Annotated in this window: 51 protein-coding genes (1 of these 51 running past the window's edge); 8 read left to right on the forward strand and 43 right to left on the reverse strand. The window is 30.4% G+C overall.

Annotated elements, in window-relative coordinates:
- Positions 1 to 937: 937 nt before the first annotated feature.
- The 18 genes from H9661_RS12740 to H9661_RS12820 form a co-directional block, all read right to left on the reverse strand.
- Entirely contained in the window at positions 938 to 1471 is a 534-nt protein-coding gene (locus H9661_RS12740; protein ID WP_191769154.1) for a GNAT family N-acetyltransferase, read from the reverse strand.
- 138 nt (positions 1472 to 1609) lie between these two features.
- Positions 1610 to 2101 carry a GNAT family N-acetyltransferase gene (locus tag H9661_RS12745; protein WP_191769156.1) on the reverse strand — a complete coding sequence of 164 codons (492 nt, stop codon included), beginning with the start codon at positions 2099 to 2101 and terminating at the stop codon, positions 1610 to 1612.
- Between the two features lie 96 nt (positions 2102 to 2197).
- Positions 2198 to 2656, reverse strand: coding sequence for a hypothetical protein (locus H9661_RS12750; RefSeq protein ID WP_143316491.1), 459 nt, complete (start codon positions 2654 to 2656; stop codon positions 2198 to 2200).
- Between the two features lie 365 nt (positions 2657 to 3021).
- Positions 3022 to 3975, reverse strand: a complete 954-nt coding sequence (locus H9661_RS12755) for a restriction endonuclease (protein ID WP_191769158.1) — start codon at positions 3973 to 3975, stop codon at positions 3022 to 3024.
- Positions 3976 to 4287: 312 nt separating this feature from the next.
- Entirely contained in the window at positions 4288 to 4413 is a 126-nt protein-coding gene (locus H9661_RS19895) for a hypothetical protein (RefSeq protein WP_279290168.1), read from the reverse strand.
- 401 nt (positions 4414 to 4814) lie between these two features.
- Positions 4815 to 6467, reverse strand: coding sequence for a reverse transcriptase domain-containing protein (locus tag H9661_RS12760; RefSeq protein WP_191769160.1), 1653 nt, complete (start codon positions 6465 to 6467; stop codon positions 4815 to 4817).
- A gap of 274 nt (positions 6468 to 6741) precedes the next feature.
- The gene (locus tag H9661_RS12765; RefSeq protein WP_191769162.1) at positions 6742 to 6933 is read right to left on the reverse strand and encodes a Thoeris anti-defense Tad2 family protein; all 192 of its coding nucleotides are present in this window, start codon (positions 6931 to 6933) and stop codon (positions 6742 to 6744) included.
- Between the two features lie 32 nt (positions 6934 to 6965).
- Positions 6966 to 7538 (reverse strand): hypothetical protein, encoded by a 573-nt coding sequence (locus H9661_RS12770; protein ID WP_191769164.1) that lies wholly within the window; start codon positions 7536 to 7538, stop codon positions 6966 to 6968.
- A gap of 122 nt (positions 7539 to 7660) precedes the next feature.
- Entirely contained in the window at positions 7661 to 8380 is a 720-nt protein-coding gene (locus H9661_RS12775) for a hypothetical protein (RefSeq protein WP_191769166.1), read from the reverse strand.
- 16 nt (positions 8381 to 8396) lie between these two features.
- Positions 8397 to 9227 (reverse strand): ATP-binding cassette domain-containing protein, encoded by an 831-nt coding sequence (locus tag H9661_RS12780; RefSeq protein ID WP_191769168.1) that lies wholly within the window; start codon positions 9225 to 9227, stop codon positions 8397 to 8399.
- A gap of 132 nt (positions 9228 to 9359) precedes the next feature.
- The gene (locus tag H9661_RS12785) at positions 9360 to 9932 is read right to left on the reverse strand and encodes an RBBP9/YdeN family alpha/beta hydrolase (RefSeq protein ID WP_191769170.1); all 573 of its coding nucleotides are present in this window, start codon (positions 9930 to 9932) and stop codon (positions 9360 to 9362) included.
- A gap of 152 nt (positions 9933 to 10084) precedes the next feature.
- Complete coding sequence (locus H9661_RS12790; protein ID WP_191769172.1) at positions 10085 to 10465, reverse strand: immunity 22 family protein; 381 nt, start codon at positions 10463 to 10465, stop codon at positions 10085 to 10087.
- 18 nt (positions 10466 to 10483) lie between these two features.
- Complete coding sequence (locus H9661_RS12795; protein ID WP_191769174.1) at positions 10484 to 12223, reverse strand: pre-toxin TG domain-containing protein; 1740 nt, start codon at positions 12221 to 12223, stop codon at positions 10484 to 10486.
- Between the two features lie 245 nt (positions 12224 to 12468).
- Positions 12469 to 13743 (reverse strand): L-cysteine desulfidase family protein, encoded by a 1275-nt coding sequence (locus tag H9661_RS12800; protein ID WP_191769176.1) that lies wholly within the window; start codon positions 13741 to 13743, stop codon positions 12469 to 12471.
- A 102-nt stretch (positions 13744 to 13845) separates the two neighbouring features.
- Positions 13846 to 15135 (reverse strand): amidohydrolase, encoded by a 1290-nt coding sequence (locus H9661_RS12805; RefSeq protein ID WP_191769178.1) that lies wholly within the window; start codon positions 15133 to 15135, stop codon positions 13846 to 13848.
- 54 nt (positions 15136 to 15189) lie between these two features.
- Positions 15190 to 16308, reverse strand: a complete 1119-nt coding sequence (locus H9661_RS12810) for a YkvI family membrane protein (RefSeq protein WP_191769181.1) — start codon at positions 16306 to 16308, stop codon at positions 15190 to 15192.
- 27 nt (positions 16309 to 16335) lie between these two features.
- Entirely contained in the window at positions 16336 to 17142 is an 807-nt protein-coding gene (gene proC, locus H9661_RS12815; RefSeq protein ID WP_143316508.1) for a pyrroline-5-carboxylate reductase, read from the reverse strand.
- Positions 17143 to 17166: 24 nt separating this feature from the next.
- Positions 17167 to 17853: an L-2-amino-thiazoline-4-carboxylic acid hydrolase gene (locus H9661_RS12820; protein ID WP_191769183.1), complete on the reverse strand. Its 687-nt coding sequence runs from the start codon at positions 17851 to 17853 to the stop codon at positions 17167 to 17169.
- Positions 17854 to 18001: 148 nt separating this feature from the next.
- On the opposite strand from H9661_RS12820, the gene H9661_RS12825 reads away from it, so the two are divergent.
- A complete protein-coding gene (locus H9661_RS12825) occupies positions 18002 to 18520 on the forward strand; it encodes a 2'-5' RNA ligase family protein (protein ID WP_341480427.1) in 519 nt (172 codons plus the stop codon).
- 206 nt (positions 18521 to 18726) lie between these two features.
- Here H9661_RS12825 and H9661_RS12830 read toward each other — a convergent pair whose 3' ends face one another.
- On the reverse strand, positions 18727 to 20769 hold the full coding sequence (locus H9661_RS12830) for a leucine-rich repeat protein (RefSeq protein WP_143316511.1): 2043 nt from the start codon (positions 20767 to 20769) through the stop codon (positions 18727 to 18729).
- A gap of 162 nt (positions 20770 to 20931) precedes the next feature.
- Positions 20932 to 22044: an alpha/beta fold hydrolase gene (locus H9661_RS12835; RefSeq protein WP_191769187.1), complete on the reverse strand. Its 1113-nt coding sequence runs from the start codon at positions 22042 to 22044 to the stop codon at positions 20932 to 20934.
- A gap of 255 nt (positions 22045 to 22299) precedes the next feature.
- Here H9661_RS12835 and H9661_RS12840 point away from each other — a divergent pair, with 255 nt between their 5' ends.
- On the forward strand, positions 22300 to 22863 hold the full coding sequence (locus tag H9661_RS12840; protein ID WP_191769189.1) for a TetR/AcrR family transcriptional regulator: 564 nt from the start codon (positions 22300 to 22302) through the stop codon (positions 22861 to 22863).
- Between the two features lie 126 nt (positions 22864 to 22989).
- On the opposite strand, the gene H9661_RS12845 is transcribed toward H9661_RS12840, so the two are convergent.
- Positions 22990 to 23850 carry a C39 family peptidase gene (locus H9661_RS12845; protein ID WP_143316513.1) on the reverse strand — a complete coding sequence of 287 codons (861 nt, stop codon included), beginning with the start codon at positions 23848 to 23850 and terminating at the stop codon, positions 22990 to 22992.
- 250 nt (positions 23851 to 24100) lie between these two features.
- Between H9661_RS12845 and pelA the strand changes: the two genes are divergently transcribed.
- The gene (gene pelA, locus H9661_RS12850) at positions 24101 to 25069 is read left to right on the forward strand and encodes a pectate lyase (RefSeq protein WP_143316514.1); all 969 of its coding nucleotides are present in this window, start codon (positions 24101 to 24103) and stop codon (positions 25067 to 25069) included.
- Positions 25070 to 25136: 67 nt separating this feature from the next.
- Here the strand turns inward: pelA and H9661_RS12855 are convergent, their stop codons facing one another.
- Positions 25137 to 26420, reverse strand: a complete 1284-nt coding sequence (locus H9661_RS12855) for an ABC transporter substrate-binding protein (protein WP_143316515.1) — start codon at positions 26418 to 26420, stop codon at positions 25137 to 25139.
- A gap of 50 nt (positions 26421 to 26470) precedes the next feature.
- Entirely contained in the window at positions 26471 to 28480 is a 2010-nt protein-coding gene (locus H9661_RS12860) for a methyl-accepting chemotaxis protein (protein WP_143316516.1), read from the reverse strand.
- Between the two features lie 350 nt (positions 28481 to 28830).
- Between H9661_RS12860 and H9661_RS12865 the strand changes: the two genes are divergently transcribed.
- Positions 28831 to 29346: a hypothetical protein gene (locus tag H9661_RS12865; RefSeq protein ID WP_191769191.1), complete on the forward strand. Its 516-nt coding sequence runs from the start codon at positions 28831 to 28833 to the stop codon at positions 29344 to 29346.
- An 85-nt stretch (positions 29347 to 29431) separates the two neighbouring features.
- On the opposite strand, the gene H9661_RS12870 is transcribed toward H9661_RS12865, so the two are convergent.
- Complete coding sequence (locus tag H9661_RS12870) at positions 29432 to 30349, reverse strand: MerR family transcriptional regulator (protein ID WP_191769194.1); 918 nt, start codon at positions 30347 to 30349, stop codon at positions 29432 to 29434.
- Positions 30350 to 30502: 153 nt separating this feature from the next.
- On the opposite strand from H9661_RS12870, the gene H9661_RS19675 reads away from it, so the two are divergent.
- Positions 30503 to 31750 carry a LysM peptidoglycan-binding domain-containing protein gene (locus H9661_RS19675; protein WP_243240431.1) on the forward strand — a complete coding sequence of 416 codons (1248 nt, stop codon included), beginning with the start codon at positions 30503 to 30505 and terminating at the stop codon, positions 31748 to 31750.
- A gap of 69 nt (positions 31751 to 31819) precedes the next feature.
- On the opposite strand, the gene H9661_RS12880 is transcribed toward H9661_RS19675, so the two are convergent.
- From H9661_RS12880 to H9661_RS12900, 5 genes are all read right to left on the reverse strand, one after another.
- Positions 31820 to 33232 (reverse strand): cellulase family glycosylhydrolase, encoded by a 1413-nt coding sequence (locus H9661_RS12880; RefSeq protein ID WP_191769196.1) that lies wholly within the window; start codon positions 33230 to 33232, stop codon positions 31820 to 31822.
- A gap of 139 nt (positions 33233 to 33371) precedes the next feature.
- Positions 33372 to 34070 carry a LiaF transmembrane domain-containing protein gene (locus H9661_RS12885; RefSeq protein ID WP_143316520.1) on the reverse strand — a complete coding sequence of 233 codons (699 nt, stop codon included), beginning with the start codon at positions 34068 to 34070 and terminating at the stop codon, positions 33372 to 33374.
- A 1-nt stretch (position 34071) separates the two neighbouring features.
- A complete protein-coding gene (locus tag H9661_RS12890) occupies positions 34072 to 34527 on the reverse strand; it encodes a LytTR family DNA-binding domain-containing protein (RefSeq protein WP_143316521.1) in 456 nt (151 codons plus the stop codon).
- A 136-nt stretch (positions 34528 to 34663) separates the two neighbouring features.
- Positions 34664 to 35401: an MBL fold metallo-hydrolase gene (locus tag H9661_RS12895; RefSeq protein ID WP_191769198.1), complete on the reverse strand. Its 738-nt coding sequence runs from the start codon at positions 35399 to 35401 to the stop codon at positions 34664 to 34666.
- Positions 35402 to 35808: 407 nt separating this feature from the next.
- Positions 35809 to 36120 (reverse strand): hypothetical protein, encoded by a 312-nt coding sequence (locus H9661_RS12900; protein ID WP_191769200.1) that lies wholly within the window; start codon positions 36118 to 36120, stop codon positions 35809 to 35811.
- Between the two features lie 141 nt (positions 36121 to 36261).
- Between H9661_RS12900 and H9661_RS12905 the strand changes: the two genes are divergently transcribed.
- The 3 genes from H9661_RS12905 to H9661_RS12915 all read left to right on the forward strand — a co-directional run bounded on the left by H9661_RS12905 (position 36262) and on the right by H9661_RS12915 (position 38319).
- Positions 36262 to 36753, forward strand: coding sequence for a hypothetical protein (locus H9661_RS12905; RefSeq protein WP_191769202.1), 492 nt, complete (start codon positions 36262 to 36264; stop codon positions 36751 to 36753).
- 388 nt (positions 36754 to 37141) lie between these two features.
- Positions 37142 to 37702, forward strand: a complete 561-nt coding sequence (locus tag H9661_RS12910; protein ID WP_191769204.1) for a GNAT family N-acetyltransferase — start codon at positions 37142 to 37144, stop codon at positions 37700 to 37702.
- Between the two features lie 158 nt (positions 37703 to 37860).
- Entirely contained in the window at positions 37861 to 38319 is a 459-nt protein-coding gene (locus H9661_RS12915) for a hypothetical protein (protein ID WP_191769206.1), read from the forward strand.
- A gap of 203 nt (positions 38320 to 38522) precedes the next feature.
- Here H9661_RS12915 and H9661_RS12920 read toward each other — a convergent pair whose 3' ends face one another.
- The 14 genes from H9661_RS12920 to H9661_RS12990 all read right to left on the reverse strand — a co-directional run.
- Positions 38523 to 39896 carry a TrpB-like pyridoxal phosphate-dependent enzyme gene (locus H9661_RS12920; RefSeq protein WP_191769245.1) on the reverse strand — a complete coding sequence of 458 codons (1374 nt, stop codon included), beginning with the start codon at positions 39894 to 39896 and terminating at the stop codon, positions 38523 to 38525.
- A gap of 319 nt (positions 39897 to 40215) precedes the next feature.
- Positions 40216 to 41445, reverse strand: a complete 1230-nt coding sequence (locus H9661_RS12925) for a DUF445 domain-containing protein (RefSeq protein WP_191769208.1) — start codon at positions 41443 to 41445, stop codon at positions 40216 to 40218.
- An 11-nt stretch (positions 41446 to 41456) separates the two neighbouring features.
- The gene (locus tag H9661_RS12930; protein ID WP_191769210.1) at positions 41457 to 42692 is read right to left on the reverse strand and encodes a DUF445 domain-containing protein; all 1236 of its coding nucleotides are present in this window, start codon (positions 42690 to 42692) and stop codon (positions 41457 to 41459) included.
- Positions 42693 to 42850: 158 nt separating this feature from the next.
- On the reverse strand, positions 42851 to 44200 hold the full coding sequence (locus H9661_RS19680) for an alpha/beta hydrolase-fold protein (RefSeq protein WP_243240432.1): 1350 nt from the start codon (positions 44198 to 44200) through the stop codon (positions 42851 to 42853).
- Between the two features lie 28 nt (positions 44201 to 44228).
- Entirely contained in the window at positions 44229 to 46424 is a 2196-nt protein-coding gene (locus H9661_RS12945; RefSeq protein WP_191769212.1) for a glycoside hydrolase family 9 protein, read from the reverse strand.
- Positions 46425 to 46536: 112 nt separating this feature from the next.
- Positions 46537 to 47532 (reverse strand): glycoside hydrolase family 62 protein, encoded by a 996-nt coding sequence (locus H9661_RS12950; protein ID WP_191769214.1) that lies wholly within the window; start codon positions 47530 to 47532, stop codon positions 46537 to 46539.
- A 39-nt stretch (positions 47533 to 47571) separates the two neighbouring features.
- Entirely contained in the window at positions 47572 to 48528 is a 957-nt protein-coding gene (locus H9661_RS12955) for an endo-1,4-beta-xylanase (RefSeq protein WP_143316533.1), read from the reverse strand.
- A gap of 63 nt (positions 48529 to 48591) precedes the next feature.
- Positions 48592 to 50298: a glycoside hydrolase family 43 protein gene (locus H9661_RS12960; RefSeq protein ID WP_191769216.1), complete on the reverse strand. Its 1707-nt coding sequence runs from the start codon at positions 50296 to 50298 to the stop codon at positions 48592 to 48594.
- 30 nt (positions 50299 to 50328) lie between these two features.
- A complete protein-coding gene (locus tag H9661_RS12965) occupies positions 50329 to 51099 on the reverse strand; it encodes a polysaccharide deacetylase family protein (protein WP_143316535.1) in 771 nt (256 codons plus the stop codon).
- A 57-nt stretch (positions 51100 to 51156) separates the two neighbouring features.
- Entirely contained in the window at positions 51157 to 52503 is a 1347-nt protein-coding gene (locus H9661_RS12970) for an RICIN domain-containing protein (RefSeq protein WP_143316536.1), read from the reverse strand.
- Positions 52504 to 52714: 211 nt separating this feature from the next.
- A complete protein-coding gene (locus H9661_RS12975; protein WP_191769218.1) occupies positions 52715 to 54091 on the reverse strand; it encodes a glycoside hydrolase family 43 protein in 1377 nt (458 codons plus the stop codon).
- A 151-nt stretch (positions 54092 to 54242) separates the two neighbouring features.
- Positions 54243 to 55514: a glucuronoarabinoxylan endo-1,4-beta-xylanase XynC gene (xynC, locus tag H9661_RS12980; protein WP_191769220.1), complete on the reverse strand. Its 1272-nt coding sequence runs from the start codon at positions 55512 to 55514 to the stop codon at positions 54243 to 54245.
- 120 nt (positions 55515 to 55634) lie between these two features.
- Entirely contained in the window at positions 55635 to 56369 is a 735-nt protein-coding gene (locus tag H9661_RS12985) for a polysaccharide deacetylase family protein (protein WP_191769222.1), read from the reverse strand.
- A gap of 201 nt (positions 56370 to 56570) precedes the next feature.
- On the reverse strand, positions 56571 to 57671 hold the 3' portion of the coding sequence (locus H9661_RS12990; protein WP_191769224.1) for a carbohydrate-binding protein. Its footprint extends 936 nt past the window's final position; the window shows 1101 of its 2037 coding nt (coding positions 937-2037); its start codon lies beyond the right edge, outside the window — the gene reads right to left on this strand; its stop codon occupies positions 56571 to 56573.

Consider the following 57671-nt stretch of genomic DNA (forward strand, 5'->3'; position numbering starts at 1 on the left):
AAAATATAACTGGAAATGAAATTTCCAGTTATAAAACATATCCAATATTCAATTTACACAAGTTATTCTACATCCTCCCATCCAACTTATCTTACTTCGTCCTATATCAAAATTTAAATTAATACTTGGAAAATTAATTGCTAATTGTATTGCTGTTATAGGTTGTATTATTTCTTTTGATTTAATAGCTTATATATCTTCAGGATTATTATGGGGATTTGGTACTCTTAAAGCACCTGAATTAATTTTTTCAAAATTCGCAAGCAGTACTACTTTAAATACAACATATAATCAATTTATTTCGCCTATTGATAATACTGCATCTTATATTTCAGCTGGAAATTTAATATTTAAAGCACTACTTCTTCAACTTTTATTTGCAATAAGCTGTATATGTTTCTGCACATTAATTTCTCTTTTATTTAAGAATACACTTACTGTAATTTCTATAAATATTTTATTTCCTATACTTACTTTACTAATTTCTGTTTCAAATAGTTTTAATGAAATAAAAAAAATCTTTTGTTATCTATTCTCATTTTTAGGAGACTCCGTCAGCATAGTCGATAGATCCATTGTAACTTCTACCGGTGGGTGTTTCGTAACATATAAATTTGCAATATTAGTTATTACTACTTGGATAATAGTTTTTATTATTTTAATGTATCTATCAAGAAATAGGTTAAAATCAAAATAAATACAATATAAATAACGAATTCAATAAGATTTCCAACTAAATATATAAAATTTTTTATCTATTAATTTTGCTTCTCCACGTATATGGTTCACCATTCATTATCCTAAAACATCTTTTAAATATTTGTGTTTATGAAATAAGAAACAAGCTCTTATAATCCAATTTTTAAGATTACAAGAGCTTGTACAACATTGATAATAAAATATTGAACTAAAAACTGAATCCTCTTAATCTATTCAATTAATGTCTCTTCTGTGACTGCCAATCATTTTTACTATAAACATACTCAAATGACTTAAAAGTTTTGTTAAGTGATTTTGAATAAAATAGGCCTTCTTGCTCAAAAGTAAAACCACATTTTTCGATTAACCCCTTAGATGGTTTGTTACTTTGAAAACAACAAGCATACACATATTTTATATCCTTAGAAAATAGATAATCCAGAATCTGATAAATTACTTCTGTCATAATTCCTTGGTTCTGGTAGTTACGATTCAATGCACATCCCAATTCTTTTGTATCTTCTCTTCCATTCTCAGAATCGTTATTTACTGCTATATGTCCAATCACTTTTTTATTTTCTTTATTTTCTATTGCAAAAATGTTCTCATTTTGAATATTTCTATCAAGCACTTCTTTTGAAGTTAGCAAGTTACAGTGCTGCTTCCACCCAGCCATTTCTCCAACACCATCTTGGCTACAATATTCATCTAAATCCTCTAAGTCTTTCTTTTCAAAAGGACGAAGAATTATTCTAGAAGTTTCTAATCTCATATATGCCACTCTCTTTCAAATTTCAATTTATATTTATAAGCATCATAAGTAGAATTATAATCTGCCAACCAATAGTTGTTTTTAAAACACTGATAATTGAATTCCTTATCAGAATTACGTACCGATATAAGTTAGAAATTATATTTCTAGTTTATATCTTAAAATTATTTCTGTAGTTCCATCCTCAAATTTACTGCCACCATCTGGTTTAAACCCATGCCTTTTATAAAATTCCCTTGCAGTATAGTTTTTTTCTAATACCCAAAGAAATATTTTTCTTATATTTTGCTTTCTGGCATGTTCAATGCAATCTTTTATTAGAATACTTCCAATTCCTTGTCCTTGAAAAAAAGTATCAACATAAAGCTCATAAATCTCAATACTACTTTCAATATCTTTGTTACCTACTTTTCTCCATTTAATAAGTCCTTTTACAATTCCATCATCATATACATATAAGTCATCTAATTTGGATTCTTTATCACGAAAGTCTAATGCCAAATCTAAAACCTGCATTTCATTAAATGAAACAATATCGTTATTAAATATTTGTCTGTAAGCAGTTCGTTTTGCAAAAATCAATATTTCTGCTAACCTTGATAAATCTTTTACTTCTGCTCTTCTTATCATATTAATACCTCATCAAATTGGAATTTGTCATTATTATATAGAACCATAATATTAAATCATTAGATTATACACCTCTTTAAAAAACGTGATATTTTCTTAAATGTATTTAATGATTTTCCTATACAACTCCTTTAGCCTCGGCTGGCTCCCACTACCCAAGGCATCTAAGCCAACACTTTTACGAATATCCCGGTCTTCAACTTCAAATAGTCTATGAAAATCATCCTCTACTTCTATATATACTGATTTATCATAATTCAAAAAATTCGAATTATATTTAAACTGATCGCCAGTAATATCTATAATAATATGATTATCATACAACAACCATGCATGAGACTGGTGATTTTCAAACGAACCATCTCTATACGTACCACAGACACAATATGTTCTGATACCGTTTCTCAACAAAAATTCAGCTAACAAATCACTAGTATCATCACAGCATCCACTCGGGAATTTAGAAAATGAACGGTCCTTATTAAAATCCCCTTCATCCTTAGCCATGTCTATCGCATGTCGAAATTGGTTGACCAATCGCTTAATATCCTTCATTAAATCCTCCAATAAATTCTAATTTCGAAATTTCATTGTTTATAAATTTTCTTCATAATTTAATAATAATCAAATCGATAAATTACTATTTATCTTTAAATTAATATTTTAAATAACCTACAAATTTCAATTTGTACGCTACATATTATTATATAAAATATACTTTTTTAATATTTCTTTAGTTCTATATAATTGCACTTTTCCTCCATTCTTTGTCCATGGTGGTGTGGTACCTCCCCATACAATATTAATTTTATAATTGCACAGAGGATAAAGGATTCTTTGGATGTATACGTAAAAATCTCTTCATGCCTTCACATTCTTTATACGTTGGAACTTGTGTATATACTTAATAACGAAATTATTTACATCCAATCTGGCAAACTATTTAAATCCATAATTCTACGAATATCTTCTTTTGATTGATTCTTAAATACTATCTGTGAAACAGCTATAATAAAATTTTTTAACTTTTCAAAAGCTACATCAGTGTATATATCGTCTTCATCCCTAATTCTATTAAATATGCTCATAATCCATTGTAAATATTTATATGGAATAATGATGTCAGAAATATCTTCCCATCCATTTACATACCCCTGATTAATGTAATACTGTGTCAATTTGTCATCGCAAGTACCTTTACATGCCCAATATATATCTACAATTTTCGTTTTTTCAAAATCTGCCGTAAATCCTTTATTTAATCCACTCTCCTCTACAAAAACAATAACTCCAGCATAATCTTCTAAGAGGTCTCTTTTCAGCAAATCTTTACCACAACATGCACACTTTAAAGGCATATATTTATTTAGCAAATTTGAAGGTGCTTTGTCATCCAATCTCTGATACGACTTAGGAAAAAACCGTTTTATTAAGTCTTTCCCTCTTTCATTCATAAGAAGTAATCCCTCAATTTTTTCATTATCAAAAGTTTGAACTTCAAATTTTTCTTTTAGACTTTCAAGTTTTCTATTTAGTGGTGAGCTAACGACAGTGGAATAGAACCCAATAAAACCATTACAATTATTCGCTAGCACTCTGTCAGCTATATCTTCTTCATCATTAACAATTACAGAACCTCCTGAGTGAACTTTATGTTTACAACTAACTAGCCATCTTACCTTCGTATCGTTTAATAATCCTATCCTTTTTTCTTCTATAATTAGATCTCTTCCCCCATCTTGTCCCCTATCAGGATTAACTAAAATTTCAAAACCTAACATATTTAATACTTCTCGTGCAAATAACTCAAAAGTATCTTGATTCCCATTTGCATTATTAGCCTGTGGTATCTCTTTAAAATCCAACATTCCCATATACATTAATCTCCTAATTAATTTTCTTATAATTTAATATTAAAATTCAATTTTCATTTTTCGAATCCAAACTTTTCACCGATTCAAAATATGTATAACATTATTTTTTGATAATATCTAAACTAAACACAAAACATTGCGGTAGCTATTAACATTTTCAGTTACTGTATGCGCACTTTATCTAGATCTAGTTTTTATTATAACTAAACACTCATTTATATTTTCACTATTAATTCCACATAAACCCATAATCAGATTATACCAAGAAATGTCGTGTGTTAAAAACAAAAATATTGCAAATTTTATATGTAATTATTTTTTTATAACAATATCTAAATTCAAAGTACTTATTCCAACATTTCTGAGTATAAAAGAAGAAAGAGTACCTTTCAAAGATACTCCTTCTTCATTGCTTGAAAAGTTTATTAAATTTATCATATATAATAACTTCTTCTATTAATCCCTAGTTGAACTTTTAGTCAAAACCTTACTAAAGTTCTCAAAAATACTTTTAATCAATTTATATGGTAGTTCTTAATTAACATTATCTAAAAATATTGCTAATAATGGTACTTTCCCTTAGGATATACTACTTGATAACATAATAAGGTTAAGTCTTATACTTGAAATAATCTCAAATAACTAATCAAGATACTTACTACTTTATAAATTTATTTTTAAAACATATATCCATATTGTTATTAAAAATTTTTAAATGAAATCTCCATAAATTTTTCTTTACTGAATATCATTTAAAGAGAACATTTTAACAATATATCCTTCTTTTACATTTATTTTTAATTTTTATCCTACTCTTCTTGTTTCTTATAAACTAAAAATTAGACACCCTTATTAAGATGCTCTAAAGCTAAATATATTGGGATAAATCCCTGTTTACTTGATGTATTTGCTTCATTTAACGTAACAACTCCTGCTTTAATTATACCTATTACCTTATGATTCATATTTAACACCACACCACCACTCGAACCATGCACTATCCTTCCACTAATTGTGTACAAACATTCCCCTAAAAAGTTAGTTCGACTTATAATATTACAAGTTTGAATGTTAGGAGAATCATTGTCGCAATATTCAGGATATCCTATAACAACTATTTTATCTCCTACCTTAATATTTTTAGAATCCCCTAATTCTAAACCAGAGACTTTAGAACTTTTCAATTCATATAAAGCATAATCAATATCTATATTAGAATTAATTTCGTTTAATCCTTTCGATATAATGCCTAATTTTTCCATCTTGTATGTTTTTACAGAATAAAATTCATTATTCTCTGTAACATGATAATTAGTAAATAATCCTATATCTTTAATAAAAAAGCCAGACCCTTGTACAATATTATCTGTATTCGTAGTTTCTAAAATTACTACATTATACATAAATTCATCAAGAAAATCTAAATTAAATATTTCTTCATTAAATAATAAATTTAATTGTTGCGCATATTTTAGAAATATATAATCATTCTTTCCTTTGATTTCTCTAATAAAATTAATCTTACCTTTCAAAACACACTTGAACCAATTATTTACATACTCTTTATTGTCTGAATTCTTTATAATATCTTTCTTCTTACCATGACTCTTCTCTATATATTCTAGCGCTGTTTCGTATATACCTTTTTTACAACAATTATGTAATATAGCTCTTAAATTTTTTATATATTCTCTTTTAACATTCGGGAACCTGTTAACAATAAGCCCTGTAACTTCTTGCCTTGTAACATTGTTATTCAAAAACACCTTGTCCGAGTTAACACTAAAACTATTTTTCTTCAAAATATTTTCAAGCTCGCTACCAATTATTAAATTACTTACATCTCCTTTTATAATAGTTTCTGAAAAACTATCATTAAAAGTTGATAATGTAATATCATCAACATATCTTGTATATACTATTCCATGTTTTTTTGCAAGTCTAATAAGTTGAGTATCCAAAGGACTACAAATCATATTCGTTATAACTGGTGAAGACGGTGACCCTTGTGATAAAACTCCATTAAAGCAGGCTAATTGTGCAATAACTGTTGCTGCCTCTTGTCCAATACTGTAAGGCTCATGCATTAACATTCCTCTAACTCTTCCAAAATGCACCTGATTAAAAAAATCCTTCAAATCAAGATTTAAAATTATTTTTTTTCTTACATGTTTCTTAGCATTATCTTTTATATTTTTTTTAGGAATGAAACCATATGCTGAAGACTTTACCTTATAAACTAGATTAAGAACATATGCTAACTTTCTTTGAATGCTTTTTAATTCTTTTACGGGAGCACTAATCTTTCTTACTCCTCCTTTTTTCTTAGGTATTTCAAAAGTAGTGTACATATCTTCATTCTTTTTAACATAAAGAAAATACCTTAAACTTTTTTCTTCTATTTCAAGTAATTTTGCCACATCTTTTCTAGTGATTAGATTATAAAATTCGTTTTTAAGTTCCTCATCTGACTTTTTAAAAATTTTACTCACCTACTTAAATATAAAAAACGTATATAGAAGAACTCAACCTTTTGCACAAATTATATAATACTACATAAAGCAATCATAATACAATTATAAATAGGTATAGTATAGGAGCATATATCCTACACATTAAATAATATCGTTACGTAACGTTAACGAAAAGCAATTCTTCTATATACATTTTCATTATATGCCACTTTTATACATATATCAACAAATCACTATATAATTATTCATTTTTTGTAAAGGTATTAGACTTTTCACCTAACTTTCTGCACTATCAAACTATTTGCCAATCTGTAGAAACTATATCTTCGTGTGAAGGACACCATCTTTGTGATCCATGCCCATCAAAATATATTATTTCCTTATTTTCTTCATCATATGATATATCCCAAGAAGGTAACCACGCCTTTCTTGATATAGTTCTTTTATTATCTATTAATTCTTTAAATGCCTCATCAAATCTCAAAATTTCCATATCCCTTCTATCATCTCATATTCCTATCCAAAAAATTTAAACTTATCAGCAATAAGAACAAAAACAGACACCCCTAAAGAAATCAAAATCATTGCTATAAGTTCCTTATCCCTTTTAACTTTCACATTTGGAACATATCTTTTTATATACCTAATCATCATATGAGGTGCATGCAAGATTTTATATTCCTTATGACAAGTAATAACTGTCAAACTGCAATATCGTTCATATGGATCAGCTACCCTTGAAAAAGAAATTAGGGTATTATATCTGATTTCTTTTATTTTATTCCAAGGAATAACTCCACTTTTTGTATAGATTCCTTTTTCATTTATAACTGCTACAATCTTTCCTAAAAATTTTCTATTAAAATAACTAGCCAAAAGCAGCACTACCACATACATAACTACTAAAGGTACTAATTCTTCATAGCTTTTCATCATAAATCCATACTTTAACAAGCTACCTATTTGAAATATTATTGTTATCCATACTGTGATTCCTAACATCAAGTATAGAATTTTAGTACTCCACATTATTCTAAACTTTATACCATGAACTTTCTTTAAGTCTAGAATATTATTATCATTTGTCATGAATTTAAATCCTCTCTATATCTAATTACCATGTGTCAATATTTTCTTCTTATGTAAGTATCATGTCATTTAGTATATTATACTATAGAAAATATAGAAGTTTATCATAAATACCATCACTCTTAAAATAATATTTTTTTCATCAATCCAACATAAACCATAACTTCTACAAAGATATAAAGCATGCTGTAAATAATGGGAATTACAAGTATACTTAATGAAAAGTTTGCCATATTCATACAAGAGTTAGTTAGATTGTTTATAGGAGGAACAAGCCATGTAATTATTTTTGTAATTGGATATTCATTTGCCATTGGAATCTTTACAACAGACATGATTACACTTAAGAATAATACCAATATTGCCCTATTTCGATTTCCAAGAACCTTCCCTTGGAAAATCATTCCTAACAGTGTTCCCATTAATGCAGATAAGACGAGAATAAGAAAACCTAATACAATATCATTTATATTAATCTCATCATTTGAAAAAACGCCATTATTTATACAGCTAATAATTAATGGCCAAAGTACTCCAACTAATGATATGATACTTTCTATAATAGACATGAATATTATTTTTGAAATCCAATATAAGTTTCTGTTATTTGTCTTAAGAAATACAATTTGTTCTGTTCTCCAGTCTTGTAATTCGCAATAACTAAATCCCATCCAAGTCATTATACAAAATACTACACTGGCGCAAACTATAATACTAGGCACAAACTTTTCTGAGCCTGTACTATAATAAATTAACTGAAATAACAAATAAAATATTACTGGTATCATAAACTTATTGTATTTCATATATATTTTATAGTTATACTTTAATAAAGCTATCATAATGTTCCTCCATTTATTACTTGAAATATTTTAATGTAAACCCATAGTTTAAAGCACTTAAAAGAACTTTATTGCTACTTCTTTCTCTTACTTTTAATTTCACTACTCCTTCTTCCTCATGGCATTCTAAAATATCTCCAAATTCTGATGTTAATTTATCTATATTACTTTTTTCTTTTTTCTCAAAAATTAATATATTATATCTAACCCTTTCTATTTTAGGTTTTACTGATTCAATTATCTTTTTATTTTCAATTTTGAGAACTCTGCTAGATAATTCATCTACTAAAAATGGCTCATGGCATGACATAATGACAGTTACGCCTTCAGATATTAGATCTTTAATGATCCTGATAAAGTTCGCTTGGGAGTTAACATCTTGTCCAGACAAAGGTTCATCTAATAGTAATACATCCGAATTAGAAATTAACGCTTGAATCACTGCTACTTTTTGCAGCGACCCCTTAGATAAATTCTTCATTGGAACATCTTTCATACTCTTTAGATAAAACTTTTCATAAAGCTCTTTAACCTTTGCCTCAAACTCTTCTTTTCTTATATTATCTAAGTCACCTATACATTTTAAATATTCTTCTATTGTTAAATTAAGCTTTGAATAATTCTCTGGTATATAATTAAACTTTACATTTCTATCAATTATTATCTTTCCACTACTTAAACTTGTAAGTCCAGAAATTATTCTAAGAAAAGTGCTTTTCCCCATCCCATTATTTCCAAGAATAGCTACACTTTCCCCTTTTTTAAACTCAACATTTACTTTATCAAAGATTATATTTTTTCCAAACCTTTTGGTTAAATTCTCTACCTTAATTATGTAATCTTCCATACTCATAGCTCCAATCTAAATGTTCTGAAATTCCTATCTACCTATATTTTACAGCAATTATAGTGTTCTGACTATATTTGCCTTATGTCTACCATCCAAAATAGCTCTAACCTTATTTGCTTCCTTAGCCATTTAAATAAAGCTTATCAACTTCTGAATTTCATTTAATAAAACAGGGAAATCAGTATATCCATCACGAGCAATAAAATGTTTTCCTGATGAAAGAATCATAAGATTTGCATCTAATTCTTTGGCTAATTTTTGTGTTGCTTTGGTTGGAACAATATCATCATCTTTTGCCGTAATAACAATTCTTGATTGAATTAAACTTTTTATTCTTTCAATATCAAGTGGTCCATCTACAAATTCTTGTAATCCTTCTGTTTGCTCATCCATGGGATTTTCATTTATAAAACCTGAAACAAGTATCGCCCCTTTGATTTTTATATTTCTTTCAAGTATATATCGAAGTGCCATAATACATCCGAGGCTATGCCCGATAAATATGGTATTTTCATCAATGTCCAAAACATTTTTACGAAGATGCTCAAGCCATGGTTCAAGATGTGGATTGCTGGAATCAGGCATGTTAGGAATATAAATTTTGACAGGACTATTTTTAAACTGTTCCTTTAACCATGGAAACCACTCTGCTTGGTTTGAAGATGTATAACCATGGATAACATATATATTTGTATCTTTCATTTTCTTATTTCTCCTAATTATATAAATAATTTTCACTTCATAATGATTTAATTAACTAAAATTAATGAACCAACTTACTTAAATTTCAGTTGATTCATTTCATCTTTTCACTATATTATTTAGATTATGCTATCAGTTTATTATGCATTCAATTATTTACTGTAGTCCACACATCCAATAAACTTCAGTTCATTATCTCCATTTTTATAATTATCTCCATTATGCTGATATTCAAAGTCATATAACAATACTATAGAATTATACATTCCTCCACTATATTTTTCATTTAATCTAGGTATTATCTCATAATCATTAGAAAAGCCTTCTAATAAAACCTGCAAATCATTTGACTTTTCCTCCATATAATCTATTTCTGAAAAGTCTATATCATAATAATCTATCTTAAATTGCTTTTTAAACTTTGATGGTATTAAGTCCCCATCATCGGTATATTTAATCTCCATAAATTTTCTGAAAGTTTCTTCATCATTAAAAATCCCTAGCCATAATGATACCTTACCTTCTTTTTGCATACTCATCTCTCCTTTAACTTATTTCCGTTGTAATCCCTTAGGCAAAGATTCTACACCTCCATCCAGTCTATAATTTGCCCAATTATTCAGCCTTCTTATAAACGTATCATAGTCTGCTGAACTATCAATTATCTTTAACAATTCATTATGAGCAGTTGTTGAACCTCTACCCCCATGTATTCCTTTAGGATTCACGAATTTAACATCTGTTGTTAAACTTCTTAAATCTTTAATTTGCTCTGCTGTTACATACCAATTCTTAAACTGAGGAGTCCTAGAAACTAAATGCCATTCATGTAATCCACCTGGTTGTCTTAATCTGTCCTCTATCGTTTCTCTCAGCTTAGGGTCTTTCCATATCTCATCTAATTCTTCAGAAGTTAATGAATTAAAGAACTTATTAAATTCACCATTTCTTACAGATGGTATATCTTTAGTTGTTAATCTGTAAAGGTTACTTGCCCCCTTTTCATCAATAAACCCAAGAATCCTGTCCTTATCTCCCTTATATTTTACAACAACTTGTGCTAAGTTTTCTATAGTTTCCTTATCTCCACTATCCAAAACAGCTCTAACTCTCTTTGATTCTTCAGCAGTTAACCCAAGATTATCAACCTCAGTTACTATCTTTCTCAAGTTCTCGTTACTTCTATAAATCCTCTCAAATTCTCCAGCTCCAAGGCTGCTTAGCCTTAAACTTTTATCCTTAGTTCCATCTTGTATGGTTTTCATAAAAGTTTTATAAGCATCTGGAGTTTCTATCCTTAGGTTGTCTAAAAAGCCTCCACTTTCAACTCCCTTAACTCTAGCAGAAACTGTACCTCCATATCTTGATACTCCCATAGCACTAATTCTAGTTCCCTGATAAGCAAGTAGCCCTACCCATGGTGGTAGCCCTGCTTTTTCTGCTGCTTCCATAGAAATATAGCCTGTCCCCATGGCACCTACATTTCTTATAAGTTCCTTTCCCGAAACCTTAAGTAATTCCTTAGCACCATATTTACTTCCTACCTTAATTAGCACAGCTCCATCTCCTACTAGAGGTATTGCTGACAATGCACTTAAAGCTCTCTCTGCATCTGATAACTTTCTTTGGGTTATTAAATCCATTCCTATAACAGCTTCAACCAATCCCTTAGCATCTCCTACTATTGGGATTACATCAAGACCAAGGGATACCCACTTTTCCCATGCCTTTTCATAAGTTACATCTGCACCTTCTATAGTTTGTTTTAGATACTTACCATACTCATCGATATATTCTTCATTATTATTTTTAGCATTTTCCTTATATTCTTCATATTGCTTTTTCATAACATCTGATACGCCTTCGTATGTTAACAAATCTTGAAAAGTTAACCCTGCCTTTTCTCTTGTGTATTCATAGCCTTCTTCTGTTACGCCAGATTCTTCTATTCCTAAGTTATTTTTTACAGATATATCTTCAATCCTTATAAGCCCCAAGTCTTCTAAGGCATCTTCCTGCTCTGAAAAAAAATCACTATCAACACTGCTATCATAGTATCCACATAGCCCTTTAAAAACTGTATACCTTTGAGACCAATTAAAAAGTTCATTAATCTCATTATCAAGAGGAGAATAATCTATGTATCCAAGTCCACCATCACTATTAATTAATTCTACTGCTTCTTTTGCTACTCTATTTGCCTCATATAAACTTCTGCCACAATTATTTAAAGCGTACTCAGCATTAGAGCATCTTGAATTGACTTGCTCATCTATTGAAAAATCCCTCACCTTGCATCATCCCCTAATGCCTTTAAGTAAAAATAACTTTTCATTTTATAAAACATCTTATCACCAACTTTTCAATAAAAATAAAAAAAGTTAGCACTAAAAAGTGCTAACCCATGTTTCTACGTAAAATGTTTTTATTGTCTGCAAGTAAGGTTTCATAGTGAATCAACATCCCACATATTTCTCACTATTTCCTAACAAATTATACCATGTTACCATTTCTAATTGCAAGAATTATTTATTTATTATTGAATCATTATACTAATAATTTTTTTATCAGTTTCTTTCATTCCTTCTTTTGCAAGTTTCCCAACACTTGATATTGTAGCTTCAACATCCTTTTTAACAATACCATCACCATCTCTAAATTGTTGCCCTTGCTTGTACATATGATATCCTAAAATTCCAGCATCCACACCTGCAGCAATTTTAGCTGCACAAGAAGCTTTAGCACCATCACAAACTATCCCTGAAACAATAGATAATGCATTAACAATTGTATGTGCAATTTCTTTATATCCACCGCCATAAAGATATGCAATACCTGCACCACTTCCAGCTCCAGCTGAAATAGCTCCACAATATGCTGATAGTCTTCCTATCCCTGTTTTTTGATGTATTGTAATTAAATCTGAAAGAACTACAGCTCTATAAAGTTTCTCTTTTGAAACATTTAACTCATTAGCATATTCTATAACAGGAAGTGAAGCTGTCATTCCTTGATTTCCACTACCTGAAATTATAACTACAGGAAGCTCACATCCATTCATTCTAGCATCTGATCCAGCTGCTGCTTTAGCCTTTGCTCTTACCTTTACATCTGATCCATATGTAGAAAATAGAACTTTTCCAATATTTGCACCATAGCTATTTTTCAAACCTTCTTCTGCAATTCTTGAATTATACTCAATTTGCCTTCCGATAATATTTTCTATGTCCTTAATATCAACAGAATTTGCAAAATCAATAATATCTTCTACATTTAATAATGTTTTATCACTAAGTCCTTCTTCTTTAGATGCATTTGCATCTTTTTCATAAATGACTTTTCCATCCTTTTCAATTAAAACAATATTCGTATGATAATTTACTATTCTTACCTTTACATATGAATCTTTATAAAATGCATTAATTTGTATGTAAAATATAAATGAAGTCTCTTTAAATTCAACTTCTATAGAATTATTTGATAAATATTCTTTAATAAGTTGTTTATCTTCTTCTTTTACACTTGAAATAACCTGCAATTTCATTTCAGCTTCGCCAGCTATAATCCCAGCAGCTACCGAAGCTTCTATTCCTTTTAGACCTCCTGTATTAGGAACTATAACACTTTTTACATTTTTTATTATGTTACCACTGGCTTCAACCACAACTTTTTCAGGTATAGCCCCTAATGCTTCTCTAGCCTTTGCAGCTGCATAAGCAATAGAAATTGGTTCAGTACATCCCATTGCTGGAACTAATTCTTCATTTAGAATTTGCAAATAATTTTTATATTTTATATCATCCTTCTCCATTTTTACCTCAATCTTAATTAATTTAAAATTTTATAAACTTATACTAATGTGTTACTTGAAAAATAATAACATGAATAAATAAAAGATTAAAGACAAACTTAATTATATATTAAGATGTTCATCTATAGCTTTTGCTAAGATTTCTGGGTTATTAATTAATTTAAGTCCACCCAAAGCCATGCACTTAGCTACATAAATCATACTTTTAAAGCCAATTGTTGAACCAGTTTGTGCTGTAAAGGCCCAATGATGTAAAGGAGTTCCTTTGCATGCTGTAGCTGCATTTAATGTAACAGTAGGAACCTTGTGACTTACATTAGATACATCAGTTGAAATATATATATCTTTTGCTCTTCTTTCATATTTCTGTAGTCCATCAAAATATTTACCTTCATTATCTAAATTTGCAGCTTCACTAATTGATTTTGCAAATTGAATTTCTTCTTCTGTATATTTAGGTACAGGAACTTCTGTCATAGCTTCATAAAATGTATCTAATAATGTGAAATTCAATTTTGTTTCCTTACAATTAGATACTAATTCACTTTCATACCTTGTATCTGTCATAAGGGCTGCCCCTTGTGCTATACGCTCTATACGCTGAGATGCATCATCAACATGTTTACGACTATTACCTCGAATATAATATGATGTTTGTGCAAAGTCAGGAACTATATTTGGTTTTACACCAGCATCTAAGTAAGTGTAATGAATACGGACATCATCTGTTACATGTTCTCTTAAATAATTTACTCCTACATTCATTAATTCTGCTGCGTCAAGTGCACTTCTACCTAAATGTGGGCTTCCAGATGCATGAGACGTTACTCCAAAGAACCTAAACTTTTTACAATCCATAGCTTGATAAATATCTTCTCCAACTCTATTTACATCTGATGGATGCCATGTAATTGCTGCATCTAAATCATCAAAACAGCCTTGTTCTGTCATTATGATTTTCCCATACATAATCTCTTCTGCAGGACAACCAAATAGCTTTATAGTTCCACTTTTACCACTTAACTCAAGCTCTTTTTTAAGAGCAACAGCAGCTGCCGCTGCACCAACCCCTAGCACACTATGTCCACAACCATGGCCACAACCTTCAATTTCAGAGCGCCTATCTACTGGCTTCTGTCCTAAACCTGGTAATGCATCATATTCTGCTAGAAAGCCTAGTACAGGCTTACCAGTTCCCCATGTAGCAACAAAAGCTGTTTCCAAACCTGCAACTTTCCACTCAATTGAAAATCCTTGATCTTCCATAAAATTTGCTAAACATCTACTTGATTTCTTTTCTTCTAATGATAATTCAGGATTTTCAAATATAAATTCTGCTATTTTCCATACATCAGAACTATTTTCATCAAACCATTTATTAATTTCATTCATAATTTATTCTCCTTATATTAGTTTCATCAAATAATAGTTAATCTTACTAATTCTCTAATTAATATCAACTTCTACCTCATTATCAAATTTTCTATTTTTTACTCTTAATTCTTTATAGATTATAAAACAAGTAAAAATAATAGCTGAATATCCTGCTAAAGGATATAAAATATTCACCAATTTATCAAAAGGGAGTATACCTCCAAAAATCATACCTATAGCAGTTAATATTATTGCAATAGTATTGAATTTTTTAGTTTTATCAACTGCAAACTTTCTAACAGTCACTAAAAGGAATGAAGCTACTGCTGAGTAAATACTTAATACTATTAATACTGAAAAAATTAATCCTAATACAGGTGATATATGATTAGCAATTGCTAATGTTGGAACTTGTTGACCTACAATTAATTTATAATAAACAAGTTCTGCTATCACAAGTGATATAATTGCTACTGTAAAAGCAATAGTTCCTATAAGTCCTGCAGTTCTCGCTTCCTTTAAACTTTTTGCAGATGCCCCACAATCAACTTGAAATGGTATACTAACCATAAGTGCAAGAAAAGCATACAATATTCCTGACCATGCCCAATTCGAAGATGCAGTTTGAAAGCCTAATGTTGGTATAAGATTACTAGCTTCTGATAAAAGGTTTGGTTGATTAATAAGGGTAGCAATTCCTGAAACTCCTACTATTGCTACAAATATAATCTTGATTGGTCCTATAACTCCTATTATTTCAATAAGCTTTTCTACTCCTAGAACTACTGTTCCTAATGAAAGAAGTGCTATAACTCCAGTACCTACATATGTTGGTATTCCATAATATTGGTTAATTGTTGCACCAGCTCCAGCAAGCATAACTACAAATATAGCATATACTAATACAACAGTATACCATATGTAAACTTGTCCTATAACTTTACCGCAATAATACTCAAAAACATCATATGGATTACCAAATTTCTTTTTTTGGCCTATTCCATATAAAATGTATGTTAAGCCACTCATTAATGCTAAAAAAATTACTGCTGCTATAATTCCATTCGCCCCACTTGTGGTGAAAAATTGTAAAACTTCTTGCCCCGTTGCAAATCCTGCCCCAATCCAATATGCACATAATGCTCCTGCAAGGATTATTATCTTTTTTAAACTAATTAATTCTTTTTTCATATATATTGCCCCCTGGTTTTCCTTAGTTTATTCTAATTCATTTGTTCTTTTTAATGCTTGTTTTACACTAGACATAACAATTCCATGAAAACCTGATTCACTTAATACATGTAATCCATCAATTGTAATTCCAGCTGGAGAAGTCATAGTGTCTGTAATTTGATAAGGATGTTTTCCTGTTTTTTCAATAGTGAGTGCAGATGCCATTATATTCTCTAAAGTAATAGCTATGGAATCTTTACGTGAAAATCCAGATTGAACACCTGCATCCACTAAAGCTGCAATAAAATACATTACATAAGCAGGTCCAGCACAACTAAAAGCAGTAAATGAATTGAAAAGACTTTCATCAATAAACATTGTTTGCCCTAATGAAGTTAAAATTTCTTGAATAATTTCTTTGTCACTAAGACTAACTTTTTCATTTATACTTGCAGCACTAAATCCATGTTGTACATCTATCATAGTATTTGGCATAACACGAACAAGCTTATGTTTTTCTCCAAATATGGCTTCTAATTTTTCTATTTTAATACCAGCACAAATAGAAATAATAATAGTATTTTCATTTAAATCATTTCTAATATCTTGTGCAACTTTTTCAATATCTTGTGGACGTACTGCAACTAAAACAATATCTGAACTTTTTACAGCACTTGAAATATCTTCTGCTTCAACAATTCCATATGTAGTATTTAAATATTTTTTTCTTTCACTTAATATATCAAAAACAATAATATTTTCAGGTTGAAAAACTTCATTAGAAATAATTCCACGTATAATCCCCTCTGCCATATTACCGCCACCAATAAAGGCAATTTTACTATTCAACATATATAGTTCCCCCTCGTTTTTCTCTTATTTTTCTTCTAACACCTCTAAGTATTCTCTGCCAAACAGTGCCACATATCCCTCTAGCACTTTATTAATAATTACTTTTCCTTCTTCACCAAGTTCGCTAATTAATGTTTCACTTATTGAATTTAATAAATGAGCTGTATGAAAGTTAAAGTCTCTAGTACAACTAGTTCCTAACTCTGCTCTTTTTTGTGATAGTTTTACCATATCCTCATCACTCATTGCATGTCCAAAATGAAACTCACAGCGATCAGCTCCAAAACTTAGATTGCTAGATACTGTCATATGAAAGTTTTCATTAAATCCATTAAAAACAGCTGAATCTATGTTGACACAATAATACTTTCCATACTGTAAAAGATTATGTTTTTTCCATGACCCACACCATTCACATTTTGTAGCTTTACTAACAAATTCTGGTTCTGTTTCGATAATTCCAAACTCCATTTGTCCTTCTTTGGGAACCCATTCTCCATAAGCCTGGCTATTTATAAAATCTAAAGAATCACCATTTCTGATTGCCCTTTCTGCCATTCTTTTTCCACGTTCATGTCCATATTTTTCGATTGCATTAAAAATTATTTTTTCTCCTCTTTCAGCAAAACTCTCTATTGTGAACTTTGCAAAAAGTGCAAATAATGTTGCATGATGCTCTATTTCACACTGAACTAATTTTTTGTTTTCCATTTAACCACCTCACTCCATCCTTATTTCTTACAAAACTTATATATTTGGTAGTATTATATAGTATGTTGTCAAATTTATCAATACATATTATAACTTTCTTCACAAAAGATTCTTAAATGGTATAATTATGTATATGATTTTGTTAGGAGTGATTTTTTTGAAAAGGGCAGTAATTTTATTTCCAAATTTCCATAACATTAATATTATTAAGAGTATAAGAGAAAAGTATGACCCACTTGCAAACTGCATTGACCCACATATAACTATTGTTTTTCCATTTGATAGTGATATATCAACAAATGATTTGAAATCCCATTTTAATAAAGTGTTAAAAGGAATAAAAAAGTTCAATGTTCAATTAAAGGATTTTACAGGGGACTTTAGAGATGGATATTTGTTTCTTAATGTAAAGAAGGGAAATGACAATATAATTGAATTGCATGATAAATTATACAGTGGAATATTAGAGAGTTTTTTATTTAAGAAAGTAACATATTGCCCTCACTTAACTGTCGGTAGATTACCTGAGCAAATTGAGTTTGATAAAACCCTTGATGAATTAAGCTATTATGACGAAAGTTTTGAAATCCTAATTGATAAAATATATATTGAAAATATTGATATTATTGAACGTTCTACAATTGAATTCTCATTTGATTTAGAATAAATTTTCCATATAGGGGAAGTCATTTGTGGCTTCCCCAAAAATGATATAACTAATATTTCCACCCTAAGAGCTCTAAACCTGCATTTTTTCAGCATATTCTTAAGAATACGAGAATATTAGAATATTACCATATAAGAATATTGCAAAAAAATCACAAGCTTATATAAAAACAGACCACTGATAAAATCAGTGATCTGCCACAATACTTACATCGCTTCCAATTTTATATCCTTAGAAACATTAACAAGATCATATAAATCTATAATACTATCATAATTTAAATCAAACTTACTTGGATTAGCTTTATCAAAACGCTTATTATACTCATTAGCTTCTATAGCTAAATCCACTAAATCCACTTTTCCGTTACCATCTACATCATTACTTACAACTACATACTTAATATTATACCTTTTAGCATAAAACTCAGAATCTGAGTATTGGCTGCCATAAATCGTAAAATCTGGAGGACATCCATAGAATACACCACCTCCAAATAATGAAGTATCAACATAAGGCAAAGCTATATTTTTTAGACTACTACAGTTAAAAAATGCACGATCATAGATTGAAATCACGCTCTTAGGAATACTTATACTTGTTAATTTTGTGCAACCTTCAAATTCTCTTTCTCCAATGCCTCCTACACCTTCTGAAAGCACTACACTAGTTAAATTTGTACAATCTTCAAATACAGAAGATGCAATAACTTTAACACTTCCAGGTACAGTTACACTTGTAAAACTGCTACATCCTGCAAAAGCTCCAATTCCTAGTTCTTCTACCCCTTCAGGGATACTTACATTTGCTAAACTACTACAGTTAAAAAATGCACTTCCTCCAATATAAGTTAAGCCCTGTGGTAAAGATATATTAGTTAAACTAGTATTTTCGTAAAAGGCATAATCACCTATACTTTTTAATGTACTTGGCAGTGATATATTGTTTAAGCTACTACATTTATAAAAGGCAAGAGCTCCTATTTTAGTAACACTGCTTGGAATATTAACATTTTTAAGGCTAGTACAGCCATAAAATGCATCATCAGAAATATTGGTTAATTTATTTGATAGCCTAACATCAGTTAATTTTCCGCACTCTATAAATGCTAACTCGCCGAGGCTTGTAACACTATCAGGTATATATACACTCTTAAGCTCTTGATTCTGTCCAAAAGCATCCACTCCAATACTTGTTACACTATCTGGAATAGTTATACTTGTTAAATTAGTACATATTAAAGCAGACTTTTCAATCCTTTTTACAGTACTTGGTATAGTCAAACTTGTAATTGGTTTACCTCCAAAGGCAGTAACTCCAATTGTTTTTACACTGCTTGGAATTGTCACATTAGCTCCTTCACCTTTGTATGATAATAAAATACCATCTCCAACAACAATAAAATCACTTGGATACTGATTCTCCCAAGGTGTTCCATCAAAATTGTTACTACCTATATAAGTTACACTACTTGGTATGCTTACACTTGATAGAAAACCATTACCCCAGAATGCTTCTTCACCTATAGTTATTACACTACTTGGAATAGTTATACTTGTTAGCCCTGCACCTTTAAATACTCCATCATTTATCTTAGTTATTGTATTTGGCAAAGAGATACTTCTTAATTTACCACATCTAGAAAAAGCACCATTCCCTATAGTTGTTACACTATTTGGTACAATAGCACTTGTTATGCTACTATCTATAAATGCTTCTTCACCTATACTTAAAACAGTATTTGGTATTGTAATATCTGTGTTCGCTCCCTTGTAATTTATTAATATTTTATTTCCAACGACTACAAAATCTCCTGAAAAATTATTAAGCCAAGGTGTTCCTGAAAATGCCTGTCCCCCTATTTCAGTAACAGTATTTGGTATTGTAATATTACTTAAACTGCTACAGCCAGCAAAGGCCTTAGATCTAATAGTTCTGACATTTCCAGGTATTATTACATTATTTAGATTAGTGCACCCTGAAAACACTTCTGTACCAATAGTTTCTAAACTGTTTGGTAATGTTACACTAGTTATACTCGTATTATTTTTAAAGGCATAGTAAGCAATTTCTTTAACCGTATCTGGAATTACAACATTACCACCAGATCCTATATATTCAACTAATACACCCTCTCGAACATCAAAATAATCACTTTCAGCATATACCTTTGTCACATTAAAAAATGGCCCATTTAACATAGATATACTCAGCAAAAATATTAATGCTATTCTAATTACCCTTTTCATTTGTTTCCCTCCCAAAAAATAAATATACAATCGAGTTATATTATAGCATGAAGATACAGTTTTTTCATCTTTTTTCGACTTTTTGTATCCGATAGTTAGTGTATTAAGATTATATTTTTAATTGTATAATTTATTTAAAAATAATACTCTATAAAATCAATTTTATCTTGTTAGAAATTTTTTAATCTCATCAAAAGCTAGGTCCATTCTTCCTGCTTGGCAATGCTGTTCCCCTCCTGTTTCTTTAGTAAAAACTTTCTTTGTTATAGATTTTGCATTTACCAAATTATTTTCTAATAAAGCCAATGTTTCTATTGGAACATACTGATCTTCCTCACCAGCTAATAACAATAAGTCTTGATCTACAAACTTCTCTATGCCTGCCATTGTATGCAATCTAATAGCTTTTAGAAAATCATATGGGGTTTCTGTACCAGTATTATCCATCCCCTTGCATATTTTCCAATTAAAATCAATATCTCCTTTCATCTTTGCTGACATTAATTCATTTATTTTATCTTTTTCATTATTATCCAGTAGTTTTTCTAATTTGTCTCTCATTTCCTTATTTGACATACTAATAACATCCATTCCACAATAAAAAATATCATAACAAATTACTTCTTTAATCCTCTTCTCAAATGCAGCAGCTCTCAAGCAAAAATAGCCTCCCCAGGAACAGCCTAATATGCTGGCTTCTTCTAGATTGAAATAATCCAAAATAGCAGATACTGGTTTTTCCCAGTTATGAATGAACTTTAAACCATTCATTAATGCTCCTCCTTGACCTGGGCCTTCAAAAGCGATAATATCATACCCTAATCCTTTAAAATAAGCTAGACATGGAATTATTTCTTCCAAACAGGAATCATATCCACCATGTATAAGTAATGTTTTAGTTGAGTTTTCAAATTTTACACCTACAGCTGATAAAAATGAATTTTCATAAGGAACCTGGAAATGTTCTAATGGTAATTCCTTATAAGACTTATAGAAGTTTTCTTTAAACTTGTTATACATATATTTTTTATTTGGATCATTTTGTCTCAAATAAAAATTCCCTGCTTCGTAGTAGGCAGCTGCTAATTCAAATTGCCCCTTCTCTTCACTTTGCTCTCCTAGTTTTCTCCAAGACTTATACCAAGCATCTGTATCTGTTAGGATTGGTAATACAGAATCAATATCTTTCTTAATTTCAGGATCAGTATAAAATCCTCCTAAAAAACGATTAATTTGAAAATTGAATTGTCTATTTTCCACAAATTCTTTAAACATAATAAACCACTCCTTCATATTTTTTATAACATATATATGTTTATGCTATTAGTATAATTGATAAATATTATCATTTAAAGAATCATATATTCATATATTGTAAGTTATCCTACAATATATATAGAAAGTGTATGATAACTTACGCTTTCTATATATATTAGTTCTTATTAAATATTTTTTAAGTTCAATCTATTAAACATATGTAGTAAAATTAATGGTGTAATTTTAAAAATACCCCTTTTTATGGAGGATAATATGAGTAAAAAAGTAGACTTAAGAGTACTAAAAACACATGAAAATATAAAAAATGCTTTTTCTAATCTTTTATTAGAAAAAAGCTTTAAAGATATTACAGTTCAAAACATTTGTGATAGAGCTTTAATTGGTCGCTCAACCTTTTATGATCATTACTTTGATAAATATGACCTGCTTAATAAAATGGTTCATGAAACTTTTGATGAATTAAAACCTTATATTAAAAATAGATTTAATATAATAAATTCTCATGATTTTATTGATGTGTGCTCTGGCATAATCGATTATTTAGGAAATAGGAAAACTACTATACAAGCATTACTAAGTGTACATGCTGAAACTATTGATTTATATGCTGACTTAAAAAATCTTTTAATAGAAGAATGTTTAAATTATTTAGAACATAAGAAATTTAAAAGTAAATTTAATGTTTCAAATGAATATATTTGTTTCCATTATGCCTCATATGTATTAACTTCTTTTCAGCTGTGGCTTCAATATGGAGAAAGTGGTGCAGGCTTAGATTTGGCTTATGAAATGCAGGAAATTCTTTTTGCTAAATAAATTTATATAAACTTTGTAGTATATAAATCTTATGGATTACGGTTAATATAATCATACATTTTGCCTAAAAAAATAAAAGACTTAAAGCTCATTAACTTTAAGTCTTTTATAATTTTCTATGTTTAATTATCTTCCATATGCAGATTTTATCTTAGTAATATCAACTTGATCTCTTTTTAAAGACCTAACCATATTTAAAGAACTACTTAATCTTGAATTTTGAGGTTGAACTACAATTGCATAATTCCACCAATTAATTTCTGCATTCATTAAATCTTTAGATAAATAATATCTGTCTTTTCCTTTTTCTTGTCCATCTCGATAGTGTTCATTCCAGTTATTTGGATCATAAACTTCAAAGTAAGTTTTACCATCAACTACTCTATAACCTTTAACAACTATAAAATGTCCCCCTGAATAACTATAGAATTTGCCTACTCTTCGCTCTGATAACGAATTATATGGTAGATAAGATGTATCAATACAAAGAATTGCTATGTTTCCTTGTTTTAGTTGATCCTTTAAAACCACTTCTCCTTGAGGAATTGTTTTTCCCAAATCTTTTACACTATATCTACTGTTATATAGATTAAGATAGTTAGTTACATCATCTGTATACCACCAACCACCACTACTTCTATAAGTATTTCTTGCATCTTCAGCAGTTCTGTTAAAATTACCATTAACCCATTTTAATGCCATTGTAGTACTAGATGGTCCACAATTACTATCTGAATATGCTCCTGTATTTCCTTGATCAATATACCAATCATAAGGTTTATTATTACTTACATATTCTGTTTGATACTTTCCTAAACCCCAACTTTGGTTTAGTGCTTGTCCAGTATAATTGTAATTTTTTGATGTAACATCATAAGATTGGTTTACTAATACTGATGATTTAGCTTGTGTAGTCACACCACTAGTTAATAATGTAAAAAACACTAATGACATCACAACTAAGCTATTAAATTTTATCTTTTTCATTGAATCTTCCCCCTTTATTCTAATATGAAACATATTGTAATATAGTTAAATAAAGTTGTCAAATCCATATATAAACATTTTGTTCTTTAGTTAAATCATTTTGCACTTTAAGTATAATTTTGCTATATTTCACGAAATATTGTTGATATTACATATCTAAGAAAATATAATTTTTGTAATAAGTTTAAATTTATTATTTAATTTTTGAAGAAATCTTCAAAAATTACTAACAATTAAAGGGGGAGTTCTTATGTTAAAATCCAAATTAAAACGTATATCATTCACATTAGCATGTACAGTTGCTTTAGCTGTTTCTGGATTCATGCTACAACCTTCTCAAAAAGCATTTGCAAAGGGAGATGCTACTGGTACTACAGCGAGTATATCAGATATTTTAAAGAATCAACAACCAGATGGGGGTTGGATAAAGTATTATAATGAAAAAAGTGGCGAATGGGGAAAATCGACTATTGATAACAAAGCTACCTACACAGAAATAAGAAGATTAGCAGCTGAATATAAAAAGACAAAAAATAGTACCTATTCTAATGCAGCAATAAAAGGAATTAACTTCTTATTAAATATGCAATATGATAATGGTGGATGGCCACAAGTTTATAAAAGCTCAGGTTATCACACTCATATAACATACAACGATGATGCAATGGTTAATGTAATGTTTCTTTTAGATGATGTTTCTAATAGAAAAGGTGATTTTTCATTTGTGGACAACAATTTAGTTGATAGATGTAAAGCCGCAGTTAACAAAGGTGTAGATTGTATATTAAAAACTCAAGTTAAAGTTAATGGAAAGCTAACAGCTTGGGGACAACAACACGATGAAAAAACTTTACAGCCTGCATCTGCAAGAGCTTATGAAGTTCCTTCTCTTTCTACTTCTGAAAGTGTAGGTATTGTAAACTTCTTAAAGACTAGAAGAAGTACACCACAAATAGCTACATCAATTAATGCTGCTACAAGCTGGTTTAATTCAGTAAAAATTACCGGAACAAAAGTGACTAAGACAAGTACTGGTCTAAAGCTTCAAAAAGATCCTAAAGCAGCTCCTATCTGGGCTCGTTTTTACGAGATTGGAACTAACAAACCTATATTTGTAAATCGTAAGAGTCAGATATTCTATAACGTTAATCAAATCGAAGTAGAAAGACAACTTGGATATGCATGGTATGGTAATTGGGGTTCAAAGATATTAAAATAATTAAATATTGATTTTAAAAAGAAGGAATGTAGCTAGATTTGTTTTAAAAAATCTAGCTACATTCCCTTTATTTTTGATTTTCCCAGTATTCTTGAATAATATTTAAAAGTTGATTTCTATCAATCTCACTTGATAAATATTTCCTTAGTGCAACTCCAACATTTTCTGAGTTATTTTCTGGTAAGTAACTATTCATAAGTTCCATTGCTTTTTCCTTTTCTTTATATTTCATTATATCATTAGCCAATGGATCTGCTTGCTTAATTTCATTATTAGCAAAGGCAGAAATAATGCCTGATTTATTAACCACGAATTCTTGTCCCTCTTTTGTGTAAACTACCCAATTTAAAAACTTTTTTGCAGCATCTTGTTGTTCTTTTGAACTGTTACTTTTATCAACAACTATATATTTTGTTACTCCTAATGTAATTTCATTATTTCCATACTCAGAGCTATCATTACTTATTGGTACAGGAATAAACCCATAATCTTTATTGTCCTTACTGCTATCTAATATTGACTTAGATGCCCAATTTCCCATATACCAAAATCCAACATCACCTTTTCCTAGTACTTCTGCACATTTATCATATGATGGAGTAAGTGGTTCATCCTTATATATATTATATTTTTTCATTAAATCAAAGGTATCTAAAAGGCCATTTAATTTAGCATTATCTTTTACATTTAGAGTTCCTTTCTTAACATTTTCAATATATTCAATAATATCATTAGTATCTTTTGATTGAGCAGAATAAGCAGTTGATAAAAAATGATCTCCTAATGACCATTTTTCATTAGTTACTATCACACCTTTTTTACCTATAGCTTCAACCTTTTTAAATGCTTCTTCTAAAGATTTTATTGTATTGATACTACTTACATCAATCCCAGCTTCCTCTATTACCTTTTTATTGTATATAAAACCTACACCCTCTGTAGCAAAAGGAAACCCTATAACTTCACCACTCTCATTTTTTGCAATATTCGATATTCCCCCCGAAACATCTTTTACCCACTCTTCCGATGATAAGTCGAGAAGATTATTTTTAATATTTTTTATATGAGTTGGATCCCCTATTGTCATTGTTGGTGCATTTTCATATGAATACATAGACATTAATTTATTATAATATGTTTCATTTCGATTGTATTTAACAACCTTTATTTTTATATTAGGATTTTCTTTAGAAAATTCCTTTGTTGCATCTTCTAATGCTACTTGAATTTCTGGTTTTGAATTCAATATAGAAATATGTACAACTCCAGTATTCTTTTCTTTGTTAGTACATCCAGATAGTATTATTAGAGTAAATATTACTAATAACACACTTGATAATTTCTTTTTCATTATTTGATCCTCCAAATATTATTATTGTTTCTATAATTGATTCTTTCAAATTAAACAGTAAATTTCTTTATATTAATTTCTAATTCATCTACTATTTGGTTTATTCCCTCACTTGATTCTCTTAACTTCTTTATCATAGCTATTTGATCTTCAGACGAAGCAGTAACTTCTTCTGTAACAGCTGCACTTTCCTCTGATACACTTGATAAAGTTTCTACAACCCCTAATAAATCACTTGCAAATTTATTTATATATTCGATTAATTTATTAAAGGATTCTACATTTTCTGAGATATTATTATCTGCAACAGCAATTTCAGAAAATATACTTGCAGTCTTTTCAACTATTGATATCTGTAACTTCATACTGTCTGACATGGAATTCATTAATTTTGTAGTATTATCTGCTTTACTTCTTATGTCCTTAAGTATAAGTGAAATTTGTTCAGTGGAATCATGTGATTCTTTAGCTAGCTTTCCGATTTCTTCTGCTACAACTGCAAATCCTAGTCCACTTTCTCCTGCTTTTGCAGCTTCAATAGACGCATTTAATGCCAATAAATTAGTCTGATCTGATACATTTCTAATAGCTTCTATAATATTATCTATATTTCCTACTGATTTCTCTAATTCTTCTACTTCTTTTACAGTATCTTGAACTAATGAATTTTGATTACCTGTATTGTGTTTTAAATTATCTACACCATTTTCCCCGTTAGATATAGCTACTTTAGAATTATCCAAACAGCTATTAATGTGAATAATCTTACCATTTAATTCACCCATCTTGTCTTCTAGCTCCATAACACTGCTTAGCACTCCCCCAGTTTTTTCTGCCTGTGACACAGAGCCACCTGCAATCTCATTCATAGCTCTTGAAACTTCTTTACTAGATTCTTCAACTGAAGTTGATATATTATTTAAATTATCTGAAGCTTTTTTCAAATAATCATTCTTAGCATATATGTCACTTGTCAATGATTTTAAAGAACTTACCATTTCATTAAAGTCATTACCTATATCTATAATTTCTTTAGCACCATAAACATTTGAAGTTACTGTTAAATCCCCATTTGCAACTTTTTTAGTTAAATTAGCTAACTTTTCAATTGGAGTTACAAGTCTCTTTTGACGATTCCAAGCTATAGCTATAATGATTAAAATCAGTACTCCCAAAAGTGGAATAGATACCTTTAATACTTCTGTAAATCCTTCATATAGCTCACTAGTATGTATTGTAGTAATTGAACCCCAGCCTAAGGATGGAATATAGTTATAAACACCAATCTCTTCTTGTCCCTCTACATTAAAACTCGAGCTATTCATATTACCATTTAACGCATATTTAATTGAATTAGATAATTCTTTCGAATTATAATTATTAATGTTTTCTTTCATTATTTTTTCTTTATCAGGATGGAATGTAATATCTCCTTTTTTATTAAATGTATATACAGTTCCACTTTTTGCAAAAAACACATTGCCTATAATTGAATCCATACTTGATGCTTTTACTTGATTTATAATGCATCCCGTTACTTGTCCATCTTTCTTCACTGGCGCTGCAAACACAATAAAAGAATCTGCGGAATCGCTTTCAATTAAAACATCACTTATATATGTATATCCTTTCATTACTTCACTAAAATATTGTTCCTTTTTAATATTTAAGTTTTTTGATCCTAATCCGTCAACAAGCACATTACCTTCTTTATCTGAAAACAATATATTTTTTATGCTGCTATCCTGTGCTAATTTAGATTTTAATTCTGTTTGAATATCCTTCAAATTATTACTAGCTACTATTTGTGAACTAGAAATTTCTTCGACTAATAATATATTACTATCTCCCCATTTATCTATATTTTCAGTTGCCATACTAGAAATTTGCTTCATAGAATTTATTTGATTAGTGTAGATTGAATTCTTAATTAATATGAAAAATATGCAAGTAAATATAGCTAATGGAATAATCCCTATTAGCAAAAATACACTTAAAAATTCTTGCTTTAAACTTATGACTCTATTTTTTCTCTTTATACCTTTAAATAATTTCTTCATATCTTTCTCCTTCTAAAAGATTATATTTTTGTAAGTTTATTTTTTTATGCTAGTCTAACTAATTCAATAATTATTAACACTTTTATTTTCGACATTTTTTTCACATACTTTAGTTTCTAAACTGATTCTTTTCAATTTTTAGAATAAATTTTATTTTCATAATATTTTTGTTAAAACGTACTTTAGTAGCATATTAAAGCCATTGTTTTAATGATTATTAAATGAATTTCAATCTCCACCCAAACATCCTCTTCTTTTGAAAAAAATAGAAATAAAAAAGGAATTTTGAACTCAACGTGTAAATTAATATATAGATAAATGAAGTTTTACATTATATAAAGGAGTTTTATATGAATAAAAGGAAGATTACTATCTTAGCTTTGATTTTAAGCATTTTACTAAATTTATTTTTTGCTATATATATTTACAATAAAGGTAGCGAAAAAAGCTTATCTAAAATATCTCTAGATAAATTATCAGATTCTGATAAAGAAAACGTAATAGGAGATCTATACTCTGTTGAAGATATTAGTGAGGATAGAAAAGAAGAAATTGCTAAAAACTTGTTTGAAGAACATCTAAACAAAATATCAACTGATTGGCAGAATGTTAAAGATAAAAACTTGAATAGAAAGCCATTACCAACATTTACAGACTATAGAATTACTAATGCCCACTTTATTAAAGAAAGCGGTAATAAATTTACTGTTGATATTACCTATGATATTCAGTATACAGAAGAAGGTAAATCATGGCTTGCTGGTTATGGTGATATATCCGATAACAACTGGATTTTAAAGAAAGGTAACGTTGTTGATGTGATAAAATATAAAGATAAATACCTACTTGTAGATGTTTATCAATAGCATTTCTTTAAAAATAACTTTAAGCCAATGATTTCAAATCATTGGCTTCATTAATTATATGGTACTAATTTAAAAATCTACATCTTTAAATTCTTACTATCCTCATATTGTCATCATACTTAATACCAAGCTCTTTCATCATAAGCTCATTTAACTCTGTAATTTTTTCATGATATTCTCTATACTCTGAACTTAGTATCTTCATATTAGGTATGAAAATGTCATAATATCCACTGCTCGTAAAAAATTCATTAAGATGCTTTTTAAAATTATTAATTGGATTCATTATTTTTATTAGGGATTCATCATTTTGCTTTTCTATATTATCTAATATTTTTCTCTTATATTCTTCTAAAGCCTCACCCTTAGCCTCTAGCATATTATTTATTTCATTTCTTGTCCTCTCAGATATTCTCTTATACATTTCATCACTCATATCTTTATATCCAAACTCAATAATTCTAGGTATTTTTATTTCTGGTACATTATCTAAAAATTCAACTATTTCAACCCATGCTTTATATTTTTCTACTGTGTCTAATGGCTCATTTAGGTATGGTGCAAAATGATATGCTAGGTATTTTCCTATTCCACTTGGAAATGCTCTAACTAATTCTCTTCTTATAAAATTTCCATTATTTTTTTCAACTTCTATAATTTCTTCATTTAATTCCTTTATAGATTTCATAGAAAAATTATCACTTATTATTTTCTCCAAGTATTTCTCTTGTATCTTTAATTCTATCTCTTTCTCATGTTTCTCTTTTATAAGTTTACTAACTTCTTTCTCCTTATCTTTACTGTTAACTATTTTCTTAATATCCTTAATTGATATATCTAGCTTTCTATATAAAGAAATTTCATTTAATAATGCTATATCCTCATCTGAATATTCTCTATATCCATTACTACTCTTTTTGGGTTTTATTAACCCTTTTTTCTCATAATAAGAAATAGCTTTCTTTGTTAATTCAGTTAATTTTGAGACTTCATTTATTAGCATGCACTCACCTCCACTTTATATGTTAATCTATCCCCTAAGGTATCAGTCAATAAAAACTTATAAAATTTTAATGCGTCAACTGCACTTCTTCAATCATATAATATATTACACAATATTATTATAGTAAAATAAAAAAATTATGAGGTGATCTAATTGTCTTTAGCTCAAGATTATTTCCCAATAACTTCAAACTCAGAATATATCTACGAAGGTCTTGGAAATGAATTTGCAAGTTTTACTAACTTTACTGATTACACTACTAATAATAAAGAGCAACTTAGAACAAACAATGGTGGAACTGAAATAGTAAGAGTATATGAATATACCACTGAAGGGGTTAAATTAGTTTTCTCACAAGGTGAGACTTATTACCGTGAAAACTTTTTAAATAAAACTCCTAATAAAAATGAATATATTATATTAAATCCAATATCAGTTGGCAATACCTGGACATTACCTGATGGAGGTATAAGGACTATAACTCACATTAATATATCAATTCAAACTCCTTATATAAACATTCCTTCTGCTATAGAAATTACTACTATTAATGGACAAAACAAAACTATAGATTATTATGTAGAAGGAATTGGATTAATTAAAACTAACTTCTATTCTAATAATACTTTTCTAGTTTCTTCTTCATTAAAAGAAATTAGAAACTCTACTCCTTTAACTCAAACAATAAGGTTTTTCTATCCTGATAATAATACTACTAATGCTTGGTATGTGGATAAAAATATTAATTTCTTCACTAATGATTTAACTAAGGTAAAATTTCAAAATGAATTTAAAAATCCACCTAACTGCTTTGCTCCTTGCATAGGCCCTAATACAACTATCAATTATCTTTACTATAATGCAACTGATGATATGGTTCATGTAGATTTTTCAGCTAACTTTGTTAGCGACTTAAATGCTGGATCTAGCTATGAGTTATTAAGCTTACTTTCAATAACAAATGCTATAGGAAGATATTATAATAAAAACAAGGTATATATCACACTAGCTGGTAATCCTTACAGCTCTGGTCATATAGAGAAACAACCTGGCGAGCCATTTTTAACTAATTTTTCTAATATAAATGAATATACAGGTTATTCTTGCACTACTAAATTCTATTATACTGTAAAGGAAGGTGACACTCTTAGCGAGATTGCCTATAGTTTTGGTACAACCTATCAAGAATTAGCTGCAATTAATAATATTCCTAATCCTGATCTTATTTACGATGGCCAAGTTCTATTAATTTATTTTAATGGAACCTATATTGTGCGTGACGGAGATACCCTTAGTGAAATTGCTGAAATGTTTGGCACAACCTATCAAGAACTTGCTAGAATCAATAATATTCCTGATCCTGACGTCATTTATGTTGGGCAGGTACTAGTAATAGCATAATCTATAAAGGATATGGCTAGGTTTTAAAGAAAACCTACCATATCCTATTAAATAATTATGTTTTTAATTTTAATATGCTAATTTTGATGTCTTTTGAATTCCATGTTCACTAAAGAATACATATTTGCCCCAACTAGTTAAGTTGTTTCCTTCCCAGTCATTTGATAAATCAAGAGTTACATCTTGTCCTCCATTCCCTTTCCATGACCAAGCTACTGTTCCAACTTTCTTTTCATCACTATAATTTACTATTGTTGCCTCATCTACATCTCCACCATTTTGGTAATCACCAAATTCACCAATAACTGTACAAACGCCTTTTTCAAGCATTCTGTCTATATTGCTCTTTACTACAGTTGAATTGGCACCTGCTACTGAATACATATGAATTGAGAACATAATATTGCCAGTCACATCTGCATTTTTTACTGCTGTACAGTTTGATATAAGAGAAGAAGTTTCTTGACCATATCCTGCTGCGTCAACCATTATTGCATTTTCAATTCCTGCACTTCTCATCTTTTTAATTGCTGTGCAGTAAGTATTTGTCCAAACATCACCTTTATTCCATGTTCCAAGCCATTCATTAGCGACATTTACAATAACATAATCTTTATTGGCATTTAAAACATCCTTTAAGGCTATCCAATAATTAACTGCTGTATATAATCTTTGAGGATCGTCAAAGCCTGTATGATCATGTACTTCAAGGATACAAACTAATCCTTTTTCTCTGCACCAAGAAATAATATTATTAACTTCTTCAGCAGTAGTTTTATTCCATTGTGTTCCATCAGCTAACACTACCCTTACAGTATTTGCTCCAAGTCTTGCTACAGCATCAATTGATGTTTTTGTCTCTGAAGTATACCATGCATGTGCAATGTTCACACCTCTCATTACAAATTCATTTCCTTTTCCATCGTATAGCTTATTGCCTTTTACATTAAACCCACCTTTTGATACAGGATCTGTAGGTTGCATTATATCATCAACTTTTTCTATTAATACATAATCTAGAGCTACATATCCCCAATCACTGGATACTCCAAATTTATGCTGTCCCTTTGAAAGAGTGTATTCATTAGTAGTTTTATTCCAACTACCTGCATTAGTACAAAGCTTACCAGCTGGATCCTTATCTAAATAAAGCCAATTCTCTTTATATTGGTCTGAATTAGTAACTATAGTTATTTTATAATTTCCATCACTAGGAACAGTAAAATTAACATCTGCCCAACCTGATACAAGGTATACAAATCCATTTCCAGAATACCCATTAAAAAGATCTTTTCTTATAGCATTACCTCTACCTAAAGAAAAATGCCTGGCAGATTCAAATTCAACTACTTTCTTAAATGAATTTGTATCATTCACCATATAAGAATCCAATGCCCAAGTATTAGTATTACAGTTAACAAGAATTAAAATTATTGCAATAAACGCTGCAACCCACCTACAAGATTTTCTTAGTTTTTTCATTTTTATACCCCCATTTTCTAATTTCTTCTTTATTATTCTATCAAAATTATTCTATTAAAGATATATCTTTTAAAAATAAAGCCTATATCTTAAATCGTTACACAAAATAAGATATAGGCTTCTCTTTAATTATAATAAATTAGATATAAATTATTTCTACTCCTGCAAAGGAAATATCACCAACTAATGTTAAAGTATTTTCTGTTTGCCTGTCATTTTTATTTTTTTCACTAATACCACCTAAAAACACATGAGTTCTATCATCTATATTCCAAGATCTTGGTACAAATAATTCTATTCCTGAAAAAGAAGCATTAATATTAACTACAGCCTTCCCATTAGCCATAGTTGCATTATCAAAATACACCTTCAAAGCTCCAAAAGAACACTCTAAATCAGCTTGCTCAAAATTATCTGAATTTATATATTTTATGCTATCACCAAAGGAACTTTTGCATCTAACATGGCTATCATCTTCTACATCAATCTTTTCAAACTTATAATCTTCAGAATTATATTTTGTATGAATCCATTTATGATGTCTGTTAAAAATCATTGATAGCCCTATACTACCAAACAATGCTGCTATAAGCACAGTCCAAGGAGTAATACCGGTAATCCCTAATTCATTATCATACATTATACAAATAAATGCCAAAGGGAATAAAACACCTGGAAAATTAAGTCTTAGCAAACTTTTTATTATAACTAATACTAAAAAAACTGTGAACAATAAACTAAATACATTTACATCTGGGAAGTATCCTAGCCTATTTATAACTAAGAAAACCCCTAGCAATATAAAACCTATCCCCCAAAAAATCCTATCTTTTTTCATATCATTTCCTCTTTTCTAATAACTTGATTTTTAATGGTTTATAATAATATCTTGAAACATATACCTGTTTATGAGTATTTTGAAATTCCACTTTACTTGATGATGATATGCTTCGTGTTATGGAGTAAATATGATTAGTATTTAAAATTGTTGATTTTGAAACTCTCATAAAGTATCCTGGTAAAAACTCTTCAAGTTCATAAAGTTTATATTTTACATTATAAATATTATCTATGGTATGCGCGCAAATCCCATTTTCATCAGTTTCAAAAAACAACACTTCTTGTAATGAAAGATAATATTCAGTATCTCCTCTGTAAAAAGTTATATTTTTCTTTTTTGACAACATATCCTCAAGAAAAACTTGAATATTTTTGACTTCTTCACTTAATTCATTACATCTAATAATAACTTCATCTTCTTCAATTTTAGTATCTAATTCAATTCGTATTTTCATATTTTCACTCCCCACATTTTTATTATATTAACTGCTTTTCCCATTGTCTATATGTTATAGGTAAGTGGTTAGTTATTCATAGTAAGTGGTATATTTTTAATACATATATTACAACCCTTTAAACTGTCACTTAATATTACTCTCTTAAAATTCTTTCAATACGCTCATTTACTTTACCTTTATATATGCCCCCATGATAGCAAATCACTGTTTCTATATCATATTTTAAAAGTTTTTTTAATGACTTTTCGTTTAAATTATTATCAAAATTAATAGAATCAGGAAAGGCAACTAGCTTCCCACTTTTAACCATCAAAAGATCTCCAGCTATAAGTGTCTTACTTTCTTTAAGGTATAAGCTAATATGCCCTGGGGTATGACCTGGGGTAAAAATTACTATAATTCCACCACAACATTGTAATTCTTCACCATCTGTCAAGGTCTTATCTATATTTACTTTACAATTTTCAAAGCCAGTCTTAAGTTTTTCGTATATCATTTTAAGCTCTTCTGCCCCATTTTTCAGTTTAGTTTCTAGCTCAGCAAGCTTAACTGGCACCTTTTCCCCATTTATATAAGCTTTTTCTTCTATATGAGCAAAGACTTTCACCTCATTAGGTAAAGACTCCAATATACTCGATAGACTTCCTATATGATCAATATCTTGATGAGTAAGCAAAACCTTATTTAATTTGTTAAATTCTATCCCTGTCTTTTCTATTTCCTCACGAATTTTAGACAATTGTCCTGGATATCCAGCATCTACTAACATAATTGTATCCTTGTCCCATATTAGTGTTGGGTTAATAACACTGTCCATTCCCATAATATTAGAATTTATTTCAAGCATTTCAACTCCATTAGCTATTTTCATTTACTTATTCCCCCTCGAATTATTATAAAAATTTTTTTAAATCTATTGACTTTTTATTGATTATATGTTATAATATGGTTTATTATTAGAATTTTAGTATACTTTACCTTAGTATAATTGTCAATATAGGCCTTAAAGATAACAAGGGCTGTCGCACTAAATAATCAGTGTGACAGCTTCATTTTTATGTAAAAAATAAATTTCATACTCTTAATTTTAAACATTTAAAACTCTGATGACTAAAAAAGTCATTAAAAATAAAGACTTATTAAAGTACACTATTTTTAAGCTATTAAGTTGATTTTGTTTGAAAACATCTTGAAAATCTCAATAAAATATAAAAAAATGGACTGTCCATTAGCATTTTTGAAACGCTAATGCGACAGCCCATTTTCTATTTCGCTATATTAAACAGTCACAAAAATATAATCTGTTTTCACATTTGTTCCAGTTGGCATAGATACTCTAATTTGTATTCTATGAGTACCATGCGATAAGTTCTTAACTAGAAATGTTTGTAAATATGTGTTCCCATGATAAGAATAAGCTAATAAATGTCCATTATCAGGAACATAACTACCATCTACCCATATAGCAGTAGAACCTTGTCCACCTACAGTTTTTACTTGAATACCAACATTAGTAGTGTTTATACTATAAGTTTCTCCTGTATATGTAGCTATTGCTTGATCTCCTTTAGCATATACATCTCCATCCATAATATTTTAATTTCACACATTATACACAATATTGCTACATAAGTTGTTATTCAACATATTTGGAAGAAAAATAAAATTAAAGTTTTTTATACCATAAGCGATAAAAAGTATATATAATTATACAGGGAGGAATAAGCAAAAATGAACAACATAAGTACTTATAATAATATGAATAGCTTAAATATTAAAAACGAATCAGTTACTAATACTACGAATCTTACAACTAAAAATCAGACTAATAAGACTGAGAATAGAAGCTCGAATACTTCGGATACTATTGAAATAGAACAAAAGAACAAAACTATAATTAATACTAAAAAAGCATATGATGCTCTTCAAGAAACTTGTAAAGAATTTGGTACTGTAGAATGTGGAGGGGATATTTGCGGTACTATGCAATTCTATGTAAATAATTTAATGATTTTTATGAGGGATGAAGGAATATCTGTTCCAGACTTTAACTTAAAAAGTGATAATACTAATAATAATGACTTTTTAGGATTTATAGATAAATTAAAAGAATTTACCCAAAAAGCTATGGAAGATAAAACCAGCATAAATATCGCTCCTGATAACTTCTTTGATTTTTGCGATGTTTGGAAAGAAAAACTTATCCAAACTGGTTGTCGTTAAATAATTAAGGTCTCAATTTCGCTAAAAGTTACTTTGGCAAAATTAAAAGGTGCTGTCCGCACTAAATAATTAGTGCACAGCTCCATTTTTATGCAAAAAAATAAATTCCAGGCTCCGAAGAGCAAGGAATTTATAGTAAAATTAATGTATGATGAAAAACATTAGCTTACAAAAAAATTATATAACTATAAGATAAAATTTATCAATTAAAACTTCTGCTAAATCTCTATTATATAACTATATGCTATAAAGCATGAAGAAAATATAGAATTTGTACATGGATGTGGAAAAAGAAAAACTCTAAAGTACGCTATTTTTAAGCTATTAAGTTGATTTTGTTTGAAATATCTTGAAAATCCTAATAAAATATGAAAAAGGGGGCTATTCTATGAATCATTTAGGAACTGTAGAAATAGAAACAGAGAGATTAAAATTACGTAAATTTTACATATCAGATGCAAAGGCTATGTTTAACAACTGGGCAAATGACTCAGAGGTAACAAAATATTTGACTTGGCCAGCACTGACATCTGTTAAAGCAGCAGAAAATACATTATCAAACTGGATTAATAATTATTCTGACAGTAGGTTTTATCAATGGGCAATTGTACTAAAAGAAGATGTTTTGGAACCTATTGGTACTATTAGTGTTGTTCATATGGATGAAGAAATTGATATGGTGCATGTTGGATACTGTGTAGGAAGAAAATGTTGGAATAAAGGTATAACTTCTGAGGCATTTAAAGGAATCATTCCATTTTTAATTGAAAAAGTTGAAGTTAAACGTATTGAATCTCGCCATGATCCAAGAAATCCAAATTCCGGTAAAGTCATGTTAAAATGTGGTTTGCAATATGAAGGAACACTACGTAAAGCAGATATAAATAATCAAGGAATTTGTGATGCTTCCATGTATGCACTTCTCGCTGAAGATTATTACAAGAGTTAAACATAGGCAATTGCCACAAAATTCATGTTATGTTAGTATATATATACTAGGTGGGACTAGAACAATACTTAATTTTGAAAAGCAATCAAGAAGTTAATCTATACATTATATAACTTCTTTTTTGTTATAAATAAAATAATTAAAGGTAGGTATAATGAATGAAAAACAAAAAGTTGTTTATGTTCCCATTGATTTTAGGATTAGTTATTTTTCAACTAATTGGGTGTAGTTACAAGACTACAGTAAATGGAGTTGATAAAAGCAATTCTACAAAAGTATCTAAGGTTGAATTTGTAAATGGATATGAATCTAATTACAAAAATGAAGAGACAGTAAGTTCATACCAAAATACAAATGGTTTGTATGGAAGAGTATATTTTGAAAATGTACCTGATGATGCAACAAAAATATTATTTGTATGGAAAGATAAAAATGGTGACAAAACAGTAACAAGTGCAGAACTAGACATTACATCAGCTCAAAGTAAGGAGCCTGCAAAATCTTATGTAACTAGTAATGGTGGAGTTGTTCCTAACGGAACTTATGTCTTAGAAACATACTTAAAAGACACTAATGATCTTTTAAATAAATCAGAAATTCAGGTATCTAATAAATAGAATACTTTAAACTAAAAAAGCTCAAGTAAATACTAGGATAAGTATTTACTTGAGCTTTTTTATATATCTAATTACTTTTTACGTTTCTCAAGAGTTATACTTTTATCTGACTGCCAGCGCACAACATAATTAAGAATACCGTCTTTAATTGAAAAAAGTGTGACTTTATTTAATAAAATCACACTTCTTCATAGCTTCTTTTACTAATTCTTAGGGATAATAGGCAATTCTGAAAATCCTTTTTCTAAATCTTTTTCTGTTGGAATATAATCCTTCATTGTTCCCTTTAAATATGCTTCATAAGCCATCATATCAAAATAGCCTGTCCCTGTAAGTCCAAAAAGAATTGTTTTAGCTTCTCCAGTTTCTTTACATTTTAATGCTTCTAAAACAGCTCCATATATAGCATGAGATGACTCTGGTGCAGGAAGAATAGTTTCCTGCTTAGCAAACAAAGTTGCTGCTTCAAATACTTTTGTTTGCTCTACTGATATAGCTTCCATATATTCATCATGATATAATTTCGAAACAATTGGTGACATACCATGATATCTAAGGCCCCCTGCATGGTTAGCTGATGGAACAAAACTACATCCTAAAGTATACATTCTTGCTAACGGAGTAATCTTACCAACATCGCAATAATCATAGGCATAGCGCCCTCTAGTTAAAGATGGACATGATGCAGGCTCTACAGCAACTATTCTAGGGTTAGCTTTTCCAGTCAATTTATCTTGTACAAATGGAGCTATAAGTCCTCCAAGATTTGACCCTCCCCCTGCACATCCAATTACCACATCAGGATATTCATCGATCATCTCCATAGCAATCTTAGATTCTAATCCAATTATGGATTGATGAAGAACTACTTGATTTAATACAGAACCAAGGACATATCTACAGCCTTCTGTAGTAACAGCCTTTTCTACTGCTTCAGAAATTGCAGAGCCAAGGCTTCCGCTAGTAGTTGGATCTGCCTTTAATATTGCTCTACCAACATTTGTAGTATTGCTTGGACTTGGAACTATTTTCCCATCAAAGGTCTCTATAATAGATTTACGAAAGGGCTTTTGTTCATAGGAACATTTCACCATATAAACAGTAAGAGGAATATTGTAATAACTACATGCTTCAGCTAAAGCTGTTCCCCATTGACCTGCCCCAGTTTCTGTGGTAACACTTGTTAATCCTTGCTTTTTCGCATAGTATGCTTGAGCAATTGCTGAATTTAATTTATGACTTCCGGAAGTATTATTTCCTTCATATTTATAATAAATCTTAGCTGGTGTTCCTAAAGCCTTTTCCAAATTATATGCCCTTATTAATGGTGAAGGACGGAACATCTTATAAAATTCTTGTACTTCTTCTGGAATGTCTATGTAACAAGTTGTGTTATCTAATTCCTGTTTTGCTAGTTCAGTACAAAATACAGGATATAAATCTTCTTCCGTTGCTGGTTTATAAGTCTTTGGATTTAACATAGGATCTGGTAGTTCCTTCATATCTGCTCTTAGGTTATACCATTGTTTTGGCATTTGATCCTCCGTAAGATAAATTCTATGTGGTATTTTCATAATAACCCCTCCATTTTAATATATTTTATGCTTATTTATAAAATAGTTATTTTGTAAAAGTTAAGTTTGACACATATTATGACCCTCCTTGCTTAAAAAGATAGCGATTTCCTCCTTTAAATTATAACATGTAAATTTTATTATAAATGTAAAATATTGTTGTTTTATAAATAATTAATCTTTTCGTTGAATTTTCACTATTTTTTAATAAAAGCTATAAAAAATGCAGTTTAATGTGACTTTATAAATCAGCCACATCAAACTGCAAAAATCTGAAAATGTATTTATTATTTCTTTACCATCTGTTTAAAAATATAATTAATTAAAATAATAGTCCCCTTATGATTGGTACAACATATGGTTCATAAACTAAATTTAAAAATACAAATAGTACTAGACCTATACATCCTCCAAGTACTGAACCATTTATTCTAATCCACTGCAAGTCTTCCCCTGCCTTATCTTCAATAAACTTATTTAACTTTTCATCTGTAAAACTATTTAAAGTATCCTTTGCAATACTTCCTATTACACTATGTTTTTTCTCTAAAATACTATATATTATCTCCCTAACTCCATTATCTATGGCAGTTTTAATGGACTTACTTTCTTTTAAATAGTCCCATATTTTTTCTAACAAATTACTTATAATAGCTTCATTTATTAATGATGGAAGTTGTGATTTTATAATTGGTTTAAAATCTGTTTTCTCTAGTAGATCAGCCTTCCATTCTTCAATTGAAGCTGGTGAAAGTTCAACCATCTCTATGGTTTTAATTATATTATTTTTACAAGCCTCTGAAATTATGCTATCTTCACTCATAAGATCTGTAAGTATTTTTTCAAGCTGACTTTTTATTAAATCCCTTAAATCTTCTGCTACTGATATATTTAATTTACTAAGCAAGCTTTGTAATGAAAAGCTTGAGCCTTCATCTTTACTAGCTAAAATCCTTTTAGAAAAGGCCAATATCTTTTTGTCACCTTCTTCTTCAGAAAGTTTATTTAGAAAATTTTGTGCCCATATTACTCTATTTTCATATGCGAATTCATTTTCTATAAAAGCTTTAAATCTATCTGATAAATTTATGTTTTTTCCCTCTTCTTTAATGATATTCTCAATATACTCCGCTATTTTATCTATATTTTTTTCATATATATAGTCCAAAATCTTTTTAACAACTGCTGCTTTTATATCTTTGTTATCTTGAACATACTTAAATATATATTCCACCACAGATATCTTGTCTATTTGCTTCTTTAATGTTTCTTTGCTTAGCAAATCTGTTTCAACTAAACCTGCTGTTGAATTTATAATAGACTGTCTATTTCTTGGTATTATTTCAGTATGATATGGAAAACCTAATGGTTTTGTAAAAAGCGCTGTAACTGCAAACCAATCAGCTATACCACCTACCAAAGAGGCTTCTGATACAAATATCATCAATTTAAATATAAATATATCTCTATAAAAATACCTTAATATTACTGAAACACAAAATAAAATAAGTGAAATGCCAAGGGCTATATTTGCTTTACGTTTATAATTCATGTCCATCGCTCCTATACTATCCAAAATGTCATCATATACGTTATTATTCCAACTAGTCCTCCAACTAAAGAACCATTTACTCTAATTAACTGCAAATCATCACCTATGATAGGCTCTATCATATTTGATAGTTCCTCACCACTTACCCCATCTAACTTCTCTTTAATAATCAATCCTATTTTATGGTGATTTCTTTCAACCATTTTTTCAAGTAAGCTATTTATGGCATTATTAAACTTTGCTTGTTTATCAATATCATTAACAAAAGACTCTAACTGCCTATTTAATATATTTTCTATAATCTTAAAAGTATTATTAGGTTCTGATTTAAGCTTTAACAAATATTCCATAGCTATTTCTTCAATCTTTTCTAGCCTTTCATTTTTCCAATTTTCTATTTTATCTTTTAATTCTTCATCTTCTTTTAATCTATCAATTTGCTTTATTATAAATGACTGTATTTCTTCTCTTTCACTACTTTCTTGCTTTTTCATTTGTTCTATAAAACTTACTAATTTCTTTTGAAGAGTTTTTGCTATGTTATCTAAGTTTCCTTTAATAAAAAACCCTAAAATCATAATTAAGAAACTTCCTCTATTAAGTTCCAATATTTGAAGAACAACATCTTTAACAAACATTCTTGTTTCATAAGTTTTAGATAATTCTTCTAATTTATCTACTAATATGTCTGTAATTTTTTCCTTATATCCGTTATTCCACATCCAATTAAAAGTTTGTAAAATAATATTTGAAAGATCTACTGATTTTATAACTTCGCCCTTAAAATCCTTAGCCTTACTTAAGTTCTCATTACTAAGTATTTCTTTAGAAATATCATCTAATATAATAATTAAATCTTTCTTTTTATTAGATTTAATTAACTTACTTAAGTCTTCTGATGGATTAATTTTTCCAAGTTTGTTCATAATGCTTTCTTTAGTTAATAGTTCACTTTCTACCATATCTACCAAGGCATCAAAAATTCGCTCCCTATTTTTAGGTATTATTTCTGTCCTAAATAACTTAGCTAATAAATTACTATTTAATGGTTTTCTAAATAAGGCTACAACAGCAAACCAATCTGCTAAGCCCCCTATCATAGCAGCTAGGCAAAGACTTGATATTAATCCTCCTAAAAAACTATCATGAAATGGATAAGTTATAAAAAAACCTACAGAAAAAATCACTAATATGCAAGTTGCTATATTACTGTTTTTTCTTTTTCCACTACTCATATTCCTCTCCAACTTTATTCCTCCTTAGTTCAAATATTAAATTCACGAAGTTAGCTATAACTAAACATATTATAATTTAGGCATGACTACTAGTCAAATTGCAAATACAAATACACCAAGTTTAGCGAAATACTAAACTTGGTGTATTTTATTAACGAACCGCTTGATTACTAATTAGCCCTTTCAAATAGCCACAACTGATTATTATGCCCTCCATATGTCCACTCACAAACATTGGTACCATCAGAAGTTCCAAAGTTATAATCATCTAACACCTTAGTTTGATTACTACTCATTGTTGCAATAGCATATGCGCCATTTGTTGAAGAAGATTTTATAGAAAACTTTTGTGGATCATGTCCATATGCATTGTAAATTTGAATATTTGCACCATCTCTATTTTCTCCATTACTTACATCTAGCATATATTCACCTAATGCACTCTTTAATGTTACATATCCATTTCCTACATTTCTTAAATACCACTTTTGTCCATTAGCTCTTGAACCTGTGCGAAGTTCAACATTTTGACCTGCTCTTCCTACGTTACTTGCAACTTGAAGATATTTTTGAGCATTAACATTTTTGATATAATACCATCCATCATTTAATGTTACGGTATTTCCCATTGTAGTGCTGTTTCCTCCAGTAGGATTACCGCTAGAAGAAGCACCATTATATCCTGATTGATCTAACATTTGAAGGTAATTCCACAAACTTGGTTTCCAAACACTCCAGTCATGTCCTCTTCCTGGAAGAAGCCAATAAGTATTAGGAATCCCTTTAGAATCACAGAAGTTGTGTACTCCTGTACCAAAATTAATAAGATTGTCACTAGTTCCACAGGAAATAAATAAAAGTTTTAATTGATTCTTTGCTGCAGTTCCACCATCACGGAATAATTGAGAATTTGAATGAGTATTTGGAGCTGCAGAATATGCACCAATATATGCAAATGAATTTAAATTCTGTAAACCGATATTGAATGATTGTCCACCACCCATTGAAAGACCAGATATTGCTCTATGAGTACGGTCAGTGTAAACAGAGTAATTCTTTTCTACATAAGGTATTAGAGAGTTTATCAAATCGTTAGTTAAGTTTTCATAACCATCAGATACCCCTGCTCCAGTTGCATTACAATTTGGCATTACTATTATAGAAGGTTTAATTTTCCCTGATGCGATGAGATTGTCAGCAATAGTATTGGCACTTCCGCCACCATTAGTCCAGTCATCATCTCTTCCACCGATACCATGCAATAAATACATTACACTGTATTTTTGGCTTGCTGAATACCCTGGTGGCAAATAAATTTTTGCCCTTCTTTGGCTTCTTGTTGCTGTAGACTGATAATAAATATAGTTAACTGTACCATGTGAAATGTTACCTTTCCATCTGTCAAAATCTGATGGTGGCATAGTTGGGTTAGACGCTGCTAATACAAAGCTTGGTGAAACCCATAAGAATGTTAAAAACATTAAGCTTATAAATAAAATATTAAAAATCTTTTTTTTCATTAATTTATCCCCCTTAATTCTCCATTATCTAATGTCTATCAACTTCTGCCATAGCACAAACAAATGGTGAGTTCCAATATATGTCTACCTCATTAGTAGAATAACTTTCTTGATTATCAATATAACATTTAGCTGGAGGTAGTCCTTCTAAACTAGCTAATGCTACTGAATCTTCTAAAGCACTATCTGGTCCACCTGCAATCATACCTGGCAATGCCTTTTCTTGTGCTATAGATGGTCTATGATGTGGATGCTTCATAGAATCTGTACCATACCCTGAAACAAAAGACTTACCTAATGAATTTTTACCAAAGCAATAGTTAATATGTTCTTTTGCATAATCTAAATACTCTTCATTAGGTATAATCTTATAAGCCTTTGCAAGGAATATAGCATTATTATTCACATTCATATTGCTACCCCAACAATATCCTGTTGTTCCACTTGGAATGTTGTATCCATCATTTTTATCTAAAAGCACAATACGCTCAGCCTCTTTTATAATGTAATTTTTAATATTTCTAGCTACATTTTGATCAGCACCTTTAGCTGATATATATGCCATATTACCGAAGTCACCAACATTTTGCCAGCCCAATCCTGAACTAATCTTTTGATTTTCTAATGCTTTAAATGCAGCATCATATTTACTGTCACCTGTTGCTTTGAAAAGCTGAGCTGCTGCCCAATATCTTTCATCACTATCATCTTTGTCCTCGTATGCTCCAGTAACAATACCTGTTGGATTTGAAACAGGAGTATTTGGTTTATCTTTTAAATATGTCCAAGCTTTTTCTCCTGCTGCTAAACATTTTTTAGCTAGAGATGGGTCTATATCCTTAAAGTTTTCATATCCCATTGCCATAACTGCTGCGAAATCTCCTGTTGCTGTTGTTGATATAGGACATACAATAAGTTCATCTTTTTCATCCTGTGGCATTACATGACCTGGGAACCCCGCACATGTTACTTTATGATAAACACCACCACTTGTTTGATCCTGCATTTTTAATAGCCACTGTAATTGATATTTTATTTCATCTAAAACATCTGGAATTCCATTTCCGCTTTCTGGAATATTAAAATCATCTCCAAAAGCAGCTTTATTATCATTGTAAGCTGTTAAAAGATCTGCTGCTGCTACTGAAGTAGCAACTACATAACGTCCATAATCACCTGCATCATGCCATCCACCAGATACATCTATTTTTTGATTTGTTCCATATATTCTGGCTAAATCTGTGTGGCAAGCTGGATGTGCCCATTTACCACCTAATTTTTCTGGTATCTCTTGTCCACATCTTTGCATATAGAAAAATCTTACTGCATCTTTAAATACATTCTTATAAACATCTTGTCCTATAGTAAACTTATAAGAACTACCTAGTCCATCAGTCTCAATAGTATAAGTACCTGGTGTTTTTACAGATGAAAAATCTCCAAATCTGTCTGTCTCACCTGCTGCCTTATTATTCATTGAACCATTAATATCTCCCTCATAAACTACCTCTTTTGTGCTAGTTGAAACAACTCTAAATTTACGATCTGCACTAGCTGCTCTAAAAACAACTTTTTTCTTCTCTTCTGGCTTATACCCTACTTGATTTAAGACAATTTTTTGTTCTACTTTTGGAGCATCGTCTTCATCGTAAACTACTCCAGTATCATCAAGAAGAACTAATTTAACATTATCAATTTTAATAGAATGTTTTGGAAGATTCCCTCCACCTATATTTCCAAGATTAAATGCAAGTCTTGGAGACTTATCATTGTCCTCTGTCATAGTAAAATCTTGTGATACCTTTTGGACTTTACCAGTTGTATTAATTTTCCCATAAGTATAAGAACGATAATCCCCTCTATTACGTTGAATTGTATATTCTACTTTTCTATCAGTTGTTGAACTTATGTCAAATTCCAAATGATATTTTCCGTTTTTATACATTTTAAAGCCATCATAATAAACTTGCATACCATATGATACATTTCCGCAGTTCTCTACCTCTGCGTTAAGAGCACCATCTTTTTGCGAAACTTTACCACTACCTCCATCTGTTGTGAAATTCCCCCACCCCTTAAGGCTTGTATCAAAAGTTCCATTTTGAATTAAATTAACATTAACCTGAGCAGCCTTTGCTACTGTTTGAAAACTACTATTACCAACAAGCATACTTATAGATAATGCTATACCCGCTAATAATGACATTATCTTTTTTGTTTTCATTATTTACTCCCCCTATTTTTTATACATTCTGTTAGGCTTTTTTTCATAAAAACCTAACAGAATCATTTTATTCAGAATACAAAATCATATATGAAATTATAAATAATTTTGATTATTTATAATTTTTTATAATCCCAAGATCCCATTTAATTTTTTCATAAGGAACATAAGCATTGTCTGTAGAACCTTGAATTAAGAAATCAACTCTATTAATATCATTAATTTCTAGTTTTTGATTTATGCCTGAACGAAGTAGTTCACCATGAGAAACACGATTTGTCCATCTATCTGCAGTGTAAGATAAATTATGGGATGATGCCCACTTTTCACTAACCTTTGTCCATGGACCATTTAAACTATTTGCTTGATGTAGTTCGTAATATCTATTATCCTTCATATCTTCAACTATCATATAATACTTGTTATCAGATTTAGATTTATAAACACAAGCCCCTTCAAAAGTATCTCTTACTGCAACTGTAGCTGGTCCCCAACCATTTGGAAAGTTTGCAAGAGATGTCTTACGACAGTAAATATTATGTGAACCATCTGATGGTGTATTGAAAAGATATGCATATTGATCATCACAAATAACCCAATAATCCCAGCCCATGTTTCCACTAGCTCCTAGAGACTTTGGTCCACTCCATGAATTTGGATCATCTATATTTGTAGTTGTTGCATAACAAGCTCCTAAACTACCTTGGTAAATAAGATACCACATATGTTTAGACTCCATATAAAATACTTGTGGTGCTCCATAGCTTCCGTTACGTCCCCATGATCCATTTAAGTCTAACTTTTTATGCTGAGCAGTTCTTAAACCATTAATCGTTGATGCTGAAGCAGTTCCCATCTGGAATGTACCATTTTGAGCATAACCAGTATAAAATAAATGATATTTACCATTAGCATAAACAATAGATGGATCCTTAACAGAAATATCATCCCACGCATTTGTTGGCCCATTATAAAAACATCTTGACCCTACATACCAAGTAGGATTTGGATTTGCTGCTGCATTGGCAGTTATACCCTCCCCTACAGTCATTGCTCCTAAAAACATTGCTAATCCAATTCCAAACATACCTATTTTTCTTTTTATCATTTTATTTCTCCCCTTTACTAAATCTTTAGATTATATTAATTAATGACTTGCTAAATATGATCTTAACCATTGAAGAGCTGGACGTTCTCTACCATTTGAATTAACCAAATGAGTATTAGCTTTCCATGTTTGCCCTTGAATATATCCCCATAGTGTTACACCTTTAACATTAGGGTTTTCCCATAATACAGGGAATTTTTCTTTATATCTTGCTAATTGTGTAGCATCATCACCAGTTATATCAAGTTCTGATACATATATTGGTAATCCTGTTGCTGATAATTTATTTAAAACTGTTCTCATTGTACCTACAGAAACTGTATCCATATTAAATTGATGACATTGAATACCTATTCCATCTATAAGGCCTCTGTTCTTAAGTATATTTATAATCTTTACATACCTATCTGCTTCACTAGGGTTACCTATTATACCATATTCGTTAATTAGTAATTTTGAATTTGGGAAAGCTTTTCTAGCTTGCTGGAATGACCAAACAACCCAATCCCATCCTGTAGAACCATCTCCACCTATTGCATTCTTAAAATCTATTGGAGTATGCAAAGGTTCATTTACAACATCAACAAAATCTGAACCTGAGTATCTTCTACCTGCAGCTTGAATCCATTCTGTTATCTCTGCTCTTTGATCTGCTTGTGAAATCCTTGTTATCCATTTTGGTGCTTGAGATCCCCAAACTAATGTATGAAATTTGAATTTAAAGCCTTTGCTCTTTGCATAATTATAATCAGTATCTGCACCTCCCCAATTCATTCTATCTCTGCTTGACTCAACAGCTTCCCATTTAGTAGCATTTTCTGGTGTTACTTGGTTCCAATAGTTAGAAAAATTAGATGGAACACCATTTCCAATTATATTACCTATAAATTTGTTTCTAGACATTGCTGCACTAGCATTTATAGGAGCAGCCACTGAAAATAAAAGGCCTAATGTAACTACCCCCATACAGATTTTAATAACTTTTGATTTTAACATTACCATCACTCCTTAATTTTTATATATTTAATAAGATATAAACCACTCTATTTTTTAATTTTATTAATTGGTTTTGCTAGTGTTTTCTTTAAAATTAAACAATGCATTTTCCATATTGTTAACTGCAAGGTTATTTTTAATATTTCCTCCACCTGTACCAGTTGCAGTTGAACTAAACTTGAAATAATCAAAGTCAGCATAACCACTAGTATCATAACCCGTTGTATAATTAAATAGAGCAAACCTATATCCTACAAACCATAATTTATAGAAAAAGTCCATTTTAAGAGGACTACCTAATTGTGTCCAACTATTACCATTGTAGCTATAATAAAACTTAGCTATTTGAGTATTACAATCAGCGTCTACCTTTAGATACACCATATTATTAGTAAGATTAATAGAAGTTTCTGAGCCTGTAACATTGTATTGAACAAGCTTTTTAGTTCCATTATCATTTCTTACTCCTATATATCCATACTTACTATGGAAAGCGGATAATCCAGCAATCTGTCCTGATTTAATATTAGTTGCATCCATCTTAACCCATCCTGAAGATGTTGGTCCTTGTATTCTTTGTGTCAAAGTATTTCTTGCTTGAAGAAGATCAGTAGTTTTACTAGTCTTAAGCCTTAACCATCCAGGACGTTCAGAGCTAGTCCACTTTGAATTGTCAGGATTATGGTTCCATTGCCATTGAGAAAGTACATAACCTTGTGCATTAAAATCATCATTTGTATCAGGTGATTTTATTCCATTTCCTGCTACTGGTTTTTTATAAGTTGCTGGTACTTTGCCGTTTCCATTTACACCTATCATAGGCCAATTATTTACCCATGTAACAGGAGCAAGCTTTGGAATACGTCCAACTGCACCTTTATCCTCAAAAAGGATTGCCCAATTATAGCTACCATCCTCAACTATACAAACTTGGTGATTTCCACCATCATCTAAAATTACTTTTTGTTCATAAGGCCCTGTTAAACTCTTAGATCTCCATGCTTTCTCTATACGTTGGTAAGGTCCATTCTCTTTTACAGGGGTTGAAAGTATATAGTAATATCCGTTTTTCTTAAAAATTCTATTACCATCATGACTACTACCACCATCAAAAATCTTCTTATTTATCCCTCCAGCCTTGACAGATTTGCAATCCGAATTTAACTCTGTTACATTACATCCACCATTTATAAGATATACTCTTCCATCAGTATCAAAGAAAAGATCTGCATCATGTGCATATCCTAAACCTTTAATTTCAGTAAAATCCCATCCTCCAAAGCTCATTGGAGCACTCTTTGTACATACAAATGTCTTACCTAGGTCAAGGGAAGAAAATGTAGCATAAAACTTACCATCATGATACTTTAAACTTGGTGCCCAGCTTCCATGACTATATACATTTTTCCCACCTACTAAGTTATATGCATCTGCATGTGCCTTATCAATACCACTCATTCCTACATCAATACGATCATATGCATATGAACAAGTCTCCCAGTTTACAAGGTCTTCTGATTTTAAAACAGGAAGACCTGGTACATAGTTTATACTAGAACATAACATATAATAAGTTGTCCCTACTTTGATAACACTATTATCAGGATAATCTGCATACATGACAGGGTTTTGATATGTTCCATTTCCCAGATCAGAAGTATATGCCTTAGCTTTAAAAGTAGGTAATGTCAACAAAGTGCATATTATTATTGACATAAACATTACTTTATTAAAGGAAACTTTTCTTTTGTATAGTCTACTTTTTACCATACTAAAACCTCCTTAGAATTTTCCAACCAATTAATATCCAGTTTTTATCTTCCTTATAAATGTTGTAATATTATCGGTATTCACAATACCTATTCTTGGCATATTCATCAAATCACTAGAATCTGTAGCAAGTCCTCCACCTACTTTAAAGGCCATTTTTACCTTTAAATTTTTTAGAACATTAACAAAATTAGGACTTGACTCACCAAATGGATATGCAAAGTAACCTACTGGTTTGTTTGTCATACTTTGAAGTTTATTAGTTGCACCAGCTACTCTTCTTGTTAATTCTGTAGTACCTAAATTTGCAATATGTCCATGTGTTGTAGAGTGATTTTCAAGTTCTACTTTGTTTTTAGCAACTGTTTTTAATTGTTCTTCAGTCATTATTCTAATCATATCTGATGGACTTCCCCAAGATGTGCCAATCTGATCTGTAACAACAAATTCTGTAGAGTTGAACCCATATTGTTTTAATATAGGATACGCATTATAATAGAAATCTGATGTTGCTCCATCAAATGTCAAGAGAATTGGTTTTGCTGGCATAGGAGCTTTTTTAGTTATAATATTGTAAAATTGATCATTGGTAAGTGTAGTATATCCATTGCTTTTTAAATAGTTCATTTCCTGTTTAAATTCATTTAGGCTTATTTGCCATGTATCATTTTTATTAGCATTTACCTCGATTCTATGATACATAAGTACTGGAATTTTTACTGGTGTTGCAGCATTTGCTTGTAATCCAAACGATAATATGAGAACTAAACTACTCATAATTGAAATAATAAACTTTTTCATTAATATCCTCCCCTAACATAAGATAAATTCTTTTATTTAAATAAATAATTACCTATTTTAATAACTAGCTGGTTCAAATGACCATAGCTGATTATTACTTCCTGTATAAGTCCACTGACATACATTAGCACCCTCAGTAGTTTCAAATTGAAAATCATCTAGCACCTTAGTTCCATTGCTACACTTAGTTGCAATAGAATATGCACCGTTTATTGAAGACGATTTGATAGAAAACTTTTGTGGGTCATGTCCATATGCATTGTAAATCTGAATATTAGTTCCATCTTTATCTTCACCACGGTTTACATCAAGCATAAAATCTCCCAATGCACTCTTTAATGTTACGTAACCGTCTCCTATATTTGTTAGATACCACTTTTGTCCTTTAGCTTGTGACTTTGTTCCAAGCTCAACATTTTGAGTTGCTTTTCCTGTATCATTGGCAATCTGAAGATATTTCTGAGCATTAACATTTTTAATAGAATACCATCCATCACTAAGTACTTCAGTATTTTGTGTGTTATTGCTTTGATTTGCCGGAAATGCTAGTTGTAAAAAGTTCCACATAGCTGGTCTCCACACACTGCCATCATGACCTCCGCCTTGAACAGACAACCAATAATGAGGAATTCCGTTGGCAGCGCAATAATTATGTGTTGCTAAGTTTGGAGGATAAAAGCCATCCCAATCCGAAGTCCCACAGGAAAGAAGCAAAGTCTTAATCTTATTTTTTGCCTCAGCCCCGCCATTTGGGAACATATCCTTATCAGAAGGGTGGTTAAACGGAGTTGCAGAAGATGGACAAATATGATGGAATGTATCCAAATGTCCAATTCCTTCAGCAAATGTTACTCCTCCCCCCATAGAATAGCCATAAATTCCTCGATGATCAGCGTCAGCAATAATTGGATAATGTGATTCTGCATATGGCATTACAGCATTAAACAATTCTTTATGCGAATCAACATTATTATTATCCATGGATACTATTATTACAGGTTGAATTTTTCCCTGACCTATAAGATTATCAGCTACAGTGCTGGCACCAACACACCAGCTATCAAAGATAGTAGATGGCCAGGAACCTATACCGTGAATTCCATAAATAACAGGATATTTTTTATTTGAGTCATATCCTGGAGGTGTGTAAACCACCATCTTTCGCATAGTCTTTGTCACCGGTGAATAATAGTTTATATCCTGAACTCTACCTGCTGGATACTTCCCCCCCTTGTCATACCCTGCTGGTGGCATGGTTGGAAGAGCAGTATTTGATACTGAAGTAGATTGATGAGTGCTAACACTTGATGTTGAAGAAGCTTGAGCTTTAGGAGTAGTTATTGCAATAGTCTGCGTGAATAAAAAGGCAACAGCTATTCCTAGCAATAATTTTCTTTTTGACATATTAAAACCTCCTTACTATTTTTTATTTTGTATTCTAAACTGTAACATGAGTTTGAATTAACATCTTAACCAAACTCCATATAATCACTAATATTTAATTTTTTTCCATGCAGAGGCAGTTTGTGCCCCTATTAAATCATTAAATTTAAATTGTTCTACAAACGCTGAACGCGTGAAACCACGCCTTCAGCTGCATGTATCATGTAATACATTACATTTTGTTTGCAGAACCATTACTATTAAATTGCCACCAGTTAACATTTAATAAATATCCATTTCCGCCAGTAAATTTTAGATATAAGTCATGTACTCCTTTTGCACCATTTACATTACAAGATTTAGTAACCCAAGATTGCCAACCGCCAGTACCTTGAACACTACATGTTCCAACTAAAGTACCTGTTACACTGTCAAGGCGAAGTTCAATATTACCACCGCTGCTTGCTGAAGCTACTCTTGCATTAAAAGAAGTTGCACCTGACCCAAAATTGACACCTTTAACCTTTATCCAATCACCATTTTCAACATAACTTACATCTTGTCCACCTTCACTACATTTTTCTATTTCAATACCTGATTCCATACAAATTGTTTCAGCCTCATTTTTTACATATGGATTTAAATTACTGATAGCAGATACACCTGTTGTTGTCATATTTATTGTTGGGAATGTACCATCAGCATTATACTTAAATTCCTCTACGCATACTGAACGTGTGAAACCACTACCTCCAGGCAAAGCACCATTATGATAGAAAAAGTAGGACTTGCCTTTATAATCAATTACTCCTGGATGATTTGTAAAACTTCTGCCTTGAGTAGACATGATTTTCCCTCTATATTGCCATGGACCAGTAGGACTTGTACTTGTGGAATAACAAATATATTCAGGTATGCCTCCAGCTGCATATACCATGTAATACATTCCATTTCGTTTGTAGAACCATGGACCTTCTTCATACAAAGTTTGCCTTTGAGCATTTCCAGTACGTACTCCAAAACCTGCTGTAGTTAAAGGTACCTTTACAATGCTTCCTGAATAGGAAATCATATCTTGATTTAACTTAACATAGAACAGATTAGGATTTCCCCAATATAGATATGCTTGTCCATTATCATCAATAAATACTGTTGGATCAATATCACCAGTACCAGTAGAAGCTAATGGATGTCCAAGAGCATCTTTAAAAGGTCCAGTAGGACTATCTGAAACAGCAACACCTATTGCCATTCCTCCATTTTTTTGATTTACAGGTACATAGTAATAGAACTTACCATTTCTAGGAATACACTGTCCAGCCCATGCATCACCTTTAGCCCAACTAAATGTAGAATAAGAAAGTGGTGATCCACAATCCACCCAGTTTACCATATCAGTTGTAGAATAGCATCTCCAATCTTTCATTGTATAGTTTGTTGAGCCATCCTCATCATGCCCTGTATAAACATAGCAAGTACCGTTATACACCATAGGAGCAGGATCAGCAGTATAAATAGTTTGTACTATTGGATTCTCTGCATAACATGTTTCTGGAATCATTAGAGAAAAAGCAAATGAAATAGCTAACATATTGCGAATTTTCTTCATAGTATCTCACCTCACGTTCTGATTGGTTATTTAGTATTTTGTTTAGAAAAATTTTTAACTCCATCCAATATCTAAGATGTCATTTTCACCTATGAAAATACATAGACATTATTAAATCCCTCATATATCACCCACTAAAATAGGCATTGTATTAATTAAGATCTGCTACAAATGTTGTTACGCTTTGTGCTGGAAGAGATGCTGTAAAGTTTCCATTAGATGTATTTATGTTAGCGCCTTTAGCCAAATTTTGTGATCCTGTTGTTACATATGGTGTTACTTTAGAAACTGATCCATTTTGTATATTGAAACTTTGATTTACTTGAGATGTTCCTTTATTTATCGCAATAATAACCGCTTTTTTATTTCCTGTATATGCAGATACAAATACATTGTTTGCTGGACTCTTTGGTACATCAACCCTTACATATCCAGGACGAACAAATTTTGAAAAGTGAGCCATCATGTAACCACGCTTACTTATCTGTCCATTCTCTTTCATTGGCCCATATTGTCTACGGATGTACCACCATGTATATGCTTGGAATTCCCCTTCAACCATGCAATCATTAATATGGTTTGCAACATCAATTGCTTCAGGCCAACGATCTGCTGAATTAGCATCACTATTTGGAACGTATACTTCTGTCATCCATAAATCTTTTCCTGCTCCTTTTTGCTTAAAAAGAGAATATGGCATAAATCTAGTTGGAGTACCATAAGTGTGAGTACCAAAAATATCTATGTTAGCAAGAGCCTTTGGATCATTTAAAATAGGGTCATACATATTTTTCTGATACGAGTATGACTCTGCTGACATCACCTTACAACCTTGAATTGTTCCAGCATAATCTCTTGTAAATGTATGCACTTCTTCTGGAGTCCACCAAGTCCAATCATTTCCATAATCAGGCTCATTTTGAAGTGAAATAGCATATAGAGGTGCCCCATTATTCTTCATATATTGAACAAAATCATTAAGATGCTTAGCATACTCAGCATATTTATCATGTCTAAGTCTTTTTGCCTTTCTATTACCGTTATGATTGAAAGTTTCAGTCATTGAAGCTGGTGGATTCCATGGCGTAGCAAAAACTATTCCTCCATGTGCAATGGCACTTTTTGCAGTTGCTAATTCCTTGTACCAATTATTTCTATTATCATCTACATATATTCTACAAATTGAAAATCCTAGCTGATTATCTCCATTGCCAAAAGCTGTTTCTCTTTGAGCTGCTGTTAAATCTCCAGCCCAAGATACATGATTCATTCCTCCAAAACCACGAATTACTTGTTTTTTATTTGATAAATTAACTGTAACGCCTGACGCTGCTTTAACTGCCGTAGCCCCATCAATAGCTAATAAACCTACAATAGACACGCTCAATAAAGATAGCATAATCTTTTTTATTTTTCTATTCATTTTCATCTCCCCCAATTTTTATTAAGTTAATTCCATAATATTATTTGGCAGTAATTTGCCAATAATCAATATTAAATAAGCTTCTGTTGCTATTTCCAGAATACTAAAATTTATCTATAGCTAATTTCCAGTTGAAAGCTTTCTTACAAAAACATTCAAATTATCACCATTAAGAATTATAGTACGAGGTAAGCCATATTTATCATTCATATCTGTACTTAATCCACCACCTACTTTAAAACCACCTTTATATCCTAAGCTCTTAAGAATCGAAGCAGTATCAGCATCATAGCTGCCATAAGGATATGCACAATAAGTTGAAGCTTTGTTAGTTATAGATCTAATTTTTGCAGTTGCAGCATTAATAGCATCATACTTTTGATTATGTGTAAGACTAGTTAAATTTGAATGGGTTGTAGTATGATTTTGTATATCAATACCATTATTGCTTACTATCTTTAGTTGATTAGTAGTCATATGTCCCCAAGTATCAATCCAGTTTGTAACTGCAAATTGAGTTGCTTTCATATTATATTGCTTTAAAACAGGATATACATTTGTGTAGAAATCACTTGTACAATCGTCGAAGGTAAGTAATACAGGCTTATTAGGCATAGGAGTTGTTCTACTAATAATGTTGTAATATTGATCTATAGATAATGTTGTATATCCATTAGCCTTTAGGTATTGCATCTGCTTTTTAAATTCTGTTAGACTAAATTGATATTGTCCATTTGGATTTGAAGAAACTACATGATACAGTAACACAGGCACCTTTGCATTGGTTGCAGCTTTAGCACTGCATGGAATGCTTAAAAATAGCATAGCAACAAGTATAGAAAATATTTTTTTCATGATTTTTCCTCCTTAATTTTAATAAAATTTCTTTAAGCCCTTTATCACACTTACATATATTTTTTCACTTGGTAAATTGCCGTTAATATTATAGGGTTTGAACAGTTTACCAAGCTTTATAATATGTAAATGTAATAAAAGCTTATTGTTTTTTTAATGTCATTAATATTCGTTATAACTATTTTCTAATTTGATAATTTCTTAATTATTTGTTTGTTCAAATATCCATTGTTGGTTGCTATATCCTCCATATGTCCATTGACAAACATTTGTACCATCAGCAGTTCCAAAATTATAATCATCTAATACCTTAGTTTGGTTACTACTAACAGTTGAAACAATATATGCTCCACTTTTTGATGAAGTTTTAATTGAAAATCTTTGTGGATCATGTCCATATGCATTGTAAATTTGAATATTTGCACCATCTTTATTTTCTCCACTACTTACATCTAGCATATATTCTCCCAATGCACTCTTTAATGTCACCAATCCATTTCCTAAGTTTGTTAAGTACCACTTTTGTCCTGCTACCCCTGTACCTGTACCAAGTTCAACATTTTGACATGCTCTTCCTACATTTCCTGCAACTTGAAGGTATTTATTAGCATTAACATTTTTAATGTAGTACCACCCATTATTTAATGTAACAGTAGCTCCAACATCAGTACTACTTCCTCCAGTATTATCTCCAGTATTTCCACCTGTAGAATCAGTACTAAATTGCCAATAGTCCATGTTAAATAAATTACTAGTTCCATTTCCAACAAACTTAAAGTAAACATTATGAACGCCACTGACAGCATTTACATCACATTTCATTTCCTTCCAAGCTTGATTTCCACCTGTAGAACCTACATTAAGAGTACCAATAAGTTTTCCATCTAAACTATCTAAATGTATTTCAATTTTTCCTCCAACAGTTGATGCAACATTTGCCTTAAATGACTTAGCTCCATTTTTAAAATTAGCCTTTGACACTGCAAGCCAATCTCCATTATTTATACTTGTAACATCAAGATTATTGCTCCTTACAAGACTTCCAGGTGCTTGAGATTTTTCAGTTGAAATACCTGCACTCCATCCAATAGTTTCGGCTTCTGTTCTTTTATAAGGATTAAGATTAGTAACTTGAGGTACACCTTGCATATCTGCTGCTACATTATTTATCTTACTTCCAGAATATGAAAGCTTATTTATATGAGGAGAACGATATCCTTTTGTAATTCCCATAGCTTTTCCAAGAGTTTGTGCATGATATACTACATACCATTGGTTATTAAATTGGAAAACAGCATGATG

The organism is Clostridium cibarium (genome assembly GCF_014836335.1).
In the GTDB taxonomy this organism is placed as follows: Bacteria; Bacillota; Clostridia; order Clostridiales; family Clostridiaceae; genus Clostridium; species Clostridium cibarium.

Coding starts and splice junctions, on each gene's coding strand:
- H9661_RS12740 (WP_191769154.1), bottom strand. CDS start 1,471: ATGAGATTAGAAACTTCTAGAATAATTCTTCGTCCTTTTGAAAAGAAA.
- H9661_RS12745 (WP_191769156.1), bottom strand. CDS start 2,101: ATGATAAGAAGAGCAGAAGTAAAAGATTTATCAAGGTTAGCAGAAATA.
- H9661_RS12750 (WP_143316491.1), bottom strand. CDS start 2,656: ATGAAGGATATTAAGCGATTGGTCAACCAATTTCGACATGCGATAGAC.
- H9661_RS12755 (WP_191769158.1), bottom strand. CDS start 3,975: ATGGGAATGTTGGATTTTAAAGAGATACCACAGGCTAATAATGCAAAT.
- H9661_RS19895 (WP_279290168.1), bottom strand. CDS start 4,413: ATGATAAATTTAATAAACTTTTCAAGCAATGAAGAAGGAGTATCTTTG.
- H9661_RS12770 (WP_191769164.1), bottom strand. CDS start 7,538: ATGACAAATGATAATAATATTCTAGACTTAAAGAAAGTTCATGGTATA.
- H9661_RS12775 (WP_191769166.1), bottom strand. CDS start 8,380: ATGATAGCTTTATTAAAGTATAACTATAAAATATATATGAAATACAAT.
- H9661_RS12780 (WP_191769168.1), bottom strand. CDS start 9,227: ATGGAAGATTACATAATTAAGGTAGAGAATTTAACCAAAAGGTTTGGA.
- H9661_RS12785 (WP_191769170.1), bottom strand. CDS start 9,932: ATGAAAGATACAAATATATATGTTATCCATGGTTATACATCTTCAAAC.
- H9661_RS12790 (WP_191769172.1), bottom strand. CDS start 10,465: ATGCAAAAAGAAGGTAAGGTATCATTATGGCTAGGGATTTTTAATGAT.
- H9661_RS12800 (WP_191769176.1), bottom strand. CDS start 13,743: ATGGAGAAGGATGATATAAAATATAAAAATTATTTGCAAATTCTAAAT.
- H9661_RS12805 (WP_191769178.1), bottom strand. CDS start 15,135: ATGAATGAAATTAATAAATGGTTTGATGAAAATAGTTCTGATGTATGG.
- H9661_RS12810 (WP_191769181.1), bottom strand. CDS start 16,308: ATGAAAAAAGAATTAATTAGTTTAAAAAAGATAATAATCCTTGCAGGA.
- proC (WP_143316508.1), bottom strand. CDS start 17,142: ATGTTGAATAGTAAAATTGCCTTTATTGGTGGCGGTAATATGGCAGAG.
- H9661_RS12820 (WP_191769183.1), bottom strand. CDS start 17,853: ATGGAAAACAAAAAATTAGTTCAGTGTGAAATAGAGCATCATGCAACA.
- H9661_RS12830 (WP_143316511.1), bottom strand. CDS start 20,769: ATGAAAAGGGTAATTAGAATAGCATTAATATTTTTGCTGAGTATATCT.
- H9661_RS12835 (WP_191769187.1), bottom strand. CDS start 22,044: ATGTTTAAAGAATTTGTGGAAAATAGACAATTCAATTTTCAAATTAAT.
- H9661_RS12840 (WP_191769189.1), top strand. CDS start 22,300: ATGAGTAAAAAAGTAGACTTAAGAGTACTAAAAACACATGAAAATATA.
- H9661_RS12845 (WP_143316513.1), bottom strand. CDS start 23,850: ATGAAAAAGATAAAATTTAATAGCTTAGTTGTGATGTCATTAGTGTTT.
- pelA (WP_143316514.1), top strand. CDS start 24,101: ATGTTAAAATCCAAATTAAAACGTATATCATTCACATTAGCATGTACA.
- H9661_RS12855 (WP_143316515.1), bottom strand. CDS start 26,420: ATGAAAAAGAAATTATCAAGTGTGTTATTAGTAATATTTACTCTAATA.
- H9661_RS12860 (WP_143316516.1), bottom strand. CDS start 28,480: ATGAAGAAATTATTTAAAGGTATAAAGAGAAAAAATAGAGTCATAAGT.
- H9661_RS12865 (WP_191769191.1), top strand. CDS start 28,831: ATGAATAAAAGGAAGATTACTATCTTAGCTTTGATTTTAAGCATTTTA.
- H9661_RS12870 (WP_191769194.1), bottom strand. CDS start 30,349: ATGCTAATAAATGAAGTCTCAAAATTAACTGAATTAACAAAGAAAGCT.
- H9661_RS12880 (WP_191769196.1), bottom strand. CDS start 33,232: ATGAAAAAACTAAGAAAATCTTGTAGGTGGGTTGCAGCGTTTATTGCA.
- H9661_RS12885 (WP_143316520.1), bottom strand. CDS start 34,070: ATGAAAAAAGATAGGATTTTTTGGGGGATAGGTTTTATATTGCTAGGG.
- H9661_RS12890 (WP_143316521.1), bottom strand. CDS start 34,527: ATGAAAATACGAATTGAATTAGATACTAAAATTGAAGAAGATGAAGTT.
- H9661_RS12895 (WP_191769198.1), bottom strand. CDS start 35,401: ATGAAAATAGCTAATGGAGTTGAAATGCTTGAAATAAATTCTAATATT.
- H9661_RS12900 (WP_191769200.1), bottom strand. CDS start 36,120: ATGGATGGAGATGTATATGCTAAAGGAGATCAAGCAATAGCTACATAT.
- H9661_RS12905 (WP_191769202.1), top strand. CDS start 36,262: ATGAACAACATAAGTACTTATAATAATATGAATAGCTTAAATATTAAA.
- H9661_RS12910 (WP_191769204.1), top strand. CDS start 37,142: ATGAATCATTTAGGAACTGTAGAAATAGAAACAGAGAGATTAAAATTA.
- H9661_RS12915 (WP_191769206.1), top strand. CDS start 37,861: ATGAAAAACAAAAAGTTGTTTATGTTCCCATTGATTTTAGGATTAGTT.
- H9661_RS12925 (WP_191769208.1), bottom strand. CDS start 41,445: ATGAATTATAAACGTAAAGCAAATATAGCCCTTGGCATTTCACTTATT.
- H9661_RS19680 (WP_243240432.1), bottom strand. CDS start 44,200: ATGAAAAAAAAGATTTTTAATATTTTATTTATAAGCTTAATGTTTTTA.
- H9661_RS12945 (WP_191769212.1), bottom strand. CDS start 46,424: ATGAAAACAAAAAAGATAATGTCATTATTAGCGGGTATAGCATTATCT.
- H9661_RS12950 (WP_191769214.1), bottom strand. CDS start 47,532: ATGATAAAAAGAAAAATAGGTATGTTTGGAATTGGATTAGCAATGTTT.
- H9661_RS12955 (WP_143316533.1), bottom strand. CDS start 48,528: ATGTTAAAATCAAAAGTTATTAAAATCTGTATGGGGGTAGTTACATTA.
- H9661_RS12960 (WP_191769216.1), bottom strand. CDS start 50,298: ATGGTAAAAAGTAGACTATACAAAAGAAAAGTTTCCTTTAATAAAGTA.
- H9661_RS12965 (WP_143316535.1), bottom strand. CDS start 51,099: ATGAAAAAGTTTATTATTTCAATTATGAGTAGTTTAGTTCTCATATTA.
- H9661_RS12970 (WP_143316536.1), bottom strand. CDS start 52,503: ATGTCAAAAAGAAAATTATTGCTAGGAATAGCTGTTGCCTTTTTATTC.
- H9661_RS12975 (WP_191769218.1), bottom strand. CDS start 54,091: ATGAAGAAAATTCGCAATATGTTAGCTATTTCATTTGCTTTTTCTCTA.
- xynC (WP_191769220.1), bottom strand. CDS start 55,514: ATGAATAGAAAAATAAAAAAGATTATGCTATCTTTATTGAGCGTGTCT.
- H9661_RS12985 (WP_191769222.1), bottom strand. CDS start 56,369: ATGAAAAAAATATTTTCTATACTTGTTGCTATGCTATTTTTAAGCATT.